This window comes from Shewanella sp. KT0246 (assembly GCF_019654955.1).
Lineage (GTDB): Bacteria > Pseudomonadota > Gammaproteobacteria > Enterobacterales > Shewanellaceae > Shewanella > Shewanella goraebulensis.
In genome coordinates this window covers 173,015-230,685 of the sequence record NZ_BPEV01000001.1, presented here as the reverse complement: position 1 = coordinate 230,685, position 57,671 = coordinate 173,015, and the positions used below count along the sequence as shown (strand labels likewise).

At 40.3% G+C, this 57,671-nt stretch carries 52 protein-coding genes, 1 tRNA gene and 1 pseudogene (2 of these 54 running past the window's edge); 27 read left to right on the top strand and 27 right to left on the bottom strand.

Annotated features, from left to right (window positions below; translation table 11 throughout):
- The 4 genes from K5Q58_RS01070 to rppH form a co-directional block, all read right to left on the bottom strand.
- Positions 1 to 325 carry the beginning of a thymidylate synthase gene (locus K5Q58_RS01070; RefSeq protein ID WP_220751680.1) on the bottom strand. 527 nt of this gene lie to the left of the window's left edge, so the window shows 325 of its 852 coding nt (coding positions 1-325); its start codon is at positions 323 to 325; its stop codon lies off the left edge, out of view.
- A 177-nt stretch (positions 326 to 502) separates the two neighbouring features.
- A complete protein-coding gene (locus K5Q58_RS01065) occupies positions 503 to 1,306 on the bottom strand; it encodes a sulfite exporter TauE/SafE family protein (protein WP_220751678.1) in 804 nt (267 codons plus the stop codon).
- Between the two features lie 33 nt (positions 1,307 to 1,339).
- Positions 1,340 to 3,574, bottom strand: a complete 2,235-nt coding sequence (gene ptsP, locus K5Q58_RS01060) for a phosphoenolpyruvate--protein phosphotransferase (protein WP_220751676.1) — start codon at positions 3,572 to 3,574, stop codon at positions 1,340 to 1,342.
- 25 nt (positions 3,575 to 3,599) lie between these two features.
- A complete protein-coding gene (gene rppH, locus K5Q58_RS01055; protein ID WP_153915343.1) occupies positions 3,600 to 4,118 on the bottom strand; it encodes an RNA pyrophosphohydrolase in 519 nt (172 codons plus the stop codon).
- Between the two features lie 728 nt (positions 4,119 to 4,846).
- Here rppH and mutH point away from each other — a divergent pair.
- Positions 4,847 to 5,515 carry a DNA mismatch repair endonuclease MutH gene (gene mutH, locus K5Q58_RS01050; RefSeq protein WP_259651192.1) on the top strand — a complete coding sequence of 223 codons (669 nt, stop codon included), beginning with the start codon at positions 4,847 to 4,849 and terminating at the stop codon, positions 5,513 to 5,515.
- 121 nt (positions 5,516 to 5,636) lie between these two features.
- The gene (locus tag K5Q58_RS01045; protein ID WP_259651191.1) at positions 5,637 to 6,722 is read left to right on the top strand and encodes an adenylate/guanylate cyclase domain-containing protein; all 1,086 of its coding nucleotides are present in this window, start codon (positions 5,637 to 5,639) and stop codon (positions 6,720 to 6,722) included.
- 244 nt (positions 6,723 to 6,966) lie between these two features.
- Here K5Q58_RS01045 and oxyR read toward each other — a convergent pair whose 3' ends face one another.
- From oxyR to K5Q58_RS01030, 3 genes are all read right to left on the bottom strand, one after another.
- On the bottom strand, positions 6,967 to 7,875 hold the full coding sequence (oxyR, locus tag K5Q58_RS01040) for a hydrogen peroxide-inducible genes transcriptional activator OxyR (RefSeq protein ID WP_220751672.1): 909 nt from the start codon (positions 7,873 to 7,875) through the stop codon (positions 6,967 to 6,969).
- 154 nt (positions 7,876 to 8,029) lie between these two features.
- Positions 8,030 to 8,395: an Hpt domain-containing protein gene (locus tag K5Q58_RS01035; RefSeq protein ID WP_220751670.1), complete on the bottom strand. Its 366-nt coding sequence runs from the start codon at positions 8,393 to 8,395 to the stop codon at positions 8,030 to 8,032.
- A gap of 178 nt (positions 8,396 to 8,573) precedes the next feature.
- Positions 8,574 to 9,509: a TIGR01212 family radical SAM protein gene (locus tag K5Q58_RS01030; protein ID WP_220751669.1), complete on the bottom strand. Its 936-nt coding sequence runs from the start codon at positions 9,507 to 9,509 to the stop codon at positions 8,574 to 8,576.
- A gap of 516 nt (positions 9,510 to 10,025) precedes the next feature.
- Here K5Q58_RS01030 and gltB point away from each other — a divergent pair.
- The 7 genes and pseudogenes from gltB (at position 10,026) to K5Q58_RS00995 (ending at position 19,536) form a co-directional block, all read left to right on the top strand.
- On the top strand, positions 10,026 to 14,474 hold the full coding sequence (gltB, locus tag K5Q58_RS01025) for a glutamate synthase large subunit (RefSeq protein ID WP_220751711.1): 4,449 nt from the start codon (positions 10,026 to 10,028) through the stop codon (positions 14,472 to 14,474).
- Between the two features lie 5 nt (positions 14,475 to 14,479).
- Positions 14,480 to 15,892: an FAD-dependent oxidoreductase gene (locus tag K5Q58_RS01020; protein WP_220751668.1), complete on the top strand. Its 1,413-nt coding sequence runs from the start codon at positions 14,480 to 14,482 to the stop codon at positions 15,890 to 15,892.
- A gap of 257 nt (positions 15,893 to 16,149) precedes the next feature.
- On the top strand, positions 16,150 to 16,842 hold the full coding sequence (locus K5Q58_RS01015) for a 5'-methylthioadenosine/adenosylhomocysteine nucleosidase (protein ID WP_220751666.1): 693 nt from the start codon (positions 16,150 to 16,152) through the stop codon (positions 16,840 to 16,842).
- A gap of 135 nt (positions 16,843 to 16,977) precedes the next feature.
- Positions 16,978 to 17,904, top strand: coding sequence for a cobalamin biosynthesis protein (locus K5Q58_RS01010; protein ID WP_220751664.1), 927 nt, complete (start codon positions 16,978 to 16,980; stop codon positions 17,902 to 17,904).
- An 80-nt stretch (positions 17,905 to 17,984) separates the two neighbouring features.
- Positions 17,985 to 18,356 (top strand): annotated as a pseudogene (locus K5Q58_RS01005) (DUF2721 domain-containing protein); the annotation flags it as partial.
- Between the two features lie 61 nt (positions 18,357 to 18,417).
- Positions 18,418 to 19,050, top strand: coding sequence for a trimeric intracellular cation channel family protein (locus K5Q58_RS01000; RefSeq protein WP_220751662.1), 633 nt, complete (start codon positions 18,418 to 18,420; stop codon positions 19,048 to 19,050).
- The gene (locus tag K5Q58_RS00995) at positions 19,051 to 19,536 is read left to right on the top strand and encodes a nuclear transport factor 2 family protein (protein ID WP_220751659.1); all 486 of its coding nucleotides are present in this window, start codon (positions 19,051 to 19,053) and stop codon (positions 19,534 to 19,536) included.
- 111 nt (positions 19,537 to 19,647) lie between these two features.
- Here K5Q58_RS00995 and tyrS read toward each other — a convergent pair whose 3' ends face one another.
- Positions 19,648 to 20,844: a tyrosine--tRNA ligase gene (tyrS, locus tag K5Q58_RS00990; RefSeq protein WP_220751658.1), complete on the bottom strand. Its 1,197-nt coding sequence runs from the start codon at positions 20,842 to 20,844 to the stop codon at positions 19,648 to 19,650.
- Between the two features lie 125 nt (positions 20,845 to 20,969).
- On the opposite strand from tyrS, the gene K5Q58_RS00985 reads away from it, so the two are divergent.
- The 5 genes from K5Q58_RS00985 to K5Q58_RS00965 all read left to right on the top strand — a co-directional run bounded on the left by K5Q58_RS00985 (position 20,970) and on the right by K5Q58_RS00965 (position 25,907).
- Positions 20,970 to 22,481, top strand: a complete 1,512-nt coding sequence (locus K5Q58_RS00985; RefSeq protein WP_220751657.1) for a peptidoglycan DD-metalloendopeptidase family protein — start codon at positions 20,970 to 20,972, stop codon at positions 22,479 to 22,481.
- A gap of 104 nt (positions 22,482 to 22,585) precedes the next feature.
- Positions 22,586 to 23,743, top strand: a complete 1,158-nt coding sequence (locus K5Q58_RS00980; protein WP_220751656.1) for an anhydro-N-acetylmuramic acid kinase — start codon at positions 22,586 to 22,588, stop codon at positions 23,741 to 23,743.
- Positions 23,744 to 24,139: 396 nt separating this feature from the next.
- A complete protein-coding gene (gene aqpZ / locus K5Q58_RS00975) occupies positions 24,140 to 24,841 on the top strand; it encodes an aquaporin Z (protein WP_220751655.1) in 702 nt (233 codons plus the stop codon).
- A 132-nt stretch (positions 24,842 to 24,973) separates the two neighbouring features.
- The gene (locus K5Q58_RS00970; RefSeq protein ID WP_220751654.1) at positions 24,974 to 25,360 is read left to right on the top strand and encodes a DUF2750 domain-containing protein; all 387 of its coding nucleotides are present in this window, start codon (positions 24,974 to 24,976) and stop codon (positions 25,358 to 25,360) included.
- 58 nt (positions 25,361 to 25,418) lie between these two features.
- Positions 25,419 to 25,907 (top strand): hypothetical protein, encoded by a 489-nt coding sequence (locus tag K5Q58_RS00965; RefSeq protein ID WP_259651190.1) that lies wholly within the window; start codon positions 25,419 to 25,421, stop codon positions 25,905 to 25,907.
- 73 nt (positions 25,908 to 25,980) lie between these two features.
- Here the strand turns inward: K5Q58_RS00965 and erpA are convergent, their stop codons facing one another.
- Both erpA and K5Q58_RS00955 read right to left on the bottom strand, forming a co-directional pair.
- Positions 25,981 to 26,331 carry an iron-sulfur cluster insertion protein ErpA gene (erpA, locus tag K5Q58_RS00960; RefSeq protein WP_055024237.1) on the bottom strand — a complete coding sequence of 117 codons (351 nt, stop codon included), beginning with the start codon at positions 26,329 to 26,331 and terminating at the stop codon, positions 25,981 to 25,983.
- Positions 26,332 to 26,410: 79 nt separating this feature from the next.
- Positions 26,411 to 27,124 (bottom strand): DUF6776 family protein, encoded by a 714-nt coding sequence (locus K5Q58_RS00955; protein WP_220751653.1) that lies wholly within the window; start codon positions 27,122 to 27,124, stop codon positions 26,411 to 26,413.
- A gap of 67 nt (positions 27,125 to 27,191) precedes the next feature.
- Here K5Q58_RS00955 and K5Q58_RS00950 point away from each other — a divergent pair, with 67 nt between their 5' ends.
- From K5Q58_RS00950 to hemL, 3 genes are all read left to right on the top strand, one after another.
- The gene (locus K5Q58_RS00950; RefSeq protein ID WP_220751652.1) at positions 27,192 to 28,916 is read left to right on the top strand and encodes a chloride channel protein; all 1,725 of its coding nucleotides are present in this window, start codon (positions 27,192 to 27,194) and stop codon (positions 28,914 to 28,916) included.
- Positions 28,917 to 29,129: 213 nt separating this feature from the next.
- The gene (locus K5Q58_RS00945) at positions 29,130 to 30,149 is read left to right on the top strand and encodes an aspartate carbamoyltransferase (RefSeq protein WP_220751651.1); all 1,020 of its coding nucleotides are present in this window, start codon (positions 29,130 to 29,132) and stop codon (positions 30,147 to 30,149) included.
- Between the two features lie 30 nt (positions 30,150 to 30,179).
- The gene (hemL, locus tag K5Q58_RS00940) at positions 30,180 to 31,472 is read left to right on the top strand and encodes a glutamate-1-semialdehyde 2,1-aminomutase (protein WP_153915310.1); all 1,293 of its coding nucleotides are present in this window, start codon (positions 30,180 to 30,182) and stop codon (positions 31,470 to 31,472) included.
- 290 nt (positions 31,473 to 31,762) lie between these two features.
- Here hemL and K5Q58_RS00935 read toward each other — a convergent pair whose 3' ends face one another.
- Complete coding sequence (locus tag K5Q58_RS00935) at positions 31,763 to 32,947, bottom strand: general secretion pathway protein GspB (RefSeq protein WP_220751650.1); 1,185 nt, start codon at positions 32,945 to 32,947, stop codon at positions 31,763 to 31,765.
- The gene (locus tag K5Q58_RS00930) at positions 32,947 to 34,539 is read right to left on the bottom strand and encodes an ExeA family protein (RefSeq protein ID WP_220751649.1); all 1,593 of its coding nucleotides are present in this window, start codon (positions 34,537 to 34,539) and stop codon (positions 32,947 to 32,949) included. Before K5Q58_RS00930 ends, K5Q58_RS00935 begins: the two co-directional genes overlap by 1 nt.
- Before the next feature lie 201 nt (positions 34,540 to 34,740).
- On the opposite strand from K5Q58_RS00930, the gene K5Q58_RS00925 reads away from it, so the two are divergent.
- On the top strand, positions 34,741 to 35,973 hold the full coding sequence (locus tag K5Q58_RS00925; RefSeq protein ID WP_220751648.1) for a multifunctional CCA addition/repair protein: 1,233 nt from the start codon (positions 34,741 to 34,743) through the stop codon (positions 35,971 to 35,973).
- Between the two features lie 283 nt (positions 35,974 to 36,256).
- Positions 36,257 to 36,523 (top strand): Lpp/OprI family alanine-zipper lipoprotein, encoded by a 267-nt coding sequence (locus K5Q58_RS00920; RefSeq protein ID WP_102529730.1) that lies wholly within the window; start codon positions 36,257 to 36,259, stop codon positions 36,521 to 36,523.
- Positions 36,524 to 36,787: 264 nt separating this feature from the next.
- Here K5Q58_RS00920 and K5Q58_RS00915 read toward each other — a convergent pair whose 3' ends face one another.
- The 4 genes from K5Q58_RS00915 to folB form a co-directional block, all read right to left on the bottom strand.
- The gene (locus tag K5Q58_RS00915; RefSeq protein ID WP_220751647.1) at positions 36,788 to 37,609 is read right to left on the bottom strand and encodes an SAM-dependent methyltransferase; all 822 of its coding nucleotides are present in this window, start codon (positions 37,607 to 37,609) and stop codon (positions 36,788 to 36,790) included.
- Between the two features lie 108 nt (positions 37,610 to 37,717).
- Positions 37,718 to 38,518, bottom strand: a complete 801-nt coding sequence (locus K5Q58_RS00910; RefSeq protein WP_220751645.1) for an undecaprenyl-diphosphate phosphatase — start codon at positions 38,516 to 38,518, stop codon at positions 37,718 to 37,720.
- Between the two features lie 105 nt (positions 38,519 to 38,623).
- The gene (gene folK, locus K5Q58_RS00905; protein ID WP_220751643.1) at positions 38,624 to 39,127 is read right to left on the bottom strand and encodes a 2-amino-4-hydroxy-6-hydroxymethyldihydropteridine diphosphokinase; all 504 of its coding nucleotides are present in this window, start codon (positions 39,125 to 39,127) and stop codon (positions 38,624 to 38,626) included.
- A 114-nt stretch (positions 39,128 to 39,241) separates the two neighbouring features.
- Positions 39,242 to 39,595 carry a dihydroneopterin aldolase gene (folB, locus tag K5Q58_RS00900; protein ID WP_220751641.1) on the bottom strand — a complete coding sequence of 118 codons (354 nt, stop codon included), beginning with the start codon at positions 39,593 to 39,595 and terminating at the stop codon, positions 39,242 to 39,244.
- 240 nt (positions 39,596 to 39,835) lie between these two features.
- Here folB and plsY point away from each other — a divergent pair, with 240 nt between their 5' ends.
- Complete coding sequence (gene plsY / locus K5Q58_RS00895) at positions 39,836 to 40,453, top strand: glycerol-3-phosphate 1-O-acyltransferase PlsY (RefSeq protein WP_220751639.1); 618 nt, start codon at positions 39,836 to 39,838, stop codon at positions 40,451 to 40,453.
- A gap of 96 nt (positions 40,454 to 40,549) precedes the next feature.
- Here the strand turns inward: plsY and tsaD are convergent, their stop codons facing one another.
- Positions 40,550 to 41,563 (bottom strand): tRNA (adenosine(37)-N6)-threonylcarbamoyltransferase complex transferase subunit TsaD, encoded by a 1,014-nt coding sequence (gene tsaD, locus K5Q58_RS00890; protein ID WP_220751638.1) that lies wholly within the window; start codon positions 41,561 to 41,563, stop codon positions 40,550 to 40,552.
- Between the two features lie 239 nt (positions 41,564 to 41,802).
- On the opposite strand from tsaD, the gene rpsU reads away from it, so the two are divergent.
- From rpsU to K5Q58_RS00865, 5 genes are all read left to right on the top strand, one after another.
- A complete protein-coding gene (gene rpsU / locus K5Q58_RS00885) occupies positions 41,803 to 42,018 on the top strand; it encodes a 30S ribosomal protein S21 (RefSeq protein WP_055024252.1) in 216 nt (71 codons plus the stop codon).
- Between the two features lie 7 nt (positions 42,019 to 42,025).
- On the top strand, positions 42,026 to 42,469 hold the full coding sequence (locus K5Q58_RS00880; RefSeq protein WP_220751636.1) for a GatB/YqeY domain-containing protein: 444 nt from the start codon (positions 42,026 to 42,028) through the stop codon (positions 42,467 to 42,469).
- An 83-nt stretch (positions 42,470 to 42,552) separates the two neighbouring features.
- Positions 42,553 to 44,277, top strand: coding sequence for a DNA primase (gene dnaG, locus K5Q58_RS00875; protein ID WP_220751634.1), 1,725 nt, complete (start codon positions 42,553 to 42,555; stop codon positions 44,275 to 44,277).
- A 150-nt stretch (positions 44,278 to 44,427) separates the two neighbouring features.
- The gene (gene rpoD, locus K5Q58_RS00870) at positions 44,428 to 46,260 is read left to right on the top strand and encodes an RNA polymerase sigma factor RpoD (protein WP_220751632.1); all 1,833 of its coding nucleotides are present in this window, start codon (positions 44,428 to 44,430) and stop codon (positions 46,258 to 46,260) included.
- A gap of 228 nt (positions 46,261 to 46,488) precedes the next feature.
- A tRNA-Ile gene (locus K5Q58_RS00865) sits at positions 46,489 to 46,565 on the top strand.
- Positions 46,566 to 46,650: 85 nt separating this feature from the next.
- Here the strand turns inward: K5Q58_RS00865 and K5Q58_RS00860 are convergent.
- The gene (locus K5Q58_RS00860) at positions 46,651 to 47,466 is read right to left on the bottom strand and encodes a hypothetical protein (RefSeq protein ID WP_220751631.1); all 816 of its coding nucleotides are present in this window, start codon (positions 47,464 to 47,466) and stop codon (positions 46,651 to 46,653) included.
- Positions 47,467 to 47,722: 256 nt separating this feature from the next.
- On the opposite strand from K5Q58_RS00860, the gene K5Q58_RS00855 reads away from it, so the two are divergent.
- Positions 47,723 to 48,673, top strand: a complete 951-nt coding sequence (locus K5Q58_RS00855) for a helix-turn-helix transcriptional regulator (RefSeq protein ID WP_220751630.1) — start codon at positions 47,723 to 47,725, stop codon at positions 48,671 to 48,673.
- A 75-nt stretch (positions 48,674 to 48,748) separates the two neighbouring features.
- Here K5Q58_RS00855 and K5Q58_RS00850 read toward each other — a convergent pair whose 3' ends face one another.
- Positions 48,749 to 49,480, bottom strand: a complete 732-nt coding sequence (locus tag K5Q58_RS00850) for a DUF599 domain-containing protein (RefSeq protein ID WP_220751629.1) — start codon at positions 49,478 to 49,480, stop codon at positions 48,749 to 48,751.
- A 178-nt stretch (positions 49,481 to 49,658) separates the two neighbouring features.
- Positions 49,659 to 51,110, bottom strand: a complete 1,452-nt coding sequence (locus K5Q58_RS00845; protein WP_220751706.1) for an NAD-dependent succinate-semialdehyde dehydrogenase — start codon at positions 51,108 to 51,110, stop codon at positions 49,659 to 49,661.
- Positions 51,111 to 51,366: 256 nt separating this feature from the next.
- Between K5Q58_RS00845 and K5Q58_RS00840 the strand changes: the two genes are divergently transcribed.
- Complete coding sequence (locus K5Q58_RS00840; RefSeq protein WP_220751628.1) at positions 51,367 to 51,711, top strand: DUF3634 family protein; 345 nt, start codon at positions 51,367 to 51,369, stop codon at positions 51,709 to 51,711.
- Positions 51,712 to 51,761: 50 nt separating this feature from the next.
- Here K5Q58_RS00840 and K5Q58_RS00835 read toward each other — a convergent pair whose 3' ends face one another.
- The 7 genes from K5Q58_RS00835 to K5Q58_RS00805 form a co-directional block, all read right to left on the bottom strand.
- Positions 51,762 to 52,307, bottom strand: coding sequence for a DUF3833 domain-containing protein (locus K5Q58_RS00835; RefSeq protein ID WP_220751627.1), 546 nt, complete (start codon positions 52,305 to 52,307; stop codon positions 51,762 to 51,764).
- Positions 52,307 to 53,074, bottom strand: a complete 768-nt coding sequence (locus K5Q58_RS00830; RefSeq protein ID WP_220751626.1) for a chalcone isomerase family protein — start codon at positions 53,072 to 53,074, stop codon at positions 52,307 to 52,309. The genes K5Q58_RS00835 and K5Q58_RS00830 overlap by 1 nt, the downstream gene beginning before the upstream one ends.
- A 1-nt stretch (position 53,075) precedes the next feature.
- A complete protein-coding gene (locus K5Q58_RS00825) occupies positions 53,076 to 53,600 on the bottom strand; it encodes a DUF2878 domain-containing protein (RefSeq protein ID WP_220751624.1) in 525 nt (174 codons plus the stop codon).
- 3 nt (positions 53,601 to 53,603) lie between these two features.
- On the bottom strand, positions 53,604 to 54,875 hold the full coding sequence (locus K5Q58_RS00820) for a cyclopropane-fatty-acyl-phospholipid synthase family protein (RefSeq protein WP_220751622.1): 1,272 nt from the start codon (positions 54,873 to 54,875) through the stop codon (positions 53,604 to 53,606).
- 76 nt (positions 54,876 to 54,951) lie between these two features.
- Positions 54,952 to 55,770, bottom strand: coding sequence for a DUF1365 domain-containing protein (locus K5Q58_RS00815; protein ID WP_220751620.1), 819 nt, complete (start codon positions 55,768 to 55,770; stop codon positions 54,952 to 54,954).
- Positions 55,767 to 57,035, bottom strand: a complete 1,269-nt coding sequence (locus K5Q58_RS00810) for an NAD(P)/FAD-dependent oxidoreductase (protein WP_220751618.1) — start codon at positions 57,033 to 57,035, stop codon at positions 55,767 to 55,769. Before K5Q58_RS00810 ends, K5Q58_RS00815 begins: the two co-directional genes overlap by 4 nt.
- A gap of 71 nt (positions 57,036 to 57,106) precedes the next feature.
- Positions 57,107 to 57,671, bottom strand: partial view of an SDR family NAD(P)-dependent oxidoreductase gene (locus K5Q58_RS00805; protein ID WP_220751616.1) — the 3' portion only. It continues 227 nt past the right edge of the window; 565 of the gene's 792 nt are visible here — the last part of the coding sequence; its start codon lies beyond the right edge, outside the window; it ends in the stop codon at positions 57,107 to 57,109.

The following is a 57,671-nucleotide window of genomic DNA, read 5'->3' as shown; positions in this document are numbered from 1 at the left end:
CATATACACGCCCCATATCATCAACACCTTTACGATGTGGGTTAGCTAACCAGCTTTGATTATCATTTGAGTTCATGTCCCAAGTCTTCGTTCCTAAAGCACGAAAATCAGCGGCATTATCATATCCTCTTATGTAGCCAATTAGCTCAGCAATAGCGGATTTCCAGTAACTTTTACGCGTAGTAATGATAGGAAATTGGTTATTTTTTACGTCATACTGCAAATCAGCATTAATCACGGTTAAACAACGTTTGCCAGTTCGTTCATTTTCAATCCAATGACCGTTATCGACGATGTTCTGACAAAGATCTAAATACTGGCGCATTATTCATTCCTATTATTATAAGTTTCAACTCACTAACACTGTTTAATAAGTGCTCTTTCAGTCATTGCAAGTCAATAAGATGTGTTCGGGCGATGGTAAAACTATGCTAAATCACCGTTTAAAACCAGATGTTAGCATTCAGGTTGAAGTTCTAGCTGTCATGATACCAAAAAAATATTATACAGATAGGGCCATTTTCAAACCGACAATCATGAGGAGTGCAGCAAATGCACGTCTTAAAACTGGCGTTGGCCAACTGCTAGCAGCTTTAACGCCCAATGGCGCCATGAGCATGGAGCTTACAATAATGCCTGCAAGTGCTGGCAAATAAATAAAACCAATTGTGCCGTCAGGTAAATCGGTCGCGTTTAACCCTGCAATGACGTAACCAATGGTCCCTGAAATAGCAATCAAACAACCTGTCACCGATGCGAAGCCAACAGCTTGTTTCATCTGTAAACCACAAAAAGTTAAAAACGGCACTAGTAAGACTCCTCCACCAATCCCCATAAGCCCTGCAATAATTGCAATTAAAGTAGAAACTCCCAATAAAACCTCAAAACCTGGAATTTGTTCATTCGCTTTGGGCTTAAAAGGAAATGCCATTTGAATTGCCATTAACACCACAAAGGCCGCAAATGCTTGTTGTAAATGATCTGATGCAATTTTTTCTGAAATGAAACCCGATGCCAACGCACCAATGAGGATACCTGGCAACATGGGCTTAAATAACTCCCAAGGTACATTACCCCGCTTGTGGTGCGCAGATGCTGAAGAAAATGAAGTAAGAATGATTGAAGCAAGAGAAGTCGCAATCGCTACATGGGTTATTTGTGTAGATTCCACTCCAACCCACGGCAATAAATATATGAGAGCTGGAACAATGATTAATCCGCCGCCAATCCCTAAAAGCCCAGCCATAAAGCCAACAAAAGCACCAAGCATTAAGCAAATAGAAAAAACCAGTAAAATATTATCCACAGTACAACCTTATCCGTGCGTAGATTTACGACCTTAATGCAAAATTGATATTAAATCGTGTTTATTAAGGTATTCATTTAATAAGTGGCGAACTTGTTCACCATTTGACAGTGTCAGTGCTTTATCTAACAGGTTCTCAAGAGATTGCTTGTCTATCCGTCTTAGCAGATAATTGATTCGAGCAATGCTACCTTGGTTCATACTTAGTTTTTGGTATCCCATGGCAACTAGCAATAATGCTCCCATCGGCTCACCCGCCAATTCACCACAAATACTGGCATCTAACTGGTAGCGATTACAATCGGTAATGGTCCATTTTAACGCTCTCAATACCCCTGGATGAAAACTATCAAACAAAGGACTAACACTAGGGTTGTTTCTATCGACAGCCAGTAAATACTGAGTTAAATCGTTACTTCCCACTGACACAAAATCAACCCGTTTAGCGACATCTTCTAACTGAAATAACAGCGAAGGGACTTCTAACATCACACCAATTTTTGGCTTTGGAATGTTTCGATTTAATTCTTCAATGAGTTCATTATAAGCTTGGTCTAAATACAAAAGAGTGCGATCAATCTCATCAAGGTTACTCACCATAGGCAGTAAGATTTGTAGCTGAGCTGAATCCGCGTTCGCCGTGAGCATCGCCCTTAATTGCATTAAGAATAATTCAGGATGATCTAACGATAACCGTATTCCACGCCATCCTAGAAACGGGTTGTCTTCGTTAATAGGGAAATAAGGTAGTGGTTTATCGCCGCCCACATCTAATGTACGCATAACGACAGGTCTATCGCGCGCAGCAGATAAAACTTGCTTATAAACATGGACCTGTTCTATTTCACTAGGAAAGCGCTGATGTAACATAAAAGGTATTTCTGTTCGATAAAGACCAATACCATCAGCACCTTCTGCCATATCGGTACTCAAACCACTTAATAACCCAGCATTAAGGTACAACTGGATACGGTGACCATCGATGGTTTGAGCAGGTAATGACAGTTCAGCAGAAAACTGACGTTGCTGTGCCTGACTTTCTGATATTAACGTATTATATTCGTGAAGCACTGCATCTGAAGGATCAACCAACAGCTGACCATTGTTGGCATTTAACACTAATTTCTTATCATCAATGTTAGCAGCTAGAACCTGATCTACCCCCACTATTGCAGGAACCCCCAATGCCCTAGCAAGAATGGCAGCGTGTGCATTAACGCCCCCCAGTTCAGTCACAATACCAGCTAGCTTTCCTCGCGGGAATTCAGCGAGTAGAGTTGCATCAACTTCTTTAGCAACTAAAATAACTGGTTTTACAGGGGCTAAATCTAATTTATCTGGCTCGATAAGTTGCCTAAGAACTTTTTGGCCTAATTCACGGATGTCACTCGCACGCTCTTTAAGATATGGATCTTCCATTGCCATAAACTGCTCGATATAACGCATCGATACACGACTTACAGCGGATTCAGAAAGCCAACCTTGTTCGACTTCTCGTAAGTATTCACCACCTAGACTGGCTTCATTTAACAGTAATTGTAAGGCAGAAAAAATAGAGGCAATGTCATCGACTTTTTCACGATCAAACCGTTGCGATAAAGTGCTAATAACATCACTACACCTTTGCATAGCCGTTTTTAATCTAACAATTTCTTCATCGATATCATTGCATTGGCGTTCTTCTTGAACTAATGCTATCTCACCGCCTAAAACAAACGCGTCAGCAATAGCAATGCCCTTAGATGCGCTTGTCCCTTTAAAAACCACTTGTTGCTGAACATTACTAATTGCCGCTTTATTTTTTAAGCTACGAACAACGACTGCAAGTTGCGCAGCAAGCGTCATTAAAAAGGCTTCTTCGTTCTCACTGAATTGTCTCGGCTGTGGTTGCTGAACCACAATAACGCCCACAACTTGCTTTTGAAAAATGATCGGCACCGCAAGAAAAGCCCGATACTCCTCTTCTTCAACTTCGGGGAAAAACTTAAAACGGGGATGTGATTTTGCATCTGCAAGATTAACTGCTTCTTCCTTTTCAGCAGCTAACCCAACTAAGCCTTCAGTCAAAGGCATCTTGACGTTATTAATTGCAGCACTCGCTAGGCCATTTGACGCCGAAAGAACAAGGTGCTGTTGCTCAAGAATATAGATTGAGCAGCATTGTGTTTGCATCGCTAACTTTGTTTGCGATACTAACACATTTAATGCTGAGTCAAGGCTGCTTGCTCCTGCAACAGCCTGGGTTATATCCCTGAGCGTGTTTAACACTTTCCCTGCCCTCTATAAAAACGAGTTAATTACGGTGTCTACCTCTTTTTCGGCTTGGCTCACGCCCTTGAAATGCCAATGTGGTAAATGCAAATTCTTTCATTACTTTTCGATAAACATCTCGCTTAAATGAAACAACCTGCCTAACAGGATACCAATAACTCACCCAACGCCAGTCATCAAACTCTGGATGGCCGCAAGAGTTTAAATTAATACTGTCATCGCTATCTTTTAGCTGTAATAAGTACCACTTTTGTTTTTGTCCGATACACACAGGTTTGCTTTCCTGTCTGATCAGTCTTTTAGGTAAACGATATCTTAACCATGAACGTGTTGACGTTAAAATTTGCACATTTTCAGGTTTCAGACCCACTTCTTCATACAATTCTCGATACATAGCTTGTTCTGGGCTTTCACCATCATCTACGCCACCTTGAGGAAATTGCCATGAATGTTGTCCAAACCGTCTGGCCCACATTACTTGACCATATTTGTTACAGATAATAATGCCCACATTTGCGCGAAAGCCGTCGCTATCAATCACATGGACTCCAATTACACTACAAATTAATGACTAGATTGTTTCACAAAGCTTGCCTACGGGCAAACAAGGATTTAAGGCACTACCTTGGATAAAATATTAAGTTTTAGTCTTTTATCAACAGAAGAAAACTCAAGTCATCCACATTATCCACAAAATCTGTGGATATCTCTGTTCGAAACTCTAAAATAACTATTATCAGAACAGATAAAACAGCTTAAACCTAATTTTTACACGCTTACATTAATCACATAAAAACCTTTATAATCAATACAATAAATATTAATCAAGTAATATGCAAATTTGAAAACCATTAACATGGTTACTTTTTATACAGCCATCATTTTTGTGATTTATGGTTTCGTTTAGGTTTTAAGTTATACACAAAAAACAAGAAAAATATTTTAAAAATATTAAAATAAACCGATTTATAGCCATTGACGAACAATTTTATATCCGCTAAGCATTATTTTTATAAAGTTATTCATCAAATCTGTGGATAAGTGTGTGCGAAAGACGAGAGCAAAACGAGAGTAACTTTACTCAAAGGTAAATATTATTAACCAATTAATCAAAAAACTGTTAATTTTCATAAAATTAATAAAATTTATCCCGGTGAATAACTCCAAGAAAACACTTTGTGTGTTTTTTGAACAGCAACAAAAGCTGCGTATAAATCAATAACCAAGTACACTTTCGTTTCCATTATTATATAAACCACTAGACACTTTATGATGAATAGCCAGCCCAACTCCATTGAAGAATTAATGCAAAGAGCCAATGATATGGCAGGAGTAACCTTGGGCGATATTGCAATGGAGCATCAAGTCACAGTCCCGGATAATCTAAAAAGAGATAAAGGGTGGATTGGTCAACTAATAGAAATGGAGTTAGGTGCAACTGCGGGTTCAAAACCTCAACAAGATTTTTTGCATTTAGGTGTAGAGCTAAAAACGATTCCTATTGATGCTAACGGACGCCCTATTGAAACCACTTACGTAACAGTTGCTCCGTTGACCAATATTCAAGGTTTGACATGGGAAAAGAGCCTAGTCTGTCACAAACTAAGTCGGGTTCTTTGGATACCTATCGAGGGAGACAGAAGAATTCCTGTTAAAGAGAGAAGAATTGGCTCACCTGTTTTATGGCAACCCAATGCTGCTGAGACTAATGCATTGCAACAAGACTGGGAAGAGATAATGGAGTTTATCGCAATAGGTAAAGTAGATAAGGTAACAGCTCGACATGGTGAAGTTTTACAATTAAGGCCCAAAGCTGCAAACAGCAAAGCTCTAACCGAATCTATTGCTGAAGATGGATCAGTAAAACTGTCTAACCCTCGCGGTTTCTATTTAAAGATCAACTTCACCCACCAAATACTAACAAACGCCTTCAATTAGAGTTACATTTACTCAACATATAAATGAGAAATCAAAACTAATTAAAATACCACTATGACAAGTATGGGAATTTTCTATAAACTAGCCTGTCTTCAAATATCAACGGATTAGATATAAACCAGTGAAAGCACGTCGCCAGACGAGAAAATTACTTTTTGCTATCATCGCATGGTGTGCAGCCATGGGAGCATTTGTATTTTTTCGATATTCACAAGCTCCTGAACTACCTCAATGGGCCATTGGAAAATCAGATCTAGCAACGCTAGCGATTTTTATGGGCTTTGTTTTTGGTTGTTTGCACTGGATGTCTAACCTTATTGCTGATTTTAGTGCTATCAGCCGACTCCCCTATATATTCTCCGTCATATTCAAAGGTCTATTTTTATTACTTGGTGCTATGACACTTGCCTATGTCACTCAATTTTTAAATATGTGGGCTATTGAGAATCATCTAGTCACTTTAAGGCAAATGCTCACAGCGCACATATTATATAGTCCCTCTTTTCAAGCTTTAGTGATTTATTTAGTCGCCGTCAGAGTTGGACTCGCATTTGTTGAACAAATGGCATTACTAGTTGGCCCTCGTGTCTTACTTAACATTGGCCTAGGTAAATATCACCAACCTCGCTACGAACACAGACTATTCTTATTTGTTGATATGGTGTCATCAACGTCCCATGCTGAGACATTAGGCGATTACCGATTCAGCCGCTTGATCCAAGATAGCTTTAGTATGCTAGCTGACACTGTAACGAATAATGATGCTGAAATTTATCGTTATATGGGAGATGCAGTCTTAATCCATTGGCCTTTGGAGGAAGGGATTAAGGAAGATCGCTGCATGAATATCTATTATGAATTCAGTCAGCAACTCAATTGGCATCGCCCTTATTTTGAAGAGCACTATGGCTTTGTACCTAAATTCAAAGCCGCTGCTCATTGTGGGCAAGTTGTTGCAGCTGTCGTTGGTGTCCAAAAACAAGAAATTAGTTTCTTCAGTGATGTGATAAATACCCTAGCAAGGCTTCAAGATCAATGTAATCCATTGGGACAACGTATGTTGATCTCAGGTGAGGTTGCACACCGCCTAGAAAGACAAGGTAGTCAGTTCGATTTGGCAGATCTTGGTGCTATGAAGTTAAAAGGAAAACAGCACGAAATTGAAGTATACGGCGTTACACCTAAAAAAGTACCGCCGCTAGGTTAATTAAAAGTCTAGTCCCACATATACTTACCGCTTTATATAAAGTCGTATGGGCTAGTGAACTCCCATATCAATTATTAACAAAAGCTAGCATCTTTTTTCCTATGCTAGCAAAGCTCACAAACAAGAACTTGCAATTAAAAAAGCCTTGTAACAGAGTTTCAAGGCTTTAAACAGCATTTATGAATCAATAGTTTCAGTGTTTTTCACCTGTTACTTAACATCCATGCCAGCGTTAATTACTTTACTACTTTTTATCACTCAGAATCGATTCAAGCATTAAGCCTAATGTTCTAAAGGTGCTGATTCGGCTAGTCGTCTGACGCCAAACTAAGCCAATATCTCGGTATGGTGCTTCACCCGGTGGATTCATAATATTGAGTTCAGTATCATTTAATATACCAGCATCAATGGCCATTTGCGGTAAAAAGGTCGTCCCTAATTTACTATCCACCATCTGTACTAGCGTATGTAAACTCGTGGCGGCAAAAGGGTTGATTTTAGCACTATTACCTAATTGGCAAGCCGTAATTGCATGGCCAGTAATACAATGCTCACTTTGCAGTAAAAAAATACTTTCATCCGGCATTTGTTGGTAATCAATCGGGTTCACAATTCCGCCAGAAAGCTCTTCATGAACTACCATTTTAAATGGATCTATACCCACTTTCATACTGTGGAAACCCGTTGTGTCCACGGGTAAAGCGAGTATAAGCAAATCCAATTCACCTTTTCCAAGTGAATCCAATAAGCTGTCAGTGGTATCTTCTTTTAATAGCAGACTCAATTGAGGGTAATCAAGTTGGCATTGCTTAACGACCCTACTTAATAGAAATGGTGCAATGGTAGGAATACAACCAAGACGTATTTCACCTGTCATTGGTTCACCTTGGTTTTTAACCAACTCAACCAGATCATCTACATCAGTAAGTAATTTTCTCGCTCTTTCAACAACTTCCTCACCAATAGCAGTGAACATGAACGATTTATGATCTCGTTCAATAAGCTGATAACCTAATTGTTCTTCAAGATTCTGTATTCCACTTGATAAGGTGGATTGACTAACAAAGCAAGACTTCGCAGCGCGATTAAAGTTTTGTTCTTGGTGCAAGTTGACCAGATAAAACAGGTTTTTAAGACTCGGCAGGTTTTTCATTTAATCGATTACCGTATTAAGATTTCATTTAAATAATGAATTAAGTAAGTTGAAATAACAATCTCCAGTACATGATCCAAGGCTCAAATTAAACAATAATTAAAAAAAGACCAAAAAAAAGTCCCTTACGGGACTTTTAATACAATTAAAGCGTTTACGCTTTAGCTTCAAGAAATTCTTTTAACTGTTGTAAGTCTGTGCTGGCATGCTTAACAATCTCTGCTAACCAAGAGTTATGCTCAGTTTCCCAACTTGGTTCTTCACCGTGCTGTAATAGTTGAGCAAATTGTTGAATACGCTTTAAACCAACAGAACCGGCAGCACCTTTAAACTTGTGTGCTTCTGCGCATAAAGTATCTTTATCATTTACTTCGTTCGCTTTTACTAAGCTACCCACATATTCAGGCATTAACTGCTCGAATAATACGACGCTTTTTAATAAAGTACCTGCACCAATAGCACTACAATATTGCTCTAAAGTATTGAGATCTAAGATAGACTCTAGCTGAACTGTGGCCATTGTGGCACCTCTTTCTAATCATTACTGTTAAATTGGAATTAATAATACTCGCAATAATTGCCTATGCAACAACTCAGCGCTTTTCAAGTCTAAATTTAGAGAAATAACCACAAATAATTAACAAAAAATTAAAATACACCCATATAAAACACTAAGAAACATGCGATACGGTTACTTTTTAAACTGTTCCAGTTGGAACATAATGCCCTTGGCCGCCATTTTCCGCTAAATTTTTGACAATTGATACCAGTCCATCCCAGCGAAATGCGCACCAGTCAGGTGCCAGTAACATTGGTTTTTTAGCGTAAGCTGTTACACGATGAAACACTATCTCTTTCGGTGTATTCCTAATCAACTCACTAGCATAATGGGCATAATCTTCTTGCGACAACAGCTCCATTCCCTTATGTAGCCATATTTTTGCCATCACACTGCCTTCAACAATATGCAACGGATGTAACTTAATTCCATCCACACCTGTTTCAATAACTTGCTTCAGACTATGTAAATAATCATTATAGTTTTCGCCAGGTAAGCCTAAAATCAAATGAGCGCAGACCTTAATACCTTTATCTCTGGCTCTTTTGACGGTGTCTTGATAAGCAAGGAAATCATGTCCGCGATTGATTTTTTTTAATGTGTCGTTATTCGATGTTTGTAATCCGAGCTCTAGCCATACTTCAATTCCTTTGTCCTGATAACTAACAAGTAAGTCGAGTATGTCATCAGGTACGCAATCAGGACGAGTGCCAATATGGAGACCAACGATATCCGCATCTTTAACTGCTTCATCGTATTTTTGCTTTAAAACCTGGTATTCATCATAGGTACTTGTGTAAGCTTGAAAGTAAGCTATATATTTGGAGGTAGACGCGGGTGCGTTCGCTAATACAGAACGGTGCTTACCTTGCACTAATTGATCTGAAATGCTGGCTTCAGTGCCTTGCTCATAGCTAAAAGAAGATACGTTACAAAATGTGCAACCACCTTTACCTAACGTGCCATCTCTATTTGGACAGGTAAATTTAGCATCAATTGTGAGCTTTCTGATCCTGCCACCATATTGCTTCTTACAAACGGCACCGAATGTATTTACGTAATCATCTAAACCCACAATGGATCCTCAAATTTGAAAAAGTGGCAGATATTAATCGTCTTAAGCAAATAAAACTTGGTGCTATATCAATAAATCGATAGATAAATTGATTAAATTATCCACTACTAATGTTTTAAGTCACAAATATGAATATCCTAGTTTCAAACTGGTTCACCATGAGTGAATTTATATTCAAAATAACCAAATAGTTAATTAGCACTGTACTTGAAAATAAATTCACTATTTATAAATCTAAATCAATTAGACTTAAGTGTTAAAAAAAAGTAACAAAGCTTTTTTCGTTTTTTTAAAATTCTTTTTATTCATAAGGTTATACGAAGCAAAACACAGTTTACGTTAACGTAAAGGTGTTTTTTTTTAACAAGTGTAATGACAATAACAATTCATTTTGTTGAGCAATTTAAGTTTGACCTTTATTCATTATCGGGCTAATTTGGGTGGTTCGGGTGCATATCTATGAGAACTTCTCCGCATTATCCGAGTCGTATTAAGTTAGGTTTAGGGAGTTTTTGTATGAGCTTATATCATCCCAGCTTTGAGCGGGACAATTGTGGTTTCGGTTTAATAGCCCAAATGGATGGCGATGCAAGCCATCGCATTGTCCGCACAGCTATACACGGGTTAGACAGAATGAAACACCGTGGTGGTATTGCATCGGATGGTCGCACAGGTGATGGCTGTGGACTGTTAATGTCGATGCCTAAAGATTTTTTTGCAGCCGTTGCAACCGAAAATGATTGGCACCTAAGCCGTAAGTTTGCAGTGGGTATGTTGTTTCTAAGCCAAGATCCAGTAAAAGCAGAAACATCAAAAACAATTTTAGAAAAAGAACTACAACGTGAAACCTTAAGTGTTGCTGGCTGGAGAAAAGTCCCAGTTAATCCTGACGTACTAGGTGAAATCGGTCGTAAAAGTTTACCACAAATTTATCAGGTACTTATTAATGCACCTGTAGGTTGGCGCGAGAAAGACTTAGAACGCCGTCTATATATGGCGAGACGTCGTTTAGAACAGCAAATCGTCGATGACAAAGATTTTTATGTAGCCAGTCTGTCGGGGCAAGTAATTGTCTATAAAGGCTTAATGATGCCTGCAGACTTACCTTCTTTTTATACAGATCTTGCTGATATCCGTTTAAAAAGTACCATTTGTCTGTTCCATCAACGTTTTTCTACTAATACATCACCAAAGTGGCCGTTGGCACAACCGTTTAGATTTTTAGCTCATAATGGTGAAATCAATACTATTACGGGTAACCGTCAGTGGGCTCGTGCCCGTGCATACAAATTTAATTCGCCACTATTACCTGATTTACAACAAGCTGCACCTTTTGTGAATGAAACAGGTTCAGACTCATCATCTTTAGATAATATGCTAGAAATGCTGTTATCGGGTGGTATGGATCTTTACCGTGCTATGCGTTTGCTTATACCACCAGCTTGGCAAAGTAACCCAGAAATGGATGACGAGTTAAAAGCATTTTATGATTTTAACTCCATGCATATGGAGCCGTGGGATGGTCCTGCTGGCATCGTAATGAGTAATGGTCGTCACGCAGCGTGTGCTGTCGACCGTAATGGTCTGCGCCCTTCTCGTTACGTTATCACTAAAGATAGAATCTTAACCTTGGCGTCTGAAGTTGGTATTTGGGATTACTCTGCTGATGAAGTTGTTGAAAAAGGCCGTGTCGGTCCTGGTGAGCTCCTTGTTTTAGATACCATGAATGGTCGTCTTTATTCTTCTTTTGAAATTGATAACGATTTAAAACGTCGTCATCCATATAAAGAGTGGATGTCTAAAAACAGCCGTACACTTGTTCCGGCAAGCAATATTGACTCTGCACAGCAAGGTGCTAGCAACTTTTCTGCTGATGTATTGCTTCAGTATCAAAAGCATTTTGGTTACAGCCGAGAAGAACTTGAACAAGTCATCTGGGCACTAGCAAGTAAAGGCGAAGAAGCGACTGGCTCTATGGGCGACGATACGCCAATGGCTGTATTGTCTAAAAAGTCTCGCTCGCTATACGACTATTTCCGTCAAAAGTTTGCTCAAGTCACTAACCCACCAATCGATCCATTACGTGAAAAACACGTGATGTCATTAACCACTTGTGTGGGGCGTGAACAGAATCTATTTTGTGAAACAACCGGTGTAGCTTATCGTGTAATGTTTGAATCTCCAGTGCTGTTATTCAGTGACTTTAATCAATTGCTTGGGTTGGATAGCACTTACTATCGTGCCAATACTGTTGATCTAAATTACGATGCACATGAAACCTTACAACAAGCAATTGAACGTATCACTGATGATGCAGAGCGTTTAGCTAGAAGTGGCACAACGTTACTGATTTTATCGGATCGCGCAACTGCAAAAAATGTTCAAGTTATTCCAGCAGCTATGGCTGTAGGAGCTGTACAGCAGCGTCTTGTTGATAAGAGTTTACGTTGTGATACCAACATTATTGTTGAAACGGCATCGGCAAGAGATCCACATCATTTTGCTGTATTGCTTGGATTTGGTGCTACCGCGATTTATCCGTACTTAGCCTACGAATCAATTTCAGCCATGGCGAAGAAAAATCTAATCGAAGATGACAGCATATTGATGCTCAACTTCCGCCAAGGTATCGAAAAAGGTCTACGTAAGATCATGTCTAAGATGGGTATCAGCACTGTAGGTTCATACCGTTGTAGCCAACAGTTTGAAGCTGTCGGCTTGTCTTCTGATGTGATTGAACTGTGCTTTAAAGGCGTGATTAGTCGTATTGAAGGTGCTGATTTTGATCATTTGGCAGCAGACCAAAAACGACTCCACACAGCGGCTTACCGTGCTCATGTGCCTTTACCGCAAGGTGGTTTATTAAAATATGTTGAAGGTGGTGAATATCACAGCTTTAATCCTGATGTCGTCAATACCTTACAGCAAAGCCTTGTTGAACAAGATTATCCAAAATACAAAAAATTTGCCGCTTTAGTTGATGATCGCCCAATTGCAACATTACGTGATTTGATTGGTGTTAAAGGCACAAATCCAGCCATTGATGAGTCAAAGGTCGAGGCTGCAGAAAATTTATTCTCTCGTTTCGACAGTGCGGCTATGAGTATCGGTGCATTAAGCCCTGAAGCTCACGAAGCGTTAGCCGTTGCAATGAACCGTATTGGCGGTCGTTCAAATTCAGGTGAAGGTGGAGAAGACGCTAGCCGATTTAACAGCGAGCGTAATTCGGCGATTAAGCAAATTGCTTCAGGCCGTTTTGGTGTTACTGCACATTACCTTGTTAATGCAGATGTATTACAGATTAAAATAGCTCAAGGTGCAAAACCGGGTGAAGGTGGTCAACTACCAGGTCACAAAGTAAGTGTTGAAATTGCTGGTTTGCGTCATGCACGCCCTGGCGTCACATTAATTTCCCCGCCGCCGCATCACGATATTTATTCTATTGAGGATTTATCACAGTTAATTTTCGATTTAAAGCAGGTTAATCCTAAAGCGTTAGTTTCGGTCAAACTGGTTTCAGAACCTGGTGTCGGCACAATTGCTACAGGTGTGGCAAAAGCCTACGCTGACATGATAACGATATCTGGTTATGACGGTGGCACCGCTGCAAGTCCTATAACCTCAGTCAAATACGCAGGTTCTCCTTGGGAACTTGGCCTTGCTGAAGTCCATCAATCATTAGTTGAAAATGGCTTACGTCATAAAATCCGTTTACAAGTGGATGGTGGACTAAAAACTGGGTTAGATATTGTTAAAGCTGCTTTGTTAGGTGCTGAAAGCTTCGGCTTCGGTACTGTGCCTATGATTGCACTTGGGTGTAAATACTTACGTATTTGTCACTTAAATAACTGTGCTACTGGTGTCGCCACACAAGATAAAAACTTACGTGATAATCATTACCACGGTCTGCCAGAGCGTGTCATTACCTATTTCGAGTTCGTCGCTCAAGAAGTACGTGAATCAATGGCAGCGCTGGGTGTGACTAAGTTTGAAGATTTAGTGGGTCGAACTGATTGGTTATATGCCCTTGAAGGTCAAACAGGTAAGCAACTCGGTTTAGATTTTGCGCCAATTCTGTACCAACCAAAAGTGGCAGAAGGCAGTGCAATAACTTGGAAAGAGTTAAATCCACCTTCAGACAAAGGTGAGCTTAACCTGCAGATTGTCACTGACACCGCTCAAGCTGTGCTTGCAGGTAAAGCTTTCACTAAGCAATACGCCATTAACAACACTAACCGTTCAATTGGTGCTTCGCTTTCAGGCTACATTGCCACTAATGTTGGTGTGACTGGCGCTAAAGAACCAATTTCACTGCAATTTAATGGTAGTGCTGGTCAAAGTTTCGGTGTCTGGAATAGCCCTGGTCTTGAAATGAAATTAGTCGGCGATGCAAATGATTACGTCGGCAAAGGGATGTCTGGCGGTCGAATTATCATTAACCCACCTGTTGGTAGCCCTTTCCAAAGCGAACAAAGTGCCATTATGGGTAACACCTGTCTATATGGCGCTACCGGTGGCCGTGTATATGCTGCTGGTCAAGCTGGTGAGCGTTTCGCTGTTCGTAACTCAGGCGCGATTGCTGTCGTTGAGGGTGTGGGTGATAACGGTTGTGAATACATGACTGGTGGCATTGTCGTGGTACTGGGTCAAACTGGTGTTAACTTTGGCGCAGGTATGACTGGTGGCTTTGCTTACATCTTCGATAGATTTAATCACTTTAGTCGTCGTGTAAATACAGAGCTTGTTGATACGCAAAAGTTAGAATCAAAAATTCAGCAACAACACCTTAAGGAACTGATTGAAGCGCATGTTGAAGCGACAGGTAGTGAACATGCCAAAATGATCCTAAGTGATTTTGAAAACTGGTTAGACTGTTTTGTATTAGTTAAGCCTAAAAATATTGCCGTTGCCGACTTGCTCAAGATAGAGCAAAAAAGCCCGGAATTAGCTGTGAAGGCGGGGTAATTTAGATGAGTAATGATTTTCAATTTATCGAAGTGGATCGTAAGGATCCAACCAAGCATTCTGCAGCTGAGCGCTCAACTCAGTTTATCGAAATCTATCAGCCATTTTCTCAACCTCAAGTGGCAGAGCAAGCTGACCGTTGTTTAGATTGTGGTAACCCATATTGTGAGTGGAAGTGTCCACTGCATAACTATATTCCAAACTGGTTAAAGCTAGCTGAACAAGGGCGTATTCTTGAGGCTGCTGATTTAGTTCACGAAACAAACACCCTGCCTGAAATTTGTGGACGCGTTTGTCCACAAGACAGATTATGTGAAGGTGCTTGTACCCTTAATGATGATTTTGGGGCTGTTACTATTGGTAATGTTGAAAAATACATTACTGATACCGCGATTAGCCAAGGATGGCGACCAGACATGAGTACCGTTACTCCTCGAAAAGAAAGAGTAGCGATTATTGGTGCTGGTCCCGCTGGTTTAGGTTGTGCGGACATTCTTAGTCGAAATGGCGTAAAAGCTGTTGTTTATGACAAATACCCACAAATCGGTGGTCTACTGACATACGGTATTCCGTCTTTCAAGCTTGATAAAGATGTGATGCAAACACGTCGCAATGTCCTTGAAGGTATGGGCATTGAATTTAAAATGGGCGTGACTGTCGGTAAAGACATTGCGTTTCAGTCTCTGCTTAATGAATACGACGCTGTGTTCTTAGGTATGGGAACATATACAGCAATGAAAGCCCGTCTTCCTGGTGAGGATAGCCAAGGTGTTATTCAAGCGCTGCCGTACCTTATTGGAAACACCCATGAGTTGATGGGCAGCCAGTGCCAAGACAATCCATATTTAAGCCTTGAAGGTAAAGATGTGGTAGTTTTAGGTGGCGGTGATACTGCTATGGATTGCGTTCGCACAGCTGTAAGACAAGGCGCTAAAAGTGTGACTTGTGCTTATCGTCGTGATGAAGCCAATATGCCAGGTTCACGTCGTGAAGTGCAAAATGCGCGCGAAGAAGGCGTTAACTTCCTATTTAACCGTCAACCTGTAGCGATTAAAGAACTAGATGGCGTTGTAACTGGCATAGAATGCGTTGAAACCCAAATGGGTGAAGCAGATGAATCTGGCCGTAAAAAAGCGGAAGTCATTGCTGGCAGCGAACAAGTGCTAGAAGCTGATGCTATTATCATTGCCTTCGGTTTCCAAGCAAGCCCTGCTCCTTGGTTTGATGACTTTGGTATTGAAACCAACGAATGGGGCTTAGTCAAAGCCAGTAAATTTGACGATAATCCATTTCAAACCACCAATCCTAAAGTGTTTGCAGGTGGCGATATGGTCCGCGGCTCTGACTTAGTGGTTACCGCCATTGCTGAAGGTCGTGATGCAGCCCAAGGAATTTTGAATTCTTTTGAAGATGCTTAATTACTAACGCGAACGTCTTAAAGACTTAGCGTTAAGCAAAGCCTAAAGAGTAAACCAAAAGCGCATTGAAAAATGCGCTTTTTTTGTCGATAAAATTTATCCCCCTCTCAGTTCTGATTTAGCCATCTGTGGTATATTATCCGCCAAATTTGCCACTGAGTTATCATTTGCTTATAGCAAGCAAGTAAAACAATCTAACTTAGTGACATTAATGCCAAGGCTCACAAGCTAGCTTACTAATCAATGAGAATAAGTTTATGAAAATCGCTATTATCGGTGCAATGGAACCTGAAGTTGCTCACCTAATTGAAACCATGAGCAATCCAGTTCATTCAAAAATTGCCGGCATCGAATTTGTTGAAGGCCAGTTATCGGGTCAAGATGTTGTGGTCACTCGCTCAGGTATTGGTAAAGTCGCGGCAAGTATTGCAACTACATTGGTGATCAACAACTTCAAAGTAGATGCAGTTATCAACACAGGTTCAGCTGGCGGTTTTGTCGATAGCTTGAATATTGGTGATATCGTTATCTCATCTGAAGTACGTCATCACGATGTTGATGTGACTGCTTTTGGTTACGAAATTGGCCAAATGGCCTCTCAACCTGCTGCGTTCATCCCTGACACTAAATTAGTTGAAGCTGCAAAAGCGGCTATTTCATCGTTAGGAGAAGCGCAGGTAATTGAAGGCTTAATTGCTACTGGCGACAGCTTCATTTGCGATCCTGAGCGTACTAAAGCAATGCTCAATAACTTCCCTACAATGGCAGCCTGTGAAATGGAAGCGGCTGCAATTGCCCAAGTGTGTCATCAGTTTGAAGTCCCATTCGTGGTTATCCGTTCACTTTCTGATAATGCTAATAATGATTCTGCTGTAGACTTTGACTCTTACATTGTCAAAGCTGGCCATTACTCAGCATTAATGGTGATAGCATTATTAAAGCAGCTATAATTTAGCCTCAATGCAAGAAATTACAACGGAAATGGTCAATAGTGGGATGGTTATTTAAAATTGATTGATAGCACTTTTTACGAACAACTAATTCGAATAGATGGCAACTTATTACAGAGTTGCTTAGTGTTATTTATGGCGTTGCTGATTTCGCGTGTGGCGCCTATTTCAAGAAAATATCATCCCATTGTTTGGTTTCATCAATTAGCTATTCTACTCAGCCAGAAAGTGAACCACTCACAACGCGCCCCAAAACAGCAGCTTACCGCGGGTTTACTCGCAAGCATATTACTCGTTGTTCCAATCTGGTTTACAACTTACTTTATTCTCTCGCTCGCAGCCTACCCTTGGTTTTTCGATTTTGTTTTATTGTACTTTTGCATTAGCGATGCAGGATTCAAACCTGTAGCAAAAGATGTAGTAAGCTCACTTGAACATGGGCAGAAAGGGTTAGCGAAATCCTACTTGTCACCTTGGCTTATACAGCAAACAAATAGTTTATCTGAAATTGGCATCAGCAAAGCAACAATTGAACGGCTGTTAATTTCACCAAGCTATGGCACTGTGGCTACCATTTTATTTTATGCGATTGGCGGCACACCACTGGTATTACTGCTTCAATTACTAAAACAACTAGAACATTGCTGGCCAAACTATGTCCCGCAATATCGCTTTTTTAGTGCACCGATATATTTTCTCAATCGTTTCATTTATGCAATACCTATCTGGTTATGGAACTTTACCTTAGTGCTACAAGGTGGGCTTAAAAACATCGGCATTCTATTCAAACAACCTTCTCATAACAGTGGAATATACGGTTATTCGAGTTTGTTTATCGGCAGTAAAATCTTACAAGTTGAGCTCGGCGGCCCACAGAAATTCACCATTAACCAAAAAGAGCAACGAGTTGATGTAATCAAAATCAATCCTTCTAGAATGCCGGGAATAAACGATATCAATAATGCCATCAGCCTAACCTCTTGGGCTATGACCTTTTGGGTATCCTTTACCATCGCTATTCCTATTTTATGGACAGCGTTAAGGTGGATACAAGCAATGTAACTTTATTTGCAAAAGAGTTATTATAATCAGCTAAATAATGTATACCGTTCCATTTGAGGCAAAGTGTCTTGTTAGATAACATTCAAATTTCATTAACTACACCCGGTTTATTATTTCCTGCAATTTCATTGTTGTTGTTAGCTTATACCAACCGCTTTTTCTCTTTGGCTGCGTTGATAAGGAACTTAAGCGCTTCTGGTAAACCTGTAGATAACGAACAAATCAAAAACTTAAGACAACGTATTAGCATCATAAGGCGCATGCAAGAAGCAGGTGTCGTTAGCTTTGCCATTTGTGTTATCAGTATGATATTCATCTACTTAGGCTTCTTTCATACTGGTTCTGTAGTATTTGGTGTCAGTTTATTATTTTTACTTTATTCACTCATTTTATCTGTCATTGAGATCAGAATTTCAGTCGATGCGCTGAATATTCACATTAAAGAGTTAAGCTCTCAGCAGCATTGCAAAAGAGTTTTAACGGAACAAAGCTTAAGCAGCGATGAGCAAGCCAATGATTAACTTTGAATGGATTTACTTTTTTGATCTCTGTGGTACTGCAGTATTTGCCCTTTCGGGCGCCTTAGCAGCAGGTAAACATCGCATGGACCCATTTGGAGTGATAGTACTTGCGTCAGTTACCGCCGTTGGTGGTGGCAGCATACGTGACGCTCTAACGGGCGCAACCCCGGTATTTTGGATTAGCGATGCTAATTACATTATCGTCATCTTAGCCACGGTGTTTGCTTGTTTTATTCTCGTAAGGAAACCACATAAACTACCAAAGTTGACCTTACCCATTGCCGATGCTCTTGGGCTTGCATTATTTACTGTTATTGGCGCTGAAAAAGCACTGATGTTAGGACTATCCGGTATGTCAGCTGTTATTATGGGCCTCATTACTGGTGTAGGTGGTGGTATAATCCGCGACTTACTTTGTCGCCAAGTTCCAATGGTATTACGAACAGAGATCTATGCCACAGCATCTATTGTCGGCGGTATCTGCTACACCTTAAGTATCGAAGTAGGAATGGATAGCATTAATGCATTATTTTTTGCTATGTTTAGTACCTTGATTATTCGTCTAAGTGCAATACGCTGGCATCTATCTCTACCCGCGTTTGATTTAAAAAGTAAGAGGCCCTAAGTGCGAATTATTGGTTTGTTATGTGGTATTTTTTGCAGTTTATTGAGTGTAAGCAGTAATGCCGCTGTTGGTGATATGCCAAAAGAGCAACAGATGGCAGTCCAATACATGCAAGCATTGACCGATCATGACTATCGCTCTCTCAGACGTTTTTATAACCGAGATAGTGTGTTTTACGATAAAACAGCCAATGTCACCTATCAAGGCGGCAGGCATATTATTGATTTCTTCGAACGCGCTCATGAAGGCGTTTTAGAATACAAGTTCAATATTGAGCACATGTTTAATACGGGCTCATTAGTGGTGATGATTGGTAATTATCACCTTCGTGGCCCAGGTGAGCAATTTGGGAAACCGGGAAAAATTATTGAGATAGCAATCCCCGGTGTCACGACACTTAAATTTGATATGAATACTGAAAGGATGACTGAACAAGTCGACTTGATGGATTATCAAACCATGTCTGACCAACTGCAAACTCAATAGCGCTTTTGCTTAAACGCAATTCCGAAAATAAAAAACGACTCAATTGAGTCGTTTTTTTGTCTATGAATTTAAGCTTTTAGCTAGCATTTAAAGCCAAAATTTTAGATTAAATTAAACCAGAATGATTTTAGCAAACTTACGTTTACCCACTTGGAAGATGGCATTAGTACCAGCTTCAAACACTTGGCGAGTATCGTTAAGCTTTTCGCCATCCATCTTAACTGCACCTTGCTTAATCATACGCATGCCGTCAGATGTAGAACCAACTAAACCCGCAGTCTTAAGTAAGTTAGCAATCGCTAGCCCTTCACCTGCTTCAAACTCCATCTCTTCAATATCATCCGGCATTGCACCTTTTTGGAAACGATTGATGAATTCTTGATGAGCCGCGTCAGCTTGTTCTTGGTCGTGGAATCTTGCAATGATTTCTTTTGCTAAAGCAATTTTCACATCGCGTGGGTTTTGACCATTGGCAATGTCTTCTTTGAATTGCGCAATTTCAGCTAATGGACGGAATGACAATAACTCAAAGTAACTCCACATCAAGTCATCTGAAATTGACATGATTTTACCAAACATTTCGTTAGCAGGCTCACTGACACCAATATAGTTATGAGCAGACTTAGACATTTTCTTCACGCCATCTAAACCTACTAATAAAGGCATCATGATAACCGTTTGTGGTTTCTGACCTTCCGCCTTTTGTAACTCTCGACCCATTAACAAGTTGAACTTTTGGTCAGTACCGCCTAACTCAACATCCGCTTTCAGTGCTACTGAGTCATAGCCTTGTAGTAAAGGATACATGAACTCATGAATCGCAATCGCTTGGCCAGAAGCATAACGCTTTTTAAAATCATCACGCTCCATCATACGCGCAACGGTTTGTTTTGAGCCTAAACGGATCATACCAGCAGCGCCTAAAGGCTCTAACCAGCTTGAGTTGAATTCGATACGAGTTTTAGCTGGATCCAAAATTTTGAAAACTTGCTCTTTATATGTTTCAGCATTGGCCAGTACATCTTCACGAGTCAATGGAGGACGAGTACTGTTTTTACCACTTGGATCACCAACCATGCCAGTGAAATCGCCAATCAAGAAAATAACTTCATGACCTAGCTCTTGAAACGCACGCAGTTTATTTAAAATGACCGTATGGCCTAAATGAATATCTGGAGCGGTTGGATCTGCACCTAGTTTAATTCTTAAAGGACGCCCCTCTTTAAGTTTTTCTAGCAGATCTGACTCGACTAAAATCTCGTCGGTACCACGTTTAATTTCTGCTAACACTTGGTCTAAATCAGCCATTTCGGCACCTACTCCTGAAGCATTGATAAAAAAATAAGAGGCCTATATTACTTGTTAGCCACGGTAATTGAAAGTGTGTACACTAAGGGGATTACAACGAAAAAGAGAAACTGGTACATAGGTCGATGGCAAAGCTAATCACTTTATTTAAATTACTGCCAAAAGTGCATCAAATTGCATTAAGTTTATTAGTTATTTTCACGATGATTATCGTGTTATTCCCCTCTGATGACGCTAAAGCATCCAAACAAACACAAACTGGTACTGTAGATCTTTCTGACCGTATTCAATCGCTGCAAGACAACAGTGATTATGATGACATCAACACTCGCACGGCCAATACACAATCTGAATATTCTGTGCCTTTAGCCTTTCGTACACCAACACCACCAAGTCAATCTAACCAGCAAGTCAATAAGTCAGTACAACAATCACTAACGCCTTCAAGAGACAGCAGCCCTATTGCGGATTTGGACCCATTAACAGTTTCTGACAATACGGTCTTGAGCCCGGCTAAAGATGTAGAAAATGCAGTTCCTTATCGCGAAGCCGATTTGTTGTCCCATAAAACTTATAAAGTGGCCAAGGGCGATACTTTTGGTGGACTGGCAAATAGAGCAGGGTTAAGCCCTAGAGACGTTTACCAAATTACCCTGCTTCCAAAGTCAAAAAAGAATCTGCTTAAAATCATGCCCGGCGAAGAAATCATCGTCACTAAAGATGGCCAGGATGAAATAACCCAGATCAGTTATCAGATGGACAAGATTTCTACTTTGTTGATCAGTAAACATGACGATAAGTTTGAAGAAAAGGTCAATGTTAAAACCATTACCCTCGAAAATAAATTTATAACCGCCAATATCAGTAGCAATTTCTGGAATGCAGCAGCAACGGCAGGTTTATCTGCTAACCATATTATGCAACTGGCTAACATTTTTGGTTGGGACATCGATTTTGCATTAGACATTCGCAAAGATGACAGCTTCTCGCTTATGTTTGAGGAAGAATTTGTTGACGGACACTTTATTGGTACGGGCAACATCTTAGCGGCTGAATTTTATAACCAAGGCGAACGTTATACTGCTGTGCGTTATACCGATGGCGAATACTACTCAGAATCAGGCAACAGTATGCGAAAAGCTTTTTTACGCTCACCTGTTGATTTCAAATACGTCAGTTCAAGCTTTAACCCGCGTCGCTTACACCCGGTAACAGGGCAAGTAAGAGCCCATAGAGGTGTAGATTATGTTGCTGCAATTGGCACTCCAATTAAAGCTGCAGGCCGAGGTAAAGTCATTGAAGCGAGCTACAACAAATACAACGGTAATTATGTTTTCATTAAACACAATGATACCTACACCACCAAATACCTGCACTTAAACAAGCGCAAAGTAAAACGTGGCGACACGGTTAAACAAGGCGAAATTATCGGAACCCTCGGTAAAACAGGACGCGTCACTGGCGCACATTTACATTATGAGTTCATCGTAAATGGCGTTCACCGCAACCCAAGAACCATAAAGCTGCCACAATCGAATCCGATTGATAAAAAAGAAAAGAGCCAATTTACCGCATTGAGTAAACAGCTCATGACTAAAATTGAAAAAAATAAACAACTACAATACGCCAATAATTAAGCAAGAGTTACCCAAACAGGTATGAGTGTTTCATCAACTCGCTCATACCTTTTGTATTTCGTGTTCAATGTGTTTCTACATTTCGTTAATTTGAGCAACCCACTATGACTGCACCTACAAACAAACATCACTATTTCATCGGTTTAATGTCTGGCACCAGCATGGATGGTATTGACGCTGTTTTGGTAAATTTTTCAGACAATAAAAGTCAGTTAGTTGCCAGTCATACCGTTGACATTCCTCAACATATATTGAATCAATTGCACCGTTTATGTTCCCCTAATACCGATGAAATCAATATCATGGGACGAATGGATCGCGCAATGGGTTTGTTGTTTGCTCAAGCTGTTAATGAGTTACTTGCTAAAGCGAAAATTGATAAAACTGATATCATCGCCATTGGTAGCCACGGACAAACAATTAGGCACATGCCGAATCTTGAACATGGTTTTACATTACAAATTGGCGATCCTGAAACCATTGCTGTTGAGACAGGAATTAATGTTATTGCTGATTTTCGCAGAAAAGATGTCGCGTTAGGTGGGCAAGGGGCGCCATTAGTCCCTGCGTTTCATCATGCTATGTTTGCAGATAATAAAGCTCCAAGGGTTATCCTCAATATTGGCGGCATAGCCAATATCACTTACCTGCCAAATAGTTCAGGCTCACAATCTGACAATGCGGTTCAAAACAGCGATGAGCAGGTCATTGGTTTTGATACCGGCCCAGGTAATACCTTAATGGATGCATTTATTCTGCAAGAGCAACAACTCCCATTCGACGAGTCAGGCAAATGGGCTGCTTCTGGCACGACTGACGATGATTTCTTACAGCATCTACTTTCTCACCCATACTTTGCCATGACATACCCAAAAAGCACAGGGCGTGAATTGTTTAACCAAGCTTGGTTAGAACAGCAAAAAGCCAACTTTTCACATTTAAACCTTGCTGATATTCAATCCACTTTGCTTGATCTAACCTGTCATAGTATTGCAAATGACATAAACAGCTTATCTGATAAAGGTAATGTATTTGTTTGTGGCGGCGGTGCGTTTAATAAAACCCTAATGGAGCGCTTAAGCCTATTACTCCCTAATTGGACTCTATCGACCACTAGTAACATTGGCATGGATCCCAAATGGGTAGAAGGAATCGCTTTTGCTTGGTTAGCCATGCGTAACCATCATGGTTTAAGCGGTAACCTGCCAGTAGTTACAGGTGCAAGTCGTTTTGCGGTGCTAGGAAGCTTATATCGCGCTTAAAAGCGTTAATACGCCCCCAATAGCCAACCGAATGACTACGATGCATTAAGTACAGCTATGAGCTACGGCTCTGTAGTCTACATACTTCGACGTAATCCTTTTTTGGCTAATCTTTCTTATTATTCCTGATTATCTCTTCTTTATGAACCTCTATTTAGTCACCTCTTCTTTACTTTCCTTTTATGCAATCCTTGTTGCATCATCTTTCCATATTCGATTCACACCTTAAACCATCTAAAATTCATATTAGCATCATTGAATTAATTCACTTTTACTGCTTAACTCTTTTGAGTGCTATCTTTAAACAATTTCTAAGTGATTTATTTATAAGCGATAGTTGGGAAAACTAATTAGCAATTAACTTAAGCAGTATTCAAATTTAATAAGGACAGTTAAATGAGTATTCAGCAAAAAATGTTAGCAGAGTTTATTGGTACTTTATGGTTGGTTTTAGGAGGTTGTGGTAGTGCAGTAATCGCAGCAGCCTTCCCTGAAGTTGGAATAGGCTTACTCGGTGTCGCTTTAGCATTTGGTTTAACCGTACTAACTATGGCTTTCGCAATAGGTCACATTTCAGGTTGCCATTTAAACCCTGCGGTATCTTTTGGTCTTTGGGCTGGTGGGCGTTTTCCGACCCGTGAGCTAGCCCCATATATCATTGCTCAAGTGGCTGGTGGTATTGCTGGTGCGGGCATTTTGTTTTTAATTGCCAGTGGACAAGACGGCTTCAGTCTCACTGGTGGGTTTGCATCAAATGGCTATGCACAGCACTCACCTGGCGGTTATAGCATGATGTCGGTGTTAATATGTGAAGTCGTAATGACCTTATTCTTTTTATTAATTATTCTTGGCGCGACAGATCAGCGCGCGCCAGCGGGCTTTGCGCCTATTGCTATTGGTTTAGGGCTCACCTTGATTCATTTAATCAGTATTCCGGTATCTAACACATCGGTAAACCCAGCAAGAAGCACAGGTCCCGCTTTGTTTGTTGGAGATTGGGCTATTTCACAATTATGGCTATTCTGGGTCGCTCCCATCGCCGGAGCAATTCTGGCTGGCATGATTTATCGCTTTTTTGATACCCCACCTGAAAGCTAGTCACATATATATGCTTTATCATTAGAGCACGCAAAGTGCTCTTTTCTTTTTTAAAAGTAACAGTCAATGTTATCATGCCATATTCGCGTAATTAAGCGCCAAATCAGTTCCTTTTTGTAATGAGAGTTCACCATGAGCAGTAAACCAAAATCAATCGAAGACCAATTAAACATGACACCTGAAGCACGCTACGATTACCTTGTTGAGCAAGTTAAACAAGAACAATCAATTTGGAGTCTGCAAGACCAAGATGGTTGTGTGATGCTGACCACAGAGGATGAAGACTGCATCCCAATGTGGCCTTCAGAAGAAGCTGCCAAGCTATGGGCTGTTGATGAGTGGAAGGATTGTGAACCCCTTTCAATCCCATTAAATGAGTTTCAAGAACGTTGGGTAAGTGGCATGTCGGAAGATGACTTATTTGTCGCAGTGTTCCCAGTTCAAGAAGACTTAGGTGTGGTTATCCCACCGTATGAGCTTGACTCACGTTTAACTCCAAAGAAACAAGCTAAACATTAATAAAAACAAGATAGCTTATATATTTGCTACATACACTCAAGCTAAAAGTTAAGGCATTATGACTGATAAAAATTTACCGCAGCAAGATGCTGAAAAGATAAATATTGTCGAAGCAGAAAATGAAGCTGTTATTTTACCTAACACTGAAAAAGCAGTATTTCCGAAACGATTAATCGCATTAATGGTAGTGTACGTCATTACTTCTGTAAGTGGATTAATGGCGCAACAAGGCGTCTTATTATGTGCATTAACTTTAATGATGGTATTGGGTGTAGCAGGTAGACAAAAAGCGGCACTTTACATGTTACGGGCGTATGGCATCTTACAATTAGGCTTATACAGCATGCTGCCTATTATCATGTATGACCCTGATAATATTGTTGCAGGACCGACCACGGTAGATTTTGGCTTTATGCAAATGGTGCTACCTGACTGGGTTATTTTCAGTGTGTTAATTGCTTTGGCTTTAGTGCAGGTATGGATTAGCTTTAATAAAGCAGTGTTTAAATGGTTTAAGCCAAGAATGAACTTTAATATCATGAGTTAAACCAATTTTAGATACAAAAAAGCCGTCATTCGACGGCTTTTTTATTTTCTATGTCATCATTCAATAAGCTGAATTAAACAGAGAAGCTTGCACCACAACCACAGGTTGTTGTGGCATTTGGATTCTTAACAAAGAAGCGAGAACCTTCAAGTCCAGAAGTGTAATCTACTTCGCCGCCGACAAGATATTGTAAACTCATAGGGTCAACAACCAATTGAACACCTTGCTTTTCAATAGTGAAATCACCTTCATTAACTTTTTCGTCGAAAGTAAAACCATATTGGAAACCTGAACAACCACCACCTGTGACGTACACACGAAGTTTTAATTCTGGGTTCTGCTCTTCTTCTAGCAGTCCCTTCACTTTGGTTGCCGCAGCATCGGTAAATTGAATTGGCATTGCTGCATCTGTTTGTTCAGTCATTACTACCTCTAACTTCAGTTTCAGGTCGGAATTATCTATTACCTGACTAATTTGTTCAAGTATTACTCTTAGTTCTTTTTTAGCTTTCTAGTAACTCTGAGATCTCGAACGTTTGCTCAATGCGTCCACCTTTAACACCACGACTAGCGCTAACTTGAACAACCGCTTTAATTCTCTGTAAATCAAACCCTTGTGGCAAACTTATTTCAGCATCGAACATTTGAAAGTATCTAAAGCCAAAATTAAACTGCTCAATCTCTAAGTCGCTTAACGAAATCTCCACTTGTTTTTCATTTTGCACTCCTACTAAAACAATGTCGGCGACCCCTTTAACAATGCTTTTTCGTTTTTGCAGTTGGGTTAAAATCAATCGCATTTGGTAGCTATCAGGCAATAAACCTTTCGATAGTTCAAGACCATGAATAGCAACACCATCAATCTCTTTTTCTGGTGACACTAGACTGCGGTAAAATGCTAATTCTTGTTCAAGTGTTTTTTGTTGTTGAATTTGTTTACCAAACATTTGTTTCATGTTGGCATTAGCTTCTTTTTCAATTGAAAGTGCCATATCAAGACGGGAAACAACATGAGATTGTTGCTTAAGTTCAGTCTTAAGCGCGGTTATTTCAGCAGCTTCATGTTCTGGTTCAACGACTTCAGAAATGAAAACAGTATGACTTAAAACCCCAACCACAAAACTGATAATAATTAACGCTGATAAATATAATCCCGATGAACGAAGTTTACGTTCTTGAACTTGCAAGCGGTCAAGCATGCGATGATAATTTAGCATTAGGTAACAAGCCCTTAATAAAATACAATGACAACAAATCGCCCAAATATGGATCTTAGGCAATACAGTGCAAATTAAGATAAATAAAGCCGCTATTATTCACACCAAAGCAGCTACACGCAAATATCTTCGTAATGAATTGAGAGATAAACTTTCTCAGTCGAAGATTAGTGTGCAACTTTGCGCTTTAGCACTGTTATTTGCCATAATAGCCTCAAGCGTCATCATCTTATTCAGACTATTACTGAGTTGGGCGCAAGTTCACACCATTCCTGAAGCGACCAATTTTGCCAGTGCCGTCAGCGACTGGCGTACTTACTTGCCAATTGTTGGCGCTATTCTCATTTGGCTGTTTGCAGGCCTCGGTTCCAAACGTTATCGACGCATGGGAATAGCCTATGTCATGCATCGATTTAAGCTGCATTACGGTAAAGTGCCACTGCAGTCCGCACCAGGTCAGTTCTTTCAAGCGTTAATTGCGTTAATCGCTAACTTTTCTGTTGGTAAAGAAGGACCCGCAATTCATCTCGGCGCCGTCAGCGCCAGTTATTTAGCTGAAAAGTTTAAATTACCAGACAATAGTGTCCGCGTTATGTGCGCCAGTGGCATTGCAGCAGGTATTGCAGCGATTTTTAATGCACCACTTGCTGCGGTACTTTTTGTATTTGAAGTTATCGTCCGCGAATACAAAATCCACTACTTTTTCCCGATAATGTTATCGGCTATATGTGGAGCGTTATCGAGTCAATTAGTGTTTGGTAACATTCACGAATATGACTTAATTACCGTAACGCGGATCCCACTGGATCATTACCCTATTCTTGCCATTGGCGGTATTGTGCTGGGCTGCGCTGCTGCAGGGTTTAATCATTCACTGTTAAAAATGACTGCAATAGGCCAACACTGGCCGCTGATTTATCGGCTCATGATAGCTGCAAGCATCACTACCTTAGTGGGGTTATTTTTACCCCAAGCGCTGGGCTCTGGTGATTTAGCGATTCAAGCAACCATTATCGACAGCCCCAGCTTAATGTTCTTGTTGGCATTATTAATCGGCAAAATTATAGCGACCATTGCAGCCATTGGCTTTGGCATTCCAGGTGGATTAATCGGTCCGCTTTATGGTATTGGCGCATTAATCGGCGCAATATTAGCCTTAGTAAGCGCCATGTTTTTCCCGTCTATAGCCCCATATGTAGGTTTGTATACTGTCATAGGTATGACTGCAATGATGGGTGTCTGTTTAAGTGCGCCACTGGCGGCACTGGTAGCTCTACTTGAGTTAACCAATGACGCGTCAATTATACTACCTGCGATGTTTGTTACTATTCCGGCTTTCTTGATTGCCTATCAAGGTTTTAATACCAGCTCAGTCTTTTTAAAACAGCTCGATATTATGGGGCTTGGATACAAGGTGCCACCTGTTAACCAAGGACTGCAAAAGAAAGGCGTTCGAGCCATCATGGATAAGCGCTTTGTCATCGTAAATGATAATGATGAGTTGTTACTTGAAGTGATGAAACGCGCTGAAGGGCGACCAGTAATGGTACGTAACTCTGAATCTCAAATCGAAATGCTCAGTATTGAAATGCAATCATTTGAAAACTCCACAACATTATCACGTCAGCCAATGGAAGGTTTTTCTGATACAGCCACATTAAATGAAGTTTACGAGTTATTGGCGATTAAGCGACGTGGTGAAGTGTATATTTACCGTGGCAATACCAATAATATTGTCGGCGTTATTAGCTGGGCGACATTATGGCAAGAAATACGCTCTGGCCAAGTGTAAGTTTCAATGTTTTTGAGACGATAAAACTCCACTTTTAAGGAATTTAGCATTGTTCTCATTTCGCTAATCAGTGTTATGTCTAAAAAGCGATAAATAATCATTAGCGAGATTTAATATTCATCAACTCTCTGTTAAAATCTCGCCTCAGCCACCCTACATAACCACAGGGTAAATAGCCCTTATTTACTCTCCTAATAATTGGAAATCAGGCTGATGACACAGTTTAGCGGTTCTCACATCCTTTCAGTTAATCAACTGGATCTTGATGCAATTAACACCATTTTTAATGTCGCCGAAGATATGACGCCTTATGCCCTGCGTGAAAAGCGCACTAAGGTACTCGACGGTGCGATTTTAGGTAACCTCTTTTTTGAACCAAGTACACGCACCAGAGTGAGCTTTGGCTGCGCCTTTAATTTGCTAGGCGGTAATGTCAGAGAAACTGTCGGTATGGGGTCATCGTCATTGTCTAAAGGCGAGTCTCTTTATGATACCGCTCGTGTGTTATCGACATATTCAGACGTTATTGCAATGCGTCACCCAGACCCTTTTTCAGTCAAAGAGTTTGCTGAAGGTAGCCGTGTTCCTGTAATCAATGGCGGTGACGGCTCAAACGAGCATCCTACCCAAGCATTACTGGACTTATTTACCATTCAAAAAGAATTGAGTCATCACGGACAAGATATTAGCGGTATGCATATCGCAATGGTAGGCGACCTAAAACATGGTCGTACAGTGCATTCGCTATCTCGTTTATTGTGTATGTATAAAGACATTCAATTTACATTAATTTCACCATCTGACCTAGCAATGCCTGACTATGTGATCAATGACATTGAAAATGCTGGTCATAAGATCACAATAACTGATCAGTTAGAAGGTAATTTACATCAAGCTGATATACTCTATCTGACTCGAATTCAGGAAGAACGATTTGCTTCACAAGATGAAGCAGACAAGTATCGTGGCAAGTTTAGGCTGAACCACAGTATTTATACGCAACATTGCAAATCTAATACTGTGATTATGCATCCACTACCGCGTGATTCACGTGCGCAAGCAAATGAATTGGATAATGATTTAAATAGCCACCCTAGCCTGGCAATCTTCAGACAGGCTGATAATGGCTTACTTATTCGGATGGCACTTTTTGCGTTAACGCTTGGTGTTGAAAACGAGCTACAACAGCATGAGTGCCCTGTTAATTGGTATTCACGAAAAGCTGATAGATAGTCAGCTAACGATTTTTTAGAAGGATTTCACATGACCCGCTCAGAAGCGCTTTTTGAACAAGCAAAACAAACCATTCCTGGTGGCGTAAACTCGCCAGTTCGTGCCTTTAACGGTGTAGGTGGTTCACCACTTTTCATCGAAAAAGCAGATGGTGCTTATATTTACGATGCTGATGGCAAAAAATATATCGATTATGTTGGTTCTTGGGGCCCGATGATTTTAGGTCACAATAATCCACAAATTCGTCAAGCGGTATTAGAAGCGGTTGAGAACGGTTTATCATTTGGTGCGCCAACTGAACTTGAAGTGAAAATGGCTGAGAAAGTCATTGAAATGGTGCCATCAATCGAACAAGTTCGTATGGTTAGTTCTGGTACTGAAGCAACAATGAGTGCAATTCGTTTAGCACGTGGCTTCACTAATCGTGACAAAATCTTAAAGTTTGAAGGTTGTTACCACGGCCATGCTGACTGTTTGTTAGTTAAAGCTGGTTCAGGTGCATTGACTCTTGGGCAACCAAGCTCTCCTGGTATTCCTGAAGATTTTGCTAAGCACACACTGACAGCGGTTTATAACGACCTTGATTCAGTGCGCGCTATCTTCGAAGAGCACCCAGAAGCTATCTCTTGTATCATTCTTGAGCCTGTTGCTGGCAACATGAACTGTATCCCGCCAGTTGAAGGTTTCCTTGAAGGTCTTCGTGCTATCTGTGATGAGTTCGGTGCACTAATGATCATTGATGAAGTAATGACAGGTTTCCGCGTTTCTAAAAGCGGTGCACAAGGCCATTACAATGTTAAGCCTGACTTAACGACATTAGGTAAAGTTATCGGTGGCGGCATGCCAGTAGGTGCTTTTGGTGGTCGTAAAGATGTGATGCAATTTATCGCACCTACAGGTCCTGTATACCAAGCAGGTACGTTATCGGGTAATCCAATTGCTATGACTGCAGGTTTAGCGCAAATGGACGCTTTATGTCAGCCTGGCCTATATGAAGAGCTAACGGCTAAAACTAAGCGTATTGCTGAAGGTTTCAAAGCTGCTGCTGATAAGCACGGCATCCCATTAAGCATTAACCAAGTTGGCGGCATGTTTGGTTTCTTCTTTACCGAAGATACAAATCCAATCACGAGCTTCGACCAAGTGACTCAGTGCAACATGGACCACTTCCGTAACTTCTACCACTTAATGCTTGATGAAGGTGTTTACTTAGCGCCAAGCGCTTATGAAGCAGGCTTCTTATCAATGGCTCATGGTGAAGAAGAACTTGAGCTAACGCTTGCAGCAGCTGATAAAGCATTTGCAGCTTTAAAAGCACTTTAACTTGTTAATGAGTTAGCTGTAAAATAACTCAGTGGCAAGTTAAAATACGAAAATGTAAAAAGGACTGGTTATCATCAGTCCTTTTTATTGCTTGTTTATATAGACAGGCTGCAAAAAGGCGCTCAAAGCGCCTTTTTATATGAAGTTTAATGTATTAATTCAATGTTCTTATCTACTAAAGCTATCCACTGAACCTACTTACTAAATCCATTAGCCAAGCTTTTCACCAAGTCAGGACTCTCAACAAGTTCACGAGTAATTAGGACTTAAAAGTATTTGATTCTGAATATTTATATCGCAGGTACTTTGAATTTTGAACCATCGATTTCCAGCACCACATCTCTTGGCCTAATTTCAATAATCTCAAGTTTACCTTTAATCGTATCTCCCTCTTGAAGCTCTTTACCATCAACATTTAACCAACGGTTTTCGGCTGCAGAAGAATACACATGAGCTTGTATATTAAATTCAGGCACTTGCAGTTGCACACTTGCAGGTAATTGACCGTAAGGTGGTATCTCGTCTTGCTTAGGTGTAGTCGGGATAGGGTCGAGCTTTTCAGCTGTTACTGGCGCATTGGCTGAATTTTCATATTCAACCTCTTTCAAAGCCGCTTCAAATGCTGCCATTAAATTATTAGAGTTATCAACCACTGGTTCATTTGTAGGCTCTATTGGCGCTCGCTGGCTTTGCTGTTCGTAATTTACATCGCTAGCAGCTGCGCTGACTTTCATCCGAAGTGCATCAAGATCTGATGGTTTTCTGTAATTGGAATTGGCCCCCAAAATTATCGCTTCATCTCCATATAAAGCTTGTAGCTCTGCAGCTGTTAACTGTCGCTCGCTAGATGATTTGGGTTCGCTATTATTTGATCTAGAATTACTTGATCCTGTATTAGTTGAATCAAAGTTAGAATAGTCATTTACAGACGCAGTATTTGAGCGAGTTTGTTGATTGCTCGCGTTCCCTGACGAATAGCTTGATTGAGAATAGCTTTGCTCTTTAGGCTGATTATTAGTTGTCACTTCACCACGATTATTATTTAAACGATAATCGTATACCACATCATTAGCTGGTTGCTGCTCAACTCTTGATACAAACTGAGTTGAACCGTTCACCTGTGATAAAGGTTTCGCAATAGGTAAAGCCACTTTGCTTGCAATGCGAACTTCACTTGAAGGCTCAGTATTGATATCTTCAGTTGTGGAGTTTTGATTTGAGTTTTCAGTCCTTGCACTAGTATAAGTAACTTGAGACTCAATGGTATCTTTCACTGAAGAGCTTGGAGCGATTATTTTTGATAATCCCCAAGCTGACGCCACGCCCGCAATAATCACCCCAGCTAACACCAGATACTTAAGCCAAGCATGGCTAGCCACTTGCTGGTAATTAGCTCTAGGAGTGAGCACAGCATCGGGTAGTTCGCCCATTTGCTGCTGCTTTTCTTTGGTCACCGCATCTAACAATATCGACATTAGCTACGACCTGCTTGTTTACTCAATCTAGGACCTTGCTGATTAAGGTATAAATTAATCTGCACTAAGGTTTGATTACCTGCAATCCCATCTGACTTAAGGCCATGTTGACGCTGAAAAGACATCAACTCTTGCTCTAAATCATTATCAAACGAATTAATCAGTCTAGGTGTACGTTGACCAATTATAGCTAAGCTGGTTTCTAACCATTGAATTTGAGACAAGTTAGAAGTACGGCTAACCTCCCTCGGAATATCACCCGATGCTTTCCATAGCAGTTCGAATGTGCCGCTAAAATGGCGATTAAACCAGTCTTTATTTACCCACAGTTGCTGTTCACTTAATTGCAGTAAAATCTGCTCACCTTCTCTTGCAACCACTACGCCGTAAAACTGGTTGGCTTGTTGATCTTCTAAGTACACCACTGCTGGATAGTTTAATCGAGCAATACTGTTCCAGTTTCCTTGTTGTTGATGACATAACAAACCTTGTTGTTTCGCGGCCTGACATGCTGTTAAGCCAATGATTGGTTGTTTATCCCATAAAGCAAAAAGTCCGGCGAATGCATTATCGATACTGCGACTTTGTGCCATCGCCGAGCGAACAATCCCCTGATTTCCATTTGATTTGCTCAAATTGGCTTTTTGCTCTGTTTGAACCGGTAATTGACTTTCTTTCGCTTGTTCAGATTGAGACTCAGGAAAAAATAGATAAAACGACACACCAAAAGCGACAATTAACGACGCCGCAATAGTTAATGGCCATTTATTATTAGACTCAACAGGAATATCACCTAATACTTCTGCAGCTGCTTGCTTAATCATATGATGATCGATTGGCACTTTAGATTGGCCATAACCAGCCATTAATGCTCGCTCACACAATAGGTTGGTTAGTCTTGGAATGCCGCCACTGAATTTGTGTAATGCTTTACAGGCTTTTTTAGTGAATAAAGGCTCGAAACGTCCTGCAACTTGAAGTCGATGCTGAACATATAGTTGAATTTCCTCAACTGTCAGCGGCAGCAAGTGATAACGCGCGGTAATTCGCTGCGCTAGTTGTCTTAACTCTTGGCGCTTCAATAATTGCTGTAGTTCAGGTTGACCAATTAAAATAACTTGCAGTAACTTTTTAGTGTCGGTTTCTAAATTAGTCAATAATCGTAACTGCTCAAGCACTTCAGGACGAAGGTGCTGGGCTTCATCAATGATAAGTACGGTATTACGATCATTCTTATGATTGTTCAGCAGATATTGGCTGATAAGATCGGTGAGCTGTTTAATGGACGGTGACTCGCCATATTCGATACCTAATTCATCACAAAGCGTTGCCAGTAATTCTTGTTCAGTTAAAGAAGGATTAAGAATAAAAGCAGTATCGGTATTATCTGGCAATTGTTTAAGTAAACAACGAGATACTGTAGTTTTACCCGTACCTACCTCACCAGTTAATAGTACAAAGCCGCCCGTTTCACCTAAGCCATAGGTTAAATGAGCTAATGCTTCTCGGTGACGGTCACTGAGAAATAAATAATGCGGGTTGGGCGCGATTGAAAATGGATTATCATTCAATCCATAAAATGCTTTATACATCTGGCCAAAAATCCTTATTTAAAACTGACGGCTCAAGTTATATCTTGCTGTAGTGCTTGTCAAAATTTAGCAGCAGAAATGTTACTCGTGCTAAGATTTACATTAATAAACTTCAATTTGTACTGTAGTTAACCACCTGCAATATTGATTGATACTAAAATATAAACTTTATGAATTAATTCGATCAGGGTAAAGACGTTTATGAAAATCTATCTAGTGGGCGGTGCAGTTCGAGACGCTCTTTTATCTTTACCCATAAAAGATAAAGACTATATGGTCGTAGGTGGCTCAACAGAAGAAATGTTTGATTTGGGCTATAGCCAAGTAGGCAGAGACTTTCCTGTATTTTTACACCCTAAAACACAACAAGAATATGCCCTCGCCCGTACAGAACGAAAAAGCGGTCAAGGATATGGCGGCTTTAGCTGTGAAGCCAACAAAGAAGTCACACTAGAACAAGACCTACTTAGACGAGACCTTACGATTAATGCTATGGCTCAAGATGATGAGGGCACAATTTTTGATCCTTATAATGGCCAGCGAGACCTTAAATTACGTTTGTTGCGTCATGTTTCTGATGCGTTTGTTGAAGATCCGTTAAGGGTATTAAGAGTTGCCCGCTTTGCAGCTCGATTTGCCCATCTTGGCTTTGATATTGCTGATGAAACCATTGAACTAATGAGACAAATAAGTGATTCAGGAGAGCTAGATTACTTAACGCCAGAGCGTGTTTGGCAAGAGCTAGATAAAGCCCTCAGCACAGAAAACCCCGAAGTGTTTTTTCAACAATTGAGAAAGTGCGGCGCATTAAAAGTGCTTTTCCCTGAAATTGATGCGCTATTTGGTGTACCACAGCCAGAGAAATGGCACCCTGAAATCGATTCAGGGATCCACACTATGATGGTGCTGCAGTCTGCAACTCAGCTAACAGATAAAAAAACGATTCGTTTTGCAGCATTAGTTCATGACTTAGGAAAAGCAATCACCCCAAAAGAGTTGTGGCCTAAACACCATGGTCATGGGCAAAAAGGTTTACCTGTAATTAAGAAGCTATGCCAACGAATTAAAGTTCCTAACGAGTTCAAGGAGCTTTCTTTACTCTGTAGCGATCAACATCAGAACATTCATAATGCCCAAGAATTAAGACCTGAAACCATCATAAAAATATTCGATAAAGGCGACTTTTGGCGAAAGCCACAACGTTTAGATGATTTACTTATTTGTTGCCATGCAGATATTCGCGGTAGAACAGGATTTGAAGCAGTTGAATATCCACAAAGTGATTATTTAAAACAGTGTTACCAACTCGCCAAAGATATAGATGTACAGCAAGTTATTTCTGAAGGATTTAGAGGCGCTGAAATAAAACAGCAATTATCAACTCGTAGAGTGGAAGCTATAGGCTTATATAAGCAATCTATAACTAAAGTTTGAGTATTCAATAATCAATGGTCGAAAAAGAGTTTGGCATTATTTAATAGAAATAGTACTAACGGATGTTAATTCTGTTAAACCTCAGACTAATAAATAAACACCTCTTTGAGGATTAATTGATAAATTTATGAAGAAATTTGCTTCAATCTATTAGATTTACGAAGTTTTTTGTCATATTTATTGGTTTTTGGTATAGCAAAATCTAAAAGCTGTGACATAATTAAAGCGCTGCTGAGCAATATGCTTCAGCAATTTATTACAACCTATAATGAAGGGATTTTCCATGAACAAGAAAGTACTAATGATTGCTGGTGTTGCTATGACTGCTCTTTTAGGTGGCTGTGCAAACACTACTGCTTTAGAAGAAAGTGTTGCTAATCTAGGTAACAAAGTAGATCAACTATCTGCTGAAGTTAGCTCTTTAAAGTCTGATCAAAGCAAACTTGCTGCTGATGTTAAAGATACTAAAGCTGCAGCTATGGACGCACAAGCTGAAGCGTCACGTGCTAACGACCGTATCGACAACATGGCTTCTTCTTACAAAAAGTAAGAATACATGAAAATTAGCTTATTTATATAGGTTGATTATTAGGGCTTGATAATAGTAATAGCACTAAGTGTTTATTACCATTTCAAGCCTTAATTGTTTTTAGGCTTTATTAAACTCATTTCTATTACACCCAACCTCTTTTAGCCTAAGCCTTTAAACCAGTCACATTGAACTAAAAGACCAATAACCCACCTTTGCCTTCGATACTGTAATATTTCAGTTAACAAATTTTAGAAGCAACAGTTTCCAATACAACAAACAATACTATTTTACTTTTGCCGTAAGTAACAAGTAATCAAATTCCAAACCTGTCACCGGCTTTTGTTTAATGTCATGTTTGAGTTCGTCATTAATTCGCCAGCCCAGATTATTCATGTCTAATAATGTCATTGCTTGTTCACCTGTGACATCTGCCGTAAAATTAATCGATGTTGATTCTATTAATTCAATATCTTTAGGTAAATTTAATTGCTGAGGTTTTTCAGATAAGTTGTCATAAATTTTTTGCTTTAATTGCCACAAGTGCCTTGGTGCAGGAACCAGCATTAATAAAACACCCTCTTTTTTAAGGATCCTTAAACACTCTTTTCCTTTCAGTTGCGCATCAAATAAGGTAACCACATCTAGTGATTGATCAGAGAAAGGTAGTTTCTTAAACGGACTCAATAATAAATTTGCAGGTGTATTATCTTTACTCGCGGCAAAAAGCGCATTATTTGCTTCTGAAACACCCCAATGAGTGATTTCATCGTTATCAGCACTTTGGGCTATTGAACGTAAATAAAAACCGTCAGCACACTGATAGTTCAGATGGTTCACATCTTTTATACCCTTAATAGCCTTATTAAAAACGGCTGACAGCTGCTCAGTTAAAGGTGCAAAAATACCTGAAGCCATTAAAAAGCGTTTTGAACGTAATTGATCACGACTCTCACTTGAGCCTTTAAACTTTGGTGACGTTACAAACGACCAGTATCCTTGAGCGTTTTTATCAAAATGATGTTTATTATCACAGTAATAGCCCTTTGATGACTCATGAAAGTGAAGCTTTGCAGCGCAGGTTGGGCAATTCAGGATTGAGTTCATAGCGAGCAGACTTCCTTTGGGGTTATTACTATCATCAAAAAAGATAAATTAAACAAAATAAAAAACGGGTAAAATACCCGTTTTTTTTGGTCTGACTGAACGTTTATTTTACAGGAAAATAAAACCACATAATACAGCACCTAGCATTAAGCGATACAGCACAAATGGCGTCATACCAATTTTACTGATGATTTTCAAGAAGAAGAAAATACAGGTATAAGCGGCGACAAATGAAACGGCGATACCAAGTAGAATCTCAGTGTAGTTAAAAACAACATCGCCCGCTAAAGCATCTTTACTCATCAATATTGCCGCGCCTAAAATCACCGGAATCGACATTAAAAACGAAAAACGTGCAGCAGCGTCACGATTAAGCCCTAGCATTAATGCCGCTGTAATGGTGATACCTGAACGTGACGTCCCTGGGATGATTGCCATTGCTTGGGCAAAGCCAATAAGCAAAGCTTTGCGCCAGCCAGTTTGGTACTCTGTTAATTCATTTCGCGCCATTTTATCACCTACCCAAAGCATTAAGCCGAAGATAACAGTGGTGATAGCAATAACACCAGGTCCACGTAAGTATGTTTCGATTAAATCTTTCGCCATAAAACCAAAAAATACCGCTGGCAATGTCGCTAAAATAATCCACCAAGCTAATTTACTGTCTTGGGTATGCACACCTTTAAATATACTGTTAATCCATGCGGTTAACATCGCCCATATTTCTTTTCTAAAATAAATAACTACGGCCAACAACGAACCAATATGCACGGCAACATCAAAAGCTAACCCTTGATCTTCCCAACCTAAAATTTGTGAAGGTAAAATTAAATGTGCTGAGCTTGAAATAGGTAAAAATTCAGTAAGCCCTTGAATAAGAGCTAATATAATGACCTGAAGCGTGTCCATGGTGTTCCTTTAAAAATGTACTTATTATTTAAATAATATATTGAAAGTGAGCTGATTTTTGCTCGCTATCGCGAAATAGGCGTATCCGACTAAGTAATTGACGAGCTATTTAGAAACTAGTTGCGGAAAGGCAAACTCGATCGGCCAGATATTCTGACTCGACTTATCATAGCTATCCCATAGGTCTTGATACGACTGTTGTGTGATAGGGTGTGCCAGCAACGGGGCAATCTCGGATAAAGGCCATAATACAAATGCATTATAAAGAATCTCACCTCGAGGAAGCTCAATAGGCTGATGACAAACCTCATCATCGTAAAGCAGTAAATCTATATCTAAACTCCGAGGGCTAAACTTTTTTTCGCCCCGGATACGTCCATTTTGTTTTTCAATTCGCTTAAATGTGGCAACAACGTCAGTAATACTCATATCAGTATCCGCTGCAGCAACCATATTTAAGAAATTTGTACCTTGAAAACCAACCGCTTCACTTTCGAACATTCTTGATAGCGTAAGCTTGCCAAAATATTGATGTAAATCCACTAACCCTGAATGCATATGTTCCACAGGATCAATGTTGGTTCCCAAACTGATATAAATACGTGCCATTAACTAATCCGGTAATATACAGAGTAAATATGAAAAGTTGATTAATTGAAGCATGGAAACTGTCAATTAAATGTGATGATGGACTTTCAGACCTCACCACGATATAAAACTGTACTAAATATGACCACGTTCAATGACAACGCCAACTGATTTTGCCGTTGGTACCGCTCCAGGTTTCATAACAGCGACCTTAACCCATAAAACATTAAATTCAGACATTAAACACTCAGCAGTCATCTCTGCGACTGTTTCTATGAGTTCTATTGGTTTTTCTGTGATTAATGCCGTTAGCCGATTTGAAACTGTCTCGTAGCAAAGTGCATGTTGATAATCGTCTGACGCAGCAGCAAGCTTATTGTCCCACGCCATATCAAGATCGATAAGTAAGGTTTGATGAATTTGCTTTTCCCATTCATAAATACCAATTACTGTTTCTACTTTTAGCTCGCGAATTAAAACTTTGTCCATGTGAACTCCACGCTTTACACTTCTTATCATAAAAATTTCAGCTTAAAGGGCTGAAAATCACATCAAATAGCAGTTATTATAGTTTTAGCCTTTTTCCTGAGCAATTAAAGCAGTAGGATAGCGGCTGCACTTAGCAATATCAGATAGTTTAAAAGAGCTTATTAACCCTGTAATTACAATTAATCTCTTATGAAATTAATGAATGGGCGATAATACCCTAAGACGAGTAAGGAAACCAATTTGAGCGCTGTTACAATCACGATTCTGATGATTATAACCGCCTACTTAGCCGGTTCAATTTCAAGTGCCATTCTTGTATGCAAATTACGAGGATTGCCGGACCCGCGTTTAGAAGGCTCAGGAAACCCAGGGGCAACTAATGTGCTTAGGATTGGTGGTGCCAGTTCTGCAGGTTTAGTGTTATTTTTTGACATGCTAAAAGGTGCAGCGCCTAGTTATTGTGGCTATCTTTTAGGCCAAGACGCAGTTTCACTTGGCTTAATTGCCATCGCAGCTTGTCTTGGTCACATTTTCCCTATCTTCTTTAATTTTCAAGGTGGTAAAGGTGTCGCTACGGCTTTTGGTGCCATGGCCCCCATTGGTGGAGATTTAGCGCTATCATTAATAGTTACTTGGATTGTGTTTGTCTTAGTGACACGTTATTCATCTCTTGCAGCTATTCTGACCGCAATGCTTGCCCCTATTTATACATGGTGGCTAGATGACAGATTTATCATTCCTGTCGCTATGCTATCTTTGTTAATTGTCATAAGGCACAAAGATAATATTAAACGTTTAAGGATTGGTGAAGAAAGTAAGCTGTCACGCAAAAAGAAGACCAATAATGAACAAAGCTGATTAAGCGATTGATTGAAGATAGTACCTTTACGGTAGTTATCAGCTTAAACGAAAAAACCTAAGCCATGGCTTAGGCTTTTGTCTTTATATCTATCGTTATACCGCTGCTAAGGTATCTAATGGCCAGCGTGGTTGACCTTTAACTTCAAGATCTTCTGTTTGACCCGCCTTTAAGCGCTGTAAACCAGCATAAGCGATCATCGCACCATTATCAGTACAAAACTCACCACGAGGATAAAACACTTCACCATTTAGTTGTTGCATCATTTCAGCAAGGTTTTCTCTTAAACGGCTATTAGCGCTGACTCCACCTGCAACCACTAAACGGTTATAGCCAGTTTGTTTTAATGCACGTTTGCATTTAATCGCTAAGGTATCTACAACGGCTTCTTCAAACGCACGAGCAATATTAGCGCGAGTTTGTTCATCATCAGGTTCTGCGGCAATGGTATTTGCGGTAAATGTTTTCAAACCAGAAAAACTAAAATTAAGCCCTGGTTTGTCAGTCATAGGCCGTGGGAACTTGTAACCTGCTTCTACTCCCTTTGAAGCTAGCTTGGCAAGTCTTGGGCCTCCTGGGTAATCTAAGCCCATTAACTTAGCGGTTTTGTCAAAAGCTTCACCTGCCGCATCATCGACTGACTCACCTAAAACTTCGTATTGGCCAATACCATCCACTTTAACCAACATTGAGTGGCCGCCAGATACTAATAAGGCTAAGAAAGGAAACTCTGGTGAATCATCTTCAAGCATTGGCGCTAATAAATGCCCTTCCATGTGATGCACCCCAATAGCAGGTTTATCCCATGAATATGCTAAAGAACGGCCAACACACGCCCCCACCAATAATGCACCAATTAAACCTGGGCCTTTGGTAAAAGCAATACCATCAATATCATCAACCGTTGAATTCGCTTCTTTTAAAGCTTGCTTAATCAAAGGTACAATTTTTCGAACATGGTCACGAGATGCTAGCTCTGGTACCACGCCACCATAGTCAGCATGTAATTTTACTTGGCTATATAATGCATGTGACAACAACCCTTGCTCATCATCAAAAACGGCAATTCCAGTTTCATCACAAGACGTTTCAATACCTAAAACCCGCATAGCAGCTCATATTCCTAAAATTGTAAGGGCGGCAATTCTACCTGTTGATGCAGCGTTATTCCAGTAAAGCTCGACTATCTGCAAAAATATGACAAGCGAATTACACAAACTCAGTTATAAAGGGGGTTTACAAATGCACATATCTCGGTGTAGAATTCCGCACCATTTTATTAAATAGCCTTGGTTAATCTACCTTTAATGGTAGTGCCAAATTAACTACACCTAAGGGGTGATGGCGTATGCCAATTATTAAAGTACGTGAAAACGAACCATTCGACGTAGCTCTTCGTCGTTTCAAGCGCTCTTGTGAAAAAGCTGGTATCTTAGCTGATGTTCGCGCTCGTGAATTCTACGAGAAGCCAACTTCTGCACGTAAGCGCGCAAAAGCTGCCGCTGTTAAGCGTCTAGCTAAGAAGCTTTCTCGCGAAAACGCACGTCGCGTACGTTTATACTAATCTCATTATGAGCCTAGTTGAACAGCTAAAAGACCAGATGAAAGAAGCCATGCGTGCCAAAGATAAGGCACGTTTGGGGACTATTCGTATGGCATTGTCTGCCGTTAAACAGATTGAAGTGGATACCCGCGAAACTCTGACCGATGAACAGACAATAGCCGTTTTAACCAAAATGGTGAAACAACGTCGCGATTCTATTACTCAATACGAGTCAGCAGGTCGCCCGGAGTTAGCAGCAACTGAAGCAGCAGAGATTCAAGTTATTGAAACTTTCTTGCCTTCTCCTTTAACAGAAGAAGAAGTTGCCGCAATCATTGATGAAGCTATCTCTAAGGTAGGAGCATCAACCATGGCGGATATGGGCAAAGTAATGGGAGCATTAAAATCTAAGGTTCAAGGACGTGCAGATATGGGTGCCATTGGCGGCCAAATTCGTGCTAAATTAAACTAATAGATTTTTAGTGTTGAATAAGCCGTGCATTTTGCGCGGCTTGTTTGTTTTATCTACTTGGTAATGCGAGACCTATAGCATATATGGCGATACCTCGTGACTTTATCAATGAGCTTATAGCTCGCACAGACATTGTTGATCTAATTGATCATCGTGTTCCTTTGAAAAAAGCAGGGAAAAATCACTCTGCATGTTGTCCTTTTCATAGCGAAAAATCTCCTTCTTTTACTGTCAGTCGAGATAAACAGTTTTATCACTGCTTTGGTTGTGGTGCCCATGGCAACGCCATCGATTTCATTATGGAATACGATAGGCTTGAATTCGTTGACGCCATCGAAGAACTCGCAGGTAAATTAGGATTAGATGTACCAAGAGAACAAGGTACTGGTCCTAAAAAAGATCAAGGTTTGAGTCGCGACTTATACCAATTGATGGAAGAAGCTAATCTCTTTTATCAAAGCCAGTTACGTCAGCACTCAGACAAACAAAAAGTATTAGATTATTTAGATTTCAGAGGACTTTCAGCCAATGTGGTTGAACACTTTGGAATAGGTTTTGCGCCTGACGGCTGGGACGGATTACTTAGTCGTTACCGCCAAAACCAATCAGCGCAAGACAAGCTACTTACAGCAGGCATGTTAATTGCCAACGATAACGGCAAACGTTACGACCGCTTTCGCGATCGATTAATGTTCCCTATTCGTGACCGTCGTGGTCGTGTAGTTGGCTTCGGTGGTCGAGTTTTAGGCGATGGAACACCGAAATACTTGAATTCTCCAGAAACGCCCATATTTCATAAGGGTAATGAGCTTTACGGCCTTTATGAATTGAAGCAAAGACATAGAGACCCTCAACAAGTATTGATTGTTGAAGGTTATATGGATGTAGTTGCGCTAGCGCAATTCGACGTTGATTACGCAGTTGCATCCTTAGGTACTGCCACTACAGCTGAACAATTCCAGCTATTAGTACGTAGTGCAAAAGAAGTCATTTGTTGTTATGACGGCGATAAAGCTGGCAAAAAGGCGGCATGGCGTGCATTAGAAACTGCCCTGCCTTTATTAAAGCCTGGTGATGTTGTTAGATTTATGTTTTTACCACAAGGTGAAGATCCAGATACTATGGTTCGCCAAGTCGGTAAAGAAGGTTTTGAAAAGTTAATGCTCGATGCGCTTGATTTACCTGCATTTTTATTTGAGACATTAACCAATCAATACGGTACCGACAAAAGTGCTCTGGCTAAAGAAGCCATGTCGCTTATTGAACGAGTACAAGATACTGTTTTACAGAATTTATTGTTAGAAAATCTTGCGCACAAGATCGGTATGAACAGCGCAGATGATTTAAAGAAAAAATTAGGTTTTGCCGTAAAACAACAACAACCTATGAATAAAAAGGGCTTACAAGGCCGCGGAACTCCATTGCGATTAGCCATTGCTTTGTTAGTACAGCGACCTGATTTAGGTTATGGCTTAGGTGCCCAACCTGCATTAGCTCACATACAAATTGCTGGCATTGATTTGCTAATTGATTTGTTAAATTTAACTCGCGAACAACAGTTTAACAGCGCACAACTACTTGAGATATATCGAGAGCACGAGCAAAAAGGTGCCTTGATTAAATTGGCCCAATGGGACCACCAAGTGGCGGATGAAAACTTAGTTCAAGAGTTTAAACAAACCCTGATCTGGTTGAACAATCAATATATTGAGCAGCGTTATCAGGAATTGAGTCTTAAACAAACTCTAACGAAAGCTGAAAAAATTCAGCTAACGAAGCTGATTTCAATAATGAAAGGCATCGCATAACTGCATTTTTTATTTTAAAAATGTTCAGTTAAGCAATGTCATGGACTAGCGTACTTTAGTTCATACAGCTATAATTGACGATTTGCTTGACACTTATGCTTCGGCAGGTGTCCAGTCGTTATTTCAGTTTCCCCAACTTGGATGATATCTATGGAGCATACTCCGCAGTCGCAACTTAAATTGTTGCTTGCTAAAGGTAAAGAGCAAGGTTATTTAACCTATGCTGAAGTCAATGACCACTTGCCAGCTGACATGGTCGATTCAGATCAGATTGAAGATATTGTCCAGATGATCAATGACATGGGCATCCGCGTTTACGAACAAGCGCCAGATGCCGATGATATCATGATGTCTGAGGACAACACCGATGAAGATGCAGCAGAAGAAGCAGCAGCAGCACTTGCAACGGTAGAGAGCGAATTAGGTCGTACAACCGATCCAGTACGTATGTACATGCGTGAAATGGGAACGGTTGAACTATTGACCCGCGAAGGCGAAATCGTCATCGCAAAACGTATTGAAGAAGGTATTAATACGGTTCAAAGTTCTGTTTCAGAATATCCGCAAGCCATTGCGATGATTCTCGAACAGTTTGATAAGTATGAAGCGGATGAGCTTCGTTTAACTGACATCATTGCAGGTTTCGTTAACCCAGATGACGACGATGTAGCCCCTACAGCTACACACGTTGGTTCTGAGTTATCTGAAGAAGAACTTGAAGATGAAGATGATGACGGCGACGAGGACGATGAAGAAGAGGAAGGCCCAAAAGGTCCATGTCCTGAAGAAGCTAAAGAGAAGTTTACTCAATTACGTGAGACTTATGAAAAAGGTCTGTTAGTTATTGAGAAGAAAGGTCGTGACCATCCTGAAGCTATTGGTGCTTTGTTTGTTATCGGCGAACTCTTTAAAGAATTCCGTTTAATTCCAAAACAGTTTGATCGCTTAGTTAAAAGCATGCGCACCATGATGGATCGCGTACGTGTTCAAGAGCGTTTGATTCTTAAATTATGCGTTGAACAAGCTAAAATGCCTAAGAAAAACTTTGTTAAGTTCTTCACTGGCAACGAAACCGATTTAGCTTGGTTCCATGCAGAAAAAGATAGCAATAAGCCTTATGCTGAAGGCTTAAGAATGGTTGAAGAAGACGTTGTTCGTTGCAGCACTAAACTCGCTGCAATCGAAGAAGAAACCGGCTTAATCATCCGTGCAATTAAAGACATCAACCGTCGTATGTCAATCGGTGAGGCAAGAGCTCGTCGTGCGAAGAAAGAAATGGTTGAAGCAAACTTACGTCTAGTAATTTCTATTGCTAAAAAGTACACCAACCGTGGCTTACAGTTCTTGGATTTGATTCAAGAAGGTAACATTGGTTTGATGAAAGCAGTAGATAAGTTTGAATACCGTCGTGGTTATAAGTTCTCGACTTATGCAACATGGTGGATCCGTCAAGCAATTACTCGTTCTATTGCTGACCAAGCACGTACTATCCGTATTCCAGTACATATGATTGAAACGATTAACAAACTAAATCGTATTTCACGTCAAATGCTACAAGAAATGGGTCGCGAACCAACACCAGAAGAGTTATCTGAGCGCATGTTAATGCCTGAAGATAAGATCCTTAAAGTGTTGAAGATCGCTAAAGAGCCGATTTCAATGGAAACACCAATTGGTGATGATGAAGATTCGCACTTAGGTGACTTCATTGAGGATAATACTTTAGAGCTTCCTTTAGACTCAGCTACAAGCGAAAGTTTAAAGAATGCAACTCACGAAGTCTTAGCAGGCCTAACTGCTCGTGAAGCTAAAGTATTGCGTATGCGTTTTGGTATCGATATGAACACCGACCATACTCTTGAAGAAGTAGGCAAGCAGTTTGACGTAACACGTGAACGTATTCGTCAAATTGAAGCGAAAGCGTTACGTAAACTACGTCACCCTTCTCGCTCTGAAATCTTAAAATCGTTCTTAGACGAGTAAGTCCAAAAAAGACGAGTAAGTCAGAAATAGAGTTCAAACAAAAGGCCCGCTAATAGCGGGCTTTTTATTGTTAAAAATCAGAGAACTCTGGCACTAATGAACTCAAGATTGATTAACAGATAACCAAACAGCTCCAAGAAGTGAGTTTCTAGCAAATTCAGTGGTGACAAGCAGTAATAAACTTCGTATACTTCCCTCCGCTTTTGATAGTGACGACTGTCTTAAGTCGGCCCCTTAGCTCAGTTGGTTAGAGCATACGACTCATAATCGTCAGGTCCCCAGTTCGAGTCTGGGAGGGGCCACCAATTTTGATAAGCCGCTTAAAGAAATTTAAGCGGCTTTTTCATATCTAAAAATTGGTTTAATGCTTCAATATTTAGTTCAGCTAAATTAGCTTTGACGTGTAAAACGATATGATTGGATTTGCACCTCTTCACCTTTCGATTGAATAAAACTGTCTACTAGAAAAACATCTTTTCCAACAAATCTTAGCTCAAGTCTCATTGTAGAACGCTCATTACCAGAATAGGTAGAGCCATTGACCCCAACAGGGTAATAGCTATAACGGCCTTGGTCATCGACTTCACCGACAAACCTCATATTTTCGTTACCGTTAAACTCTGTCATAATCTGATAACCGTCTTCTGGACTAAACGCTAAATCGACTTTGCCACTTAAGGACTGTACTTCTCCGTTCATTTGGACATTATCTACACTCAATTGTGTTTTTGTTGTTTTTAATAGTGCACCATTTGCACTCGCTGAGGCTTCGACTCTGTTCCCTTCATCATTTAGCGCCCAAATATTGACTTGCCACTCCCCGCTAAAATGATCAAGTTTGTCCCAAGATTGCGGTGTAGATTTTACAGCCGTTTGGGCGTCACTCACTTTACTTTGAGGGAGTCCATTAATATTGATATTTTTATTACCATTTTCATTGCGGTAATCTTCTCTATCATTAGCATAATCAGCACTTGCCCCAGCCAAACCACCTGCAGCACCTCCTATAGCGGCACCTTTTAACGCTAAGCTCGCATCACCTGCTGCAGCGCCCATAGCAAGTCCTAAAATAGCGCCACCCGCAGCTCCTGTTTTTAAGCCGCGATTATTGCCGCTACCATCTTCATTTACTGCACCACTGCTTGCGCAACCACTCAGGAATGACACACTTGCCACTAACACTAAAACTTTTGCTGATTTGTTCATGGTTTTACCTCAAAAAATGTTGCTGCTTGTTTAATGTTTGTCATTAGAACAAATGCAACATGATTAAATGAGGGCATGATGCGGAAAAAAAATTTACCCAATGCCTAGATAATGAACTCTAGTAGATGATAATTTAATGAGTAGCATTCAAAGGGCTAATTCCAAGGGCTATTTCAAGGGCTTTTTCAAAGCGCTTTCTCAAAGAATTATTTCACTGGGTGATTTCACAAGGCTATAAGCTAACTTAAGGAATACGATGACTGTTCAGAGTTTTAGCGATATTGCAGAATATATCTTGCAGCGACGCAACGAGGCCGGAGATTCACAGGAATCCCTTGCTTTAAAGCTCGCAGAATACGACTCTTTGTTTGAAAATGTCGATGCACTCACAATCAGCCGTTGGGAACGTGCAAAGATAAGCCCTAATCTTAGAAGACAAGTGGCACTAATAGAGTATTTTAACGATCAACCTCAACAATTATTGTGCGACGCAGCTTTTGAGTTAAAGCAACTTCCTTCTTTAGATAGCTTTAATAAAATGATCGAACAGCAATTCCATTACAACCATGTAATGGGTGCCCACCCTTATATCTCACAAGATACTGTCAGTTTCGATAAGCTCTGCAAGCAAGCTGATGAGGCTGAGCAAATGTATGGCTGGATAGCCAATTACCACTCTAACTTGACCAAAGGTCGCGAGTACTGGACTCAAGACTTTATCAAAGCTTTAGCCGAAGTTGAGTCAACTGAAGTATCTTTTTATTTAGTTAACGGAATACTGGCTGGGCATATCTTTATAGTAAAAGTCAGCGAAGATACCTTTGCAAAACTGTCCGATAACTCTCTTAAAGATAGTCAGCTAACACCTGATCACTTAATCGATGAATATCTACCAGGTTGCCTTTATATGCTTAGTACTTACTTGGGAGGCAAACACGTAACCGAAGACTTTCTTTCACAATTACTTGTTACATTGGCAAAGACAGAAACCAACATTGCTTTTGGCTACAAGGCTCGCTCTGATATCGGCGTTAAGTTAATGGACTTTTTAAGCGGTGAAGTTGTTTCTTTAGGTGAAACCCTTACTGAAAAAATGCAAGGCGCAAAGTATCAAGGAAAACGCCGTAGCTTTGTTTCCTATAAACTTAATAGACAAGAATTAATTTCCAGTAGCCTATTCCTCAATTTAACTCGAAGTTGTGTTTAGATTCATACCATCTCACAGCTATGGTTATAAAATTAAAAGCAAAACTAACAGTGATTAATTTTAGCAGTAGTTAATTTAATTTTGATGCTGTTTTTCTTTCAATGATTGAGCAATTTCTAGATGTGTTTGAGCTGCCGTAATCGCTCTTACAGCACGAGATTTAAATTCACGGCGATACAAGGTATATACCACCAGCAAGCTGGCAACAATAAGTAATAATGGATTCCAGAACCAACACAAAGCCGCCATAGAGAAGTAATAGCTTCTAAGGCCATAGTTGTATGAGTGAGCGGCTTGATCGCCCACAGTAGCCATTTGGCGCGAGTAAGCAGCTAAATTTTTATCCATTCCAGTTGGATCAATCGGCGCAGCACCTATCATCACATTTAAAAAACCATATTGACGCATTGACCAAGTAAATTGAAAAAACGCTAATACGAAAATACCCGCAAGCAGTGCTAATTTAACCTGAACTAACGCATGGTTTGGCTCTGCGGCAAATGGGATTGAGCTGATCACATCCTCAAGTCGCTCAACTTGCGCAAAAAGCGTTAATACACCCGCTAAAACCAGTAAGGTAGTTGAAGCAAAAAAGGCAATATTGCGTTCTAAGTTTGCCAGCAGCGATGCTTCACCCACTCGAATTTCTTTTTTCATGACCTCAGACATCCAATGAATGCGATGTTGGTGCAAGCAGCGAGCAATGCAGTTAGTGTTTTTAGCTTTCTTACGGGCAAATATGGTGTAGCCCATCCAGCAAGAAAAAAAGCACGTTAACGCTAAAATATCGAGTAAGGAAAAAAGCATAGTTCTCAATGTATTATTTCAAGTATGGTTAATTATGCATCACATCGCATAAGGCATAAATAGCGATTGAGAAATTAGACGTACTTTTTCAAAAATACACATCTACTCAATCTTTAAATCAAGCCTCTAAATTAAGGGACTAAATTAAGAGCCTAAATCAAGAGTTTAAACCAAGTGCCTAAATCGATAAACAAACGTACTTCATCTCTAAATACTCCTCTAATCCATGCCTTGAACCTTCTCGGCCGATACCAGATGACTTTATTCCGCCAAATGGTGCAACTTCTGTAGAAATTAAGCCAGTGTTCACTCCCACCATGCCAAACTCTAAAGCTTCAGACACTCGATAAACCAAGCCGATATCTCTGCCATAAAAATAAGCCGCTAAACCAAAGTCAGTATCATTGGCCATTTCTATCGCTTGTGCTTCATCATCAAACTCAAAAATAGGCGCTACTGGCCCAAAGGTTTCTTCTGCTGCTAACTTCATTTGCTGATTAGCATTACCAATGATTGTTGGTTCAAAGAAATGTTTACCAAGCTCATGCCTTTTACCACCTAAAAGCACTTCACCACCTAAAGCCACTGCATCTTGAATATGTGAAAGCACTTTATCAACCGCTGCTTGGTTAATTAATGGGCCTATAACACTGTCATCATCGACCCCATTACCTACTCTTAATTTAGTAACCGCATCAACAAACTTCTCGGTAAATTCCTTAATCACACCTGACTGAACATAAATTCGGTTGGCACAAACACAAGTTTGCCCTGCATTTCGATACTTAGCTTGAATAGCACCGATAACCGCCGCATCAATATCGGCATCATTAAAAACAATAAATGGCGCATTGCCACCTAACTCTAAAGACAGCTTTTTGATTGTAGGGGCGCATTGTTGCATTAATTTTACCCCCACAGCTGTTGAGCCAGTAAAAGACAGCTTTCTGACCACTTTACTACTACACAGGACCTCACCAATTAACTTAGCATCACCCGTAATGACATTGAACACACCAGCAGGAATTCCTGCTCTTTGAGCAAGTACCGCTAATGCCAGAGCGGTAAAAGGCGTATCAGGGGCAGGTTTGACTATCATGGTGCAACCTGCGGCCAAAGCAGGTGCTACCTTACGAGTTATCATGGCAAGGGGGAAATTCCATGGCGTAATTGCAGCGGTAACACCAACTGCTTGTTTAATTACCGAAATCCTTTTATCAGGCTGGTGCCCAGGGATAGTTTCACCGTAAACGCGTTTTGCTTCTTCAGCAAACCATTCGATAAACGAGGCGCCATATGCTACCTCGCCTTTAGCTTCGGCAAGCGGTTTACCTTGCTCTAGCGTTATAATCAGTGCGAGCTCTTCAGTGTGAGCTTGGATAAGTGAATGCCATTTCATTAATACAGTTTGGCGTTCTTTAGCCATTAATGCTTGCCAAGGTGCTAATGCAGCTTGAGCTGCTATCACTGCTTGATTCGTTTCTTTAACGCCCATTTGTGGCACCGAGCCAATGACCTCATTGGTCGCGGGATTAATAACTTGTTCAGTCTGCGCTGAATTAGCATCACACCACTCACCATTGATAAAGGCTTGCTGCCGAAAAATCGATATATCTTGTAGTGATGTCATCGCATCTGTCCCTAATGTTAATTCTACTAACGAATGTATATTGGCTAATAATAAGCTCAGCATTAGCTTAAGTTAAGCCTTTTATATTAACCAACATTGCGGTGTTTAACGATTATAAGTCCACCAAACTCGATTTAAGTTTCGAGATAGAATTAACAAGTGTGAACTGGGTTTGAAAGCTACAAATAAAATTGCATTATTGGGATAGCAGAGTATCTTAAATATTGAAGACGTTGTTCTATAGAAGGAATTAAGCATGGTTGAAATGGGTTTTAAAGTATTCTTTGTACTGGTTTTTTTCGTTATCGCCTACAAACTTATTTTTTCAGGTTCTAGAGGGTTAAAAATATTTGAGATGCATTTTAAGGATGGAAAACTCAATAGACATTCAGGAAAAATCCCTGAACGTTTCTCTCGTGAGTGTAAAGCTATCGCCAAAGCGGAAAAGCTAACATGTACTATCAGAGCTGAAAAGTTAGGTGATGTCAGATTACATGTTTCGGCTAACGTGGGTGATAAATTGACCCAGCGTATTAGGAACGTATTCCCGTTTGAGTATTACGATAAAAAACAACCTGATAACTCTAAGTTAAAAGGCTAACTTACAGGCTGGCAACCAAACATCACTCAGATAATCTAGCGCTCGTTACCTCAAGGCTGTTTTTGAATCACTAAGGTAACTTGCGCCACTGTCACACCAAACTTAATGATGTCACTTTTATTAATGATGGTATTGTCATCGACTAAAAACATCCAATCATCGAAATAGACTTCGTATTCTGAATCATCCACGACTAAATTCATCTCGTAAGCCCAGCGAAGTGCACTCCCCTTTGCTTCACCTGTGGCGATGCCAGTAATATCATTGGCCGTACCTTCATACTTACCGTCGCCTAAGTCGGTAATGTGCCAAATACGTGTTTGCTTCTCGCCATCATCGTAAATAAAACGCTCATCGATGATTCCTTTATTGCCTTGCCAACTCGCTTCCATAGTAACCGTAAACTTGCGTGTTACTGTGCCAGAGTAATCCTGTACGATACCTGCAGCCGTTAGATTGCCGTCGAAGAATGTCTGTAGGTTTAATATTGGCGTGGTTTTGTCATAATCCTCTATAGATGCTGAAGAGCAAGACATTAATGTCAATGCAGCTAACGCCACCAAGCAATAGGATTTAATTTGGCTGAATTTTTTCATTATTTAGTGGCTCCAATCAATTCTTGACGAAGTTCCGGTCTGCTTGTTTGCTCAGATAACCAAATATCTAAAAATGCTGCAGCAAAACCCGGCTCTTGGATAATAGGTAGAGCTTGGTCATTGAAATAAAATTGCCCTAAATTTTGGTTGTGCATCATAAAGCTCAACTTATCGCCTTCTTTAACATCAGGCCATGCTTGCTCAATTTGTTGTTGCAATCTTGCTATATCTTGATTATCGATGCCTATGTGTTGCCACTGGTCTACAGTGGCTTCAATTAAATCTTCGGCTTCGATATCACGGTGATACTCGATCTCAAGTTTCAACGGAAATTGGTTCTGCTGATATTCACCATCTACGGACATCAACTTGGCGCTGTAAATTGAAAACCAAAGTAAATCCATATCGGCCTCACCCACCATTTGCATAGTATCGAATGAAGCTTCAATCTGAGTAGAGCTGTGGAGTTGTGTTTGGCTGAGTGTGTCGCTTTTTATTAGTGAATTATTTATTGGAGAACGACTTTCTGATGAAGTGTTAGTTCGTAAATCAATACCTTGCGGTTCGGTTAACGGAGAAATGTCTGCAATATTTTCAGCAAAAGTAATTGGTGTAATAAAAACCATTGAACTAGTCACAACTAGTAATCTTGTTAACTTTAATGAGCTTAACAACCTACTAAAAGATAAATTAACCTTGCTTAGCAACTCATGACTATTCAGCATATCGTTTTCCCCAATTAGAGTAATGTCTTCACTAAAACTCATACTAAATACTCTTTTCAAATACTGTTCTAGAATGCTTCAAACCAATAATGTTGGCTAAGTGTAGAAACATCGGAAATAGTAAGCTCCAAATGATAAATAAACCTAGAGCCGAAACCAGCAACCCATGTGGTAAGTCAACGGCGCCGAGGTTAGCTCCACCAATGTAACTCAAACTGCCAAAAATCCCGCCCAACAAAGACTGTGCAGCGATGGGTAAATGATTAAATAACCCCAAGCTGTAGTTCAATGAAATCGCAAAATAGCCCCAAAGTAGCCCGAGCCATAAAGGGAATACTGCAAACTCAAAAAAGCCTGACATTGTCAGTAAAGAGTCAACAAGTACACCTAGCAAACCACAAATAAACAATACTTTTACGTCATGCCTTTTTTGTTTACTGACAACAAAATGCCAAACAATCAGTAAGGCTGGAATAATAACTAATTGATTTCCAGCAAGCACTCCGGCCCACCAAATCACTTGAAAGGCACAAGCGTTAATGATGTTTGTATGGCCAGATAGAAGCATGATTTAAGCACCGCTTGCTAAAGTTGTGCGATATTGTGGTCGCACCGCAACAAGGTGCACAGTGCTGGTGGTACGTTCTAAGAATCCACCTTCACAGTAACTCAAATAAAATTTCCACATGCGGATGAAATCATCACCATAGCCTAACTGCTTAATCTGTTGTTGCGCCTTATCAAAACGTTCATGCCACTGATTGAGGGTTTGTGCATAATCTTTGCCCATATCGTCAATGGACCAAACCACCATATCGGTCTGCTTGGCGATATGCTTATTCATCTCACTCACCGACGGTAAACAACCACCAGGGAATATATAGCGTTGAATAAAATCAACGCTTTTACGGTAACTGTCGTAGCGTTGATCCGCTATGGTAATAGCTTGAATTAGCATGCGGCCATTTGGTTTTAACAATGTTTCTAGTTTTTTAAAAAATCCAGGTAAGTATTCATGCCCAACCGCTTCAATCATTTCAATTGAAACCACTCTGTCATATTCGCCCGTCAACAAACGGTAATCTTCTTTTAACAGGGTGACTTTATTGCCAAGGCCTTCTTGCTCCACTCTCGCAACAGCATAGTCGTACTGTGCATCTGATATGGTTGTGGTTGTTACATCAACATCAAAATGCTTGGCAGCATATATTGCTAAAGCGCCCCAACCTGTACCGACTTCTAACAAAGTTTGACCGGGTTTTAAATCTAAACGTTCACAAATGGTATGTAGTTTATGCAGCTGCGCTTCTTCTAGGCTTGCTCCGCTGTGCGGATATAGTGCACTTGAATAAAGCATTTCTTTATCTAAAAACTGCTCATACATCGTATTACCCAAATCATAGTGGGCCAAAATGTTGCGCTTAGACCCCGCAGCAGAGTTGCGATTAAAAACATGAGTCAGTCGGTTCATTCCAACGCTAAACCATGAAAAGTAACGCTCAATGTTATCCAGCAAAGCAAGATTACGTGCAAACAACTGCACCACTTTAGTCAAATCAGGACTAGACCAATGACCTTGGATGTAAGCTTCACCTGCTCCAATAGAGCCGCCCCAAATAATCTGTTTATAAAAACTTGGATGAGAGACTTGTATCGTTGCATGTAAATCGGATTCAAAATCACCAAAAGAAAGGCTTTGCTCTGCAGCGGATTTGCCGTCAGAGCTAACTATTGTTAAATAGCCACCAGAGAGATGTTGTAATGCACGTAATAAAATCTTCTTTGCAAAACCGTCTGAGATAGTCGCTTGTACTAAGCTTGCATTCGTTGCTGTATTTTCCATGTATCTCTCCGCTTCCTACTTAATGCTTCTGTATCGATTGGTTTTCAGTACGAAACAAGATGTCTTTTGGTTTAATTTAAGTTTGAGGATGTGCAACAAAAGGAATTTTTTTGACAAATAACTTAAATGCCTGCCAGTAAATACCCCACATAATCTTCATTGTCATCACAGGAAAAGCTGTCAGCATCTGCCTGACATTAGCCGAGCTAAACGGCTTACGCTGTAAATGTAAGCTTGCATCAAACAGCTTTTTATTATCATCATCGCGATTTTGAATAGTGACATTAAGGCGTTTACTAGGGGGGACAATTTTCCATTGATAATGCATATCGAGGTTTAAAAAAGGTGAAACATGAAATACTTTGTCTGTGGTTTGAGTATCTTGAATATCAACTAAATAACAATGGCGTTGATCCCAAGGAGTATTACTGACTTCCGCCAGCATATATATCGGCTGGCCAGCTTGATAACAAAAATAGAAGTTGACAGGACTAAAATAAAAGCCGAAATGCCTAATTTGACCAGCAAATATAACTTCATCGCAATCAAACTTGGCTCCAAGTTGCTTAATGGTCCACATCACCCGTTGCTTAAGCGCTGATGCTGGGGACAATATGCTGTTATCAGTTTCTAATTGTTCAACAGCTTGCTCCTCAAACTGACTAGCTAAGCTATTTAGGTAATCTTGCGGGTTAAATTTAAGTAACGACCATTTTGACATGCCAAATAACCGGCTTACTTTTTCAAGTTGTCTGATTTCATCAAGATTTATCGCCATCAGTGCCATGTCATAGCTAAAGCTATGAGATTTGGGAGTGAAGCGTCTGTGACTCACTTCCCCTTGATAAATGCCACTGCTAAATTGGCTAGAGCAATCACTTAAGTCTGCAATCATAAGCTGATGCCAAAGTTATTACAGACATCTAAGCCACTGCGTACGCCATCCTCATGGAAGCCGTTATACCAATAAGCACCCGCAAAATGTGTGTGCCTCACACCACAAATCCGCGATCGTTCTTTTTGGGCATTCATACTGGCTTCATTGAATACTGGATGGGCATAATTAAATTTACGTAATATCTTGCTGCTATCAATCAGGTCAGTCTGATTAAGGGTGACACAAAATGTAGGCGCGTCTTTTGGCAAACGCTGTAAAATATTCATGTTATAAGTCACGCTAGCAGGTTTATTGGCAATATCTTCTGCGTCAGTACCTTCGAGACGATAATTCCAACTGGCCCAAGCTGCTTTTCTTTTTGGTAATAATCCCACATCGGTGTGTAAAACCACTTCATTGTTTTGATAAGCCATAGCACCTAATACTTGCAGCTCATCTTCTGAGGCATCAGTTAACATGGCTAATGCTTGATCACTGTGACAAGCCAGTACTACCTCGTCAAAATATTGCACTTCACCATTATTTATTCGGATATTAACCCCATCTGCTTTGCGCTCAATGGAAGTCACCCCTGAGTTTAAAAACAGTCGTTCTTTAAACGGCTTGATAAGGGCAGGAATGTAGCTTCGTGAGCCGCCTTCAAGGACATACCATTGCGGGCGGTCGCTAATATTGAGCAAACCATGGTGGTGGAAGAAACGAATAAAGAATCGCAGTGAAAACGCGCGCATATCATTGATGCTGGCAGACCATATTGCTGCGCCCATTGGCAAAATATAATGCTCACTAAAGAAGTCAGAAAACCCTTCTTTATCTAAAAACTCACCCAAGGTTTCAATTTGATAATCTTCAGCTTCATAAATTCCTTTGCATTGATTATTAAATTTAACGATCTCTGCTAAAAAACGATAAAAATCAGGTTTTAATAAGTTACGGCGTTGAGCGAACATGCTCCAAAGAGTGTGGCCATTATACTCAAGCCCCGTTTTAGTGTTTTGTACACTAAAGCTCATTTCAGTCGGTAATGACTTAATATCCAAGCGTGCCATTAGCTTTTGAAATCTTGGATAGGTTCGGTCATTAAACACTATAAACCCGCTATCAATAGCATAAGGTTTTCCTGCAACTTCAACATCAATTGTTGCTGTGTGACCACCAATGTAATCATTAGCTTCAAATACAGTCACCTCATGCAACTCGCTAAGTAAATGGGCGCATGTTAATCCTGAGATCCCTGATCCGACTACGGCAATTTTTTTCATATTAATCCTTCAGGTTGTTATTTTTATAATTATTATCGTTATATTAGCTTCGTTTACGATTTTCACTCTGTTTAATTATTTGGTTTTGGGCTGAGTAAGCTGTTAACTATCACGTTAGGCAAGCAAGATAAAAACTTCAGTATCAAGGTAAAGCGCTTTGGAAAATGTATTTCATTTCGGCCTATCTTCATGCCATAAATGATTTCGTCAGCGGCATTATCGGCACTAATCTGCATCGGCATAGCAAAGTCATTTTTGTCTGTTAATGGTGTTTTCACAAAACCAGGACAAATTACACTTACGCCAATATTGTGAGCTTTCAAGTCTAAACGTAGACTGCTGGCAAGATAGTTAACTGCAGCCTTGGATGCTCCGTAGGCTTCAGCTCTTGGAAAAGGTAAATATGTTGCGCTTGAACTCATTAACCCCACCCTGCCGTTTGTCGCAATTAAGGGTAAAAAGTGCTGTAAGCAATAGCCCATTGAAATGACATTGGTCTGAATTACCCGTTCAAATAAAGCCCCATCGAACTGAACTGGATCATCGATATACTCACAACTGCCAGCATTCAGTACCACAGAGTTTAGGCTGGATTGAGATTTAATCAACGCTGCTTTAAGTAGCTGGGCAGCATTT

Excerpts from the sequence above, each read along its gene's own strand:
- tsaD (WP_220751638.1), bottom strand. The coding sequence starts at position 41,563 with ATGCGGGTTTTAGGTATTGAAACGTCTTGTGATGAAACTGGAATTGCC.
- K5Q58_RS00810 (WP_220751618.1), bottom strand. The coding sequence starts at position 57,035 with ATGAAAAAAATTGCCGTAGTCGGATCAGGGATCTCAGGATTAACATGC.
- K5Q58_RS01000 (WP_220751662.1), top strand. The coding sequence starts at position 18,418 with ATGATTAACTTTGAATGGATTTACTTTTTTGATCTCTGTGGTACTGCA.
- rpoD (WP_220751632.1), top strand. The coding sequence starts at position 44,428 with ATGGAGCATACTCCGCAGTCGCAACTTAAATTGTTGCTTGCTAAAGGT.
- K5Q58_RS01020 (WP_220751668.1), top strand. The coding sequence starts at position 14,480 with ATGAGTAATGATTTTCAATTTATCGAAGTGGATCGTAAGGATCCAACC.
- K5Q58_RS00845 (WP_220751706.1), bottom strand. The coding sequence starts at position 51,110 with ATGACATCACTACAAGATATATCGATTTTTCGGCAGCAAGCCTTTATC.
- K5Q58_RS00965 (WP_259651190.1), top strand. The coding sequence starts at position 25,419 with ATGACTGATAAAAATTTACCGCAGCAAGATGCTGAAAAGATAAATATT.
- K5Q58_RS00980 (WP_220751656.1), top strand. The coding sequence starts at position 22,586 with ATGACTGCACCTACAAACAAACATCACTATTTCATCGGTTTAATGTCT.
- K5Q58_RS00945 (WP_220751651.1), top strand. The coding sequence starts at position 29,130 with ATGACACAGTTTAGCGGTTCTCACATCCTTTCAGTTAATCAACTGGAT.
- folB (WP_220751641.1), bottom strand. The coding sequence starts at position 39,595 with ATGGACAAAGTTTTAATTCGCGAGCTAAAAGTAGAAACAGTAATTGGT.
- mutH (WP_259651192.1), top strand. The coding sequence starts at position 4,847 with ATGATGAATAGCCAGCCCAACTCCATTGAAGAATTAATGCAAAGAGCC.
- folK (WP_220751643.1), bottom strand. The coding sequence starts at position 39,127 with ATGGCACGTATTTATATCAGTTTGGGAACCAACATTGATCCTGTGGAA.
- K5Q58_RS00935 (WP_220751650.1), bottom strand. The coding sequence starts at position 32,947 with ATGTCGATATTGTTAGATGCGGTGACCAAAGAAAAGCAGCAGCAAATG.
- K5Q58_RS00970 (WP_220751654.1), top strand. The coding sequence starts at position 24,974 with ATGAGCAGTAAACCAAAATCAATCGAAGACCAATTAAACATGACACCT.
- rpsU (WP_055024252.1), top strand. The coding sequence starts at position 41,803 with ATGCCAATTATTAAAGTACGTGAAAACGAACCATTCGACGTAGCTCTT.
- K5Q58_RS00860 (WP_220751631.1), bottom strand. The coding sequence starts at position 47,466 with ATGAACAAATCAGCAAAAGTTTTAGTGTTAGTGGCAAGTGTGTCATTC.
- K5Q58_RS00880 (WP_220751636.1), top strand. The coding sequence starts at position 42,026 with ATGAGCCTAGTTGAACAGCTAAAAGACCAGATGAAAGAAGCCATGCGT.
- dnaG (WP_220751634.1), top strand. The coding sequence starts at position 42,553 with ATGGCGATACCTCGTGACTTTATCAATGAGCTTATAGCTCGCACAGAC.
- K5Q58_RS00840 (WP_220751628.1), top strand. The coding sequence starts at position 51,367 with ATGGTTGAAATGGGTTTTAAAGTATTCTTTGTACTGGTTTTTTTCGTT.
- gltB (WP_220751711.1), top strand. The coding sequence starts at position 10,026 with ATGAGCTTATATCATCCCAGCTTTGAGCGGGACAATTGTGGTTTCGGT.
- aqpZ (WP_220751655.1), top strand. The coding sequence starts at position 24,140 with ATGAGTATTCAGCAAAAAATGTTAGCAGAGTTTATTGGTACTTTATGG.
- K5Q58_RS00925 (WP_220751648.1), top strand. The coding sequence starts at position 34,741 with ATGAAAATCTATCTAGTGGGCGGTGCAGTTCGAGACGCTCTTTTATCT.
- hemL (WP_153915310.1), top strand. The coding sequence starts at position 30,180 with ATGACCCGCTCAGAAGCGCTTTTTGAACAAGCAAAACAAACCATTCCT.
- K5Q58_RS00915 (WP_220751647.1), bottom strand. The coding sequence starts at position 37,609 with ATGAACTCAATCCTGAATTGCCCAACCTGCGCTGCAAAGCTTCACTTT.
- K5Q58_RS00920 (WP_102529730.1), top strand. The coding sequence starts at position 36,257 with ATGAACAAGAAAGTACTAATGATTGCTGGTGTTGCTATGACTGCTCTT.
- K5Q58_RS00855 (WP_220751630.1), top strand. The coding sequence starts at position 47,723 with ATGACTGTTCAGAGTTTTAGCGATATTGCAGAATATATCTTGCAGCGA.
- K5Q58_RS00985 (WP_220751657.1), top strand. The coding sequence starts at position 20,970 with ATGGCAAAGCTAATCACTTTATTTAAATTACTGCCAAAAGTGCATCAA.
- K5Q58_RS00815 (WP_220751620.1), bottom strand. The coding sequence starts at position 55,770 with ATGATTGCAGACTTAAGTGATTGCTCTAGCCAATTTAGCAGTGGCATT.
- K5Q58_RS00820 (WP_220751622.1), bottom strand. The coding sequence starts at position 54,875 with ATGGAAAATACAGCAACGAATGCAAGCTTAGTACAAGCGACTATCTCA.
- K5Q58_RS01010 (WP_220751664.1), top strand. The coding sequence starts at position 16,978 with ATGGCGTTGCTGATTTCGCGTGTGGCGCCTATTTCAAGAAAATATCAT.
- K5Q58_RS00910 (WP_220751645.1), bottom strand. The coding sequence starts at position 38,518 with ATGGACACGCTTCAGGTCATTATATTAGCTCTTATTCAAGGGCTTACT.
- K5Q58_RS00955 (WP_220751653.1), bottom strand. The coding sequence starts at position 27,124 with ATGCTAAATTATCATCGCATGCTTGACCGCTTGCAAGTTCAAGAACGT.
- K5Q58_RS00850 (WP_220751629.1), bottom strand. The coding sequence starts at position 49,480 with ATGCTTTTTTCCTTACTCGATATTTTAGCGTTAACGTGCTTTTTTTCT.
- K5Q58_RS01015 (WP_220751666.1), top strand. The coding sequence starts at position 16,150 with ATGAAAATCGCTATTATCGGTGCAATGGAACCTGAAGTTGCTCACCTA.
- K5Q58_RS00825 (WP_220751624.1), bottom strand. The coding sequence starts at position 53,600 with ATGCTTCTATCTGGCCATACAAACATCATTAACGCTTGTGCCTTTCAA.
- erpA (WP_055024237.1), bottom strand. The coding sequence starts at position 26,331 with ATGACTGAACAAACAGATGCAGCAATGCCAATTCAATTTACCGATGCT.
- K5Q58_RS00930 (WP_220751649.1), bottom strand. The coding sequence starts at position 34,539 with ATGTATAAAGCATTTTATGGATTGAATGATAATCCATTTTCAATCGCG.
- K5Q58_RS00835 (WP_220751627.1), bottom strand. The coding sequence starts at position 52,307 with ATGAAAAAATTCAGCCAAATTAAATCCTATTGCTTGGTGGCGTTAGCT.
- oxyR (WP_220751672.1), bottom strand. The coding sequence starts at position 7,875 with ATGAAAAACCTGCCGAGTCTTAAAAACCTGTTTTATCTGGTCAACTTG.
- K5Q58_RS00830 (WP_220751626.1), bottom strand. The coding sequence starts at position 53,074 with ATGAGTTTTAGTGAAGACATTACTCTAATTGGGGAAAACGATATGCTG.
- tyrS (WP_220751658.1), bottom strand. The coding sequence starts at position 20,844 with ATGGCTGATTTAGACCAAGTGTTAGCAGAAATTAAACGTGGTACCGAC.
- K5Q58_RS01035 (WP_220751670.1), bottom strand. The coding sequence starts at position 8,395 with ATGGCCACAGTTCAGCTAGAGTCTATCTTAGATCTCAATACTTTAGAG.